At 40.0% G+C, this 57,671-nt stretch carries 54 protein-coding genes and 1 other annotated feature (2 of these 55 cut by a window edge); of the genes, 43 read left to right on the top strand and 11 right to left on the bottom strand.

Features of this window, described 5'->3' with window-relative positions:
* Nucleotides 1-306: the 5' end (the start) of a transglycosylase domain-containing protein gene (locus FN960_RS00540; protein WP_143846423.1), read on the bottom strand. The gene continues 2,541 nt to the left of window position 1, outside the view; the window shows 306 of its 2,847 coding nt (coding positions 1-306); its start codon is at nucleotides 304-306; its stop codon lies beyond the left edge, outside the window.
* Between the two features lie 131 nt (nucleotides 307-437).
* Nucleotides 438-646 (top strand) — a binding site (T-box leader).
* A 53-nt stretch (nucleotides 647-699) separates the two neighbouring features.
* Here FN960_RS00540 and tyrS point away from each other — a divergent pair.
* Nucleotides 700-1,944, top strand: a complete 1,245-nt coding sequence (gene tyrS / locus FN960_RS00535) for a tyrosine--tRNA ligase (RefSeq protein ID WP_143846422.1) — start codon at nucleotides 700-702, stop codon at nucleotides 1,942-1,944.
* A gap of 467 nt (nucleotides 1,945-2,411) precedes the next feature.
* Here tyrS and FN960_RS23115 read toward each other — a convergent pair whose 3' ends face one another.
* Nucleotides 2,412-2,741 carry a tyrosine-type recombinase/integrase gene (locus tag FN960_RS23115; RefSeq protein WP_260681880.1) on the bottom strand — a complete coding sequence of 110 codons (330 nt, stop codon included), beginning with the start codon at nucleotides 2,739-2,741 and terminating at the stop codon, nucleotides 2,412-2,414.
* Nucleotides 2,742-3,092: 351 nt separating this feature from the next.
* On the opposite strand from FN960_RS23115, the gene FN960_RS00525 reads away from it, so the two are divergent.
* The 5 genes from FN960_RS00525 to FN960_RS00505 all read left to right on the top strand — a co-directional run bounded on the left by FN960_RS00525 (nucleotide 3,093) and on the right by FN960_RS00505 (nucleotide 7,308).
* The gene (locus FN960_RS00525; protein WP_143846421.1) at nucleotides 3,093-3,341 is read left to right on the top strand and encodes a pyocin knob domain-containing protein; all 249 of its coding nucleotides are present in this window, start codon (nucleotides 3,093-3,095) and stop codon (nucleotides 3,339-3,341) included.
* Nucleotides 3,342-3,611, top strand: a complete 270-nt coding sequence (locus tag FN960_RS00520; RefSeq protein ID WP_143846420.1) for a hypothetical protein — start codon at nucleotides 3,342-3,344, stop codon at nucleotides 3,609-3,611.
* Nucleotides 3,612-3,704: 93 nt separating this feature from the next.
* Complete coding sequence (locus FN960_RS00515; protein WP_143846419.1) at nucleotides 3,705-4,991, top strand: DUF6270 domain-containing protein; 1,287 nt, start codon at nucleotides 3,705-3,707, stop codon at nucleotides 4,989-4,991.
* Nucleotides 4,992-5,473: 482 nt separating this feature from the next.
* Nucleotides 5,474-6,757, top strand: a complete 1,284-nt coding sequence (locus tag FN960_RS00510; RefSeq protein WP_143846418.1) for a DUF6270 domain-containing protein — start codon at nucleotides 5,474-5,476, stop codon at nucleotides 6,755-6,757.
* A gap of 173 nt (nucleotides 6,758-6,930) precedes the next feature.
* The gene (locus FN960_RS00505; protein WP_143846417.1) at nucleotides 6,931-7,308 is read left to right on the top strand and encodes a hypothetical protein; all 378 of its coding nucleotides are present in this window, start codon (nucleotides 6,931-6,933) and stop codon (nucleotides 7,306-7,308) included.
* A gap of 1,040 nt (nucleotides 7,309-8,348) precedes the next feature.
* Here the strand turns inward: FN960_RS00505 and rpsD are convergent.
* Entirely contained in the window at nucleotides 8,349-8,951 is a 603-nt protein-coding gene (rpsD, locus tag FN960_RS00495) for a 30S ribosomal protein S4 (RefSeq protein WP_143846416.1), read from the bottom strand.
* A gap of 447 nt (nucleotides 8,952-9,398) precedes the next feature.
* On the opposite strand from rpsD, the gene FN960_RS00490 reads away from it, so the two are divergent.
* Entirely contained in the window at nucleotides 9,399-11,606 is a 2,208-nt protein-coding gene (locus FN960_RS00490) for a sensor domain-containing diguanylate cyclase (RefSeq protein ID WP_143846415.1), read from the top strand.
* A 70-nt stretch (nucleotides 11,607-11,676) separates the two neighbouring features.
* Here the strand turns inward: FN960_RS00490 and FN960_RS00485 are convergent, their stop codons facing one another.
* On the bottom strand, nucleotides 11,677-12,156 hold the full coding sequence (locus FN960_RS00485) for a GAF domain-containing protein (RefSeq protein ID WP_143846414.1): 480 nt from the start codon (nucleotides 12,154-12,156) through the stop codon (nucleotides 11,677-11,679).
* Between the two features lie 190 nt (nucleotides 12,157-12,346).
* Between FN960_RS00485 and refZ the strand changes: the two genes are divergently transcribed.
* Nucleotides 12,347-13,006, top strand: a complete 660-nt coding sequence (gene refZ / locus FN960_RS00480) for a forespore capture DNA-binding protein RefZ (RefSeq protein ID WP_143846413.1) — start codon at nucleotides 12,347-12,349, stop codon at nucleotides 13,004-13,006.
* A 91-nt stretch (nucleotides 13,007-13,097) separates the two neighbouring features.
* On the opposite strand, the gene hisJ is transcribed toward refZ, so the two are convergent.
* Nucleotides 13,098-13,925: a histidinol-phosphatase HisJ gene (hisJ, locus tag FN960_RS00475; RefSeq protein WP_185970846.1), complete on the bottom strand. Its 828-nt coding sequence runs from the start codon at nucleotides 13,923-13,925 to the stop codon at nucleotides 13,098-13,100.
* A 191-nt stretch (nucleotides 13,926-14,116) separates the two neighbouring features.
* Here hisJ and FN960_RS23110 point away from each other — a divergent pair, with 191 nt between their 5' ends.
* From FN960_RS23110 to FN960_RS00400, 17 genes are all read left to right on the top strand, one after another.
* Nucleotides 14,117-14,248, top strand: a complete 132-nt coding sequence (locus FN960_RS23110) for a hypothetical protein (RefSeq protein WP_260681879.1) — start codon at nucleotides 14,117-14,119, stop codon at nucleotides 14,246-14,248.
* Nucleotides 14,236-15,924, top strand: a complete 1,689-nt coding sequence (gene ezrA / locus FN960_RS00470; protein ID WP_185970845.1) for a septation ring formation regulator EzrA — start codon at nucleotides 14,236-14,238, stop codon at nucleotides 15,922-15,924. Before FN960_RS23110 ends, ezrA begins: the two co-directional genes overlap by 13 nt.
* 132 nt (nucleotides 15,925-16,056) lie before the next feature.
* Nucleotides 16,057-17,202, top strand: coding sequence for a cysteine desulfurase family protein (locus FN960_RS00465; protein ID WP_143846411.1), 1,146 nt, complete (start codon nucleotides 16,057-16,059; stop codon nucleotides 17,200-17,202).
* Nucleotides 17,199-18,404 (top strand): tRNA uracil 4-sulfurtransferase ThiI, encoded by a 1,206-nt coding sequence (gene thiI, locus FN960_RS00460; RefSeq protein WP_143846410.1) that lies wholly within the window; start codon nucleotides 17,199-17,201, stop codon nucleotides 18,402-18,404. The genes FN960_RS00465 and thiI overlap by 4 nt, the downstream gene beginning before the upstream one ends.
* Before the next feature lie 534 nt (nucleotides 18,405-18,938).
* Complete coding sequence (locus FN960_RS00455; RefSeq protein WP_143846409.1) at nucleotides 18,939-19,139, top strand: alpha/beta-type small acid-soluble spore protein; 201 nt, start codon at nucleotides 18,939-18,941, stop codon at nucleotides 19,137-19,139.
* A gap of 130 nt (nucleotides 19,140-19,269) precedes the next feature.
* Complete coding sequence (locus FN960_RS00450) at nucleotides 19,270-20,871, top strand: amidohydrolase (RefSeq protein WP_143846408.1); 1,602 nt, start codon at nucleotides 19,270-19,272, stop codon at nucleotides 20,869-20,871.
* 36 nt (nucleotides 20,872-20,907) lie between these two features.
* Nucleotides 20,908-21,891, top strand: a complete 984-nt coding sequence (sppA, locus tag FN960_RS00445; protein WP_143846407.1) for a signal peptide peptidase SppA — start codon at nucleotides 20,908-20,910, stop codon at nucleotides 21,889-21,891.
* Nucleotides 21,892-21,910: 19 nt separating this feature from the next.
* Nucleotides 21,911-22,471, top strand: a complete 561-nt coding sequence (locus FN960_RS00440) for an RDD family protein (protein ID WP_143846406.1) — start codon at nucleotides 21,911-21,913, stop codon at nucleotides 22,469-22,471.
* A gap of 88 nt (nucleotides 22,472-22,559) precedes the next feature.
* On the top strand, nucleotides 22,560-23,189 hold the full coding sequence (locus FN960_RS00435) for a DUF2953 domain-containing protein (protein WP_143846405.1): 630 nt from the start codon (nucleotides 22,560-22,562) through the stop codon (nucleotides 23,187-23,189).
* Nucleotides 23,190-23,231: 42 nt separating this feature from the next.
* A complete protein-coding gene (gene ytfJ, locus FN960_RS00430) occupies nucleotides 23,232-23,657 on the top strand; it encodes a GerW family sporulation protein (RefSeq protein ID WP_143846404.1) in 426 nt (141 codons plus the stop codon).
* A gap of 80 nt (nucleotides 23,658-23,737) precedes the next feature.
* Nucleotides 23,738-24,238, top strand: coding sequence for a thiol peroxidase (gene tpx, locus FN960_RS00425; RefSeq protein WP_143846403.1), 501 nt, complete (start codon nucleotides 23,738-23,740; stop codon nucleotides 24,236-24,238).
* A gap of 106 nt (nucleotides 24,239-24,344) precedes the next feature.
* Nucleotides 24,345-25,334, top strand: a complete 990-nt coding sequence (locus FN960_RS00420; protein WP_143846402.1) for a class I SAM-dependent methyltransferase — start codon at nucleotides 24,345-24,347, stop codon at nucleotides 25,332-25,334.
* A gap of 258 nt (nucleotides 25,335-25,592) precedes the next feature.
* Nucleotides 25,593-26,783 (top strand): acetate kinase, encoded by a 1,191-nt coding sequence (locus FN960_RS00415; RefSeq protein ID WP_143846401.1) that lies wholly within the window; start codon nucleotides 25,593-25,595, stop codon nucleotides 26,781-26,783.
* A gap of 359 nt (nucleotides 26,784-27,142) precedes the next feature.
* Nucleotides 27,143-28,357: an argininosuccinate synthase gene (locus FN960_RS00410; RefSeq protein WP_143846400.1), complete on the top strand. Its 1,215-nt coding sequence runs from the start codon at nucleotides 27,143-27,145 to the stop codon at nucleotides 28,355-28,357.
* Complete coding sequence (gene argH, locus FN960_RS00405) at nucleotides 28,354-29,742, top strand: argininosuccinate lyase (protein ID WP_143846399.1); 1,389 nt, start codon at nucleotides 28,354-28,356, stop codon at nucleotides 29,740-29,742. The genes FN960_RS00410 and argH overlap by 4 nt, the downstream gene beginning before the upstream one ends.
* A 61-nt stretch (nucleotides 29,743-29,803) precedes the next feature.
* Nucleotides 29,804-29,956, top strand: coding sequence for a hypothetical protein (locus tag FN960_RS22645; RefSeq protein WP_185970844.1), 153 nt, complete (start codon nucleotides 29,804-29,806; stop codon nucleotides 29,954-29,956).
* Nucleotides 29,957-29,971: 15 nt separating this feature from the next.
* The gene (locus FN960_RS00400; protein WP_143846398.1) at nucleotides 29,972-30,352 is read left to right on the top strand and encodes a hypothetical protein; all 381 of its coding nucleotides are present in this window, start codon (nucleotides 29,972-29,974) and stop codon (nucleotides 30,350-30,352) included.
* 552 nt (nucleotides 30,353-30,904) lie between these two features.
* Here FN960_RS00400 and FN960_RS00395 read toward each other — a convergent pair.
* On the bottom strand, nucleotides 30,905-32,008 hold the full coding sequence (locus FN960_RS00395; RefSeq protein WP_143846397.1) for a M24 family metallopeptidase: 1,104 nt from the start codon (nucleotides 32,006-32,008) through the stop codon (nucleotides 30,905-30,907).
* A gap of 129 nt (nucleotides 32,009-32,137) precedes the next feature.
* On the opposite strand from FN960_RS00395, the gene FN960_RS00390 reads away from it, so the two are divergent.
* The 3 genes from FN960_RS00390 to FN960_RS00380 all read left to right on the top strand — a co-directional run bounded on the left by FN960_RS00390 (nucleotide 32,138) and on the right by FN960_RS00380 (nucleotide 34,525).
* Nucleotides 32,138-32,821 carry a metal-dependent hydrolase gene (locus FN960_RS00390; RefSeq protein WP_143846396.1) on the top strand — a complete coding sequence of 228 codons (684 nt, stop codon included), beginning with the start codon at nucleotides 32,138-32,140 and terminating at the stop codon, nucleotides 32,819-32,821.
* 79 nt (nucleotides 32,822-32,900) lie between these two features.
* Complete coding sequence (locus tag FN960_RS00385) at nucleotides 32,901-33,143, top strand: hypothetical protein (RefSeq protein WP_143846395.1); 243 nt, start codon at nucleotides 32,901-32,903, stop codon at nucleotides 33,141-33,143.
* A 77-nt stretch (nucleotides 33,144-33,220) separates the two neighbouring features.
* Nucleotides 33,221-34,525 (top strand): DRTGG domain-containing protein, encoded by a 1,305-nt coding sequence (locus FN960_RS00380; protein ID WP_143846394.1) that lies wholly within the window; start codon nucleotides 33,221-33,223, stop codon nucleotides 34,523-34,525.
* Nucleotides 34,526-35,155: 630 nt separating this feature from the next.
* On the opposite strand, the gene FN960_RS00375 is transcribed toward FN960_RS00380, so the two are convergent.
* Complete coding sequence (locus FN960_RS00375; protein WP_143846393.1) at nucleotides 35,156-35,449, bottom strand: YtpI family protein; 294 nt, start codon at nucleotides 35,447-35,449, stop codon at nucleotides 35,156-35,158.
* Between the two features lie 69 nt (nucleotides 35,450-35,518).
* On the opposite strand from FN960_RS00375, the gene FN960_RS00370 reads away from it, so the two are divergent.
* Complete coding sequence (locus FN960_RS00370) at nucleotides 35,519-36,454, top strand: DHH family phosphoesterase (protein ID WP_143846392.1); 936 nt, start codon at nucleotides 35,519-35,521, stop codon at nucleotides 36,452-36,454.
* 57 nt (nucleotides 36,455-36,511) lie between these two features.
* On the opposite strand, the gene FN960_RS00365 is transcribed toward FN960_RS00370, so the two are convergent.
* The 3 genes from FN960_RS00365 to FN960_RS00355 all read right to left on the bottom strand — a co-directional run bounded on the left by FN960_RS00365 (nucleotide 36,512) and on the right by FN960_RS00355 (nucleotide 37,639).
* Nucleotides 36,512-36,712 carry a YtzJ family protein gene (locus tag FN960_RS00365; protein ID WP_143846391.1) on the bottom strand — a complete coding sequence of 67 codons (201 nt, stop codon included), beginning with the start codon at nucleotides 36,710-36,712 and terminating at the stop codon, nucleotides 36,512-36,514.
* An 88-nt stretch (nucleotides 36,713-36,800) separates the two neighbouring features.
* The gene (ytrI, locus tag FN960_RS00360; RefSeq protein WP_260681878.1) at nucleotides 36,801-37,334 is read right to left on the bottom strand and encodes a sporulation membrane protein YtrI; all 534 of its coding nucleotides are present in this window, start codon (nucleotides 37,332-37,334) and stop codon (nucleotides 36,801-36,803) included.
* Nucleotides 37,307-37,639, bottom strand: coding sequence for a YtrH family sporulation protein (locus tag FN960_RS00355; protein ID WP_143846390.1), 333 nt, complete (start codon nucleotides 37,637-37,639; stop codon nucleotides 37,307-37,309). The genes ytrI and FN960_RS00355 overlap by 28 nt, the downstream gene beginning before the upstream one ends.
* 98 nt (nucleotides 37,640-37,737) lie before the next feature.
* Here FN960_RS00355 and dnaE point away from each other — a divergent pair, with 98 nt between their 5' ends.
* The 11 genes from dnaE to mdh all read left to right on the top strand — a co-directional run bounded on the left by dnaE (nucleotide 37,738) and on the right by mdh (nucleotide 52,195).
* Entirely contained in the window at nucleotides 37,738-41,052 is a 3,315-nt protein-coding gene (gene dnaE, locus FN960_RS00350) for a DNA polymerase III subunit alpha (protein WP_143846389.1), read from the top strand.
* Between the two features lie 175 nt (nucleotides 41,053-41,227).
* The gene (gene ystJ / locus FN960_RS00345) at nucleotides 41,228-42,433 is read left to right on the top strand and encodes an NADP-dependent malic enzyme (RefSeq protein ID WP_185970894.1); all 1,206 of its coding nucleotides are present in this window, start codon (nucleotides 41,228-41,230) and stop codon (nucleotides 42,431-42,433) included.
* 288 nt (nucleotides 42,434-42,721) lie between these two features.
* Entirely contained in the window at nucleotides 42,722-43,570 is an 849-nt protein-coding gene (accD, locus tag FN960_RS00340; protein ID WP_143846387.1) for an acetyl-CoA carboxylase, carboxyltransferase subunit beta, read from the top strand.
* Nucleotides 43,571-43,592: 22 nt separating this feature from the next.
* On the top strand, nucleotides 43,593-44,555 hold the full coding sequence (accA, locus tag FN960_RS00335; protein WP_143846386.1) for an acetyl-CoA carboxylase carboxyl transferase subunit alpha: 963 nt from the start codon (nucleotides 43,593-43,595) through the stop codon (nucleotides 44,553-44,555).
* 160 nt (nucleotides 44,556-44,715) lie between these two features.
* Complete coding sequence (gene pfkA, locus FN960_RS00330) at nucleotides 44,716-45,675, top strand: 6-phosphofructokinase (RefSeq protein WP_143846385.1); 960 nt, start codon at nucleotides 44,716-44,718, stop codon at nucleotides 45,673-45,675.
* 46 nt (nucleotides 45,676-45,721) lie between these two features.
* Nucleotides 45,722-47,476 carry a pyruvate kinase gene (gene pyk, locus FN960_RS00325; protein WP_143846384.1) on the top strand — a complete coding sequence of 585 codons (1,755 nt, stop codon included), beginning with the start codon at nucleotides 45,722-45,724 and terminating at the stop codon, nucleotides 47,474-47,476.
* A gap of 69 nt (nucleotides 47,477-47,545) precedes the next feature.
* Nucleotides 47,546-47,941: an FxsA family protein gene (locus FN960_RS00320; protein WP_185970843.1), complete on the top strand. Its 396-nt coding sequence runs from the start codon at nucleotides 47,546-47,548 to the stop codon at nucleotides 47,939-47,941.
* A 133-nt stretch (nucleotides 47,942-48,074) separates the two neighbouring features.
* Nucleotides 48,075-48,551: a DUF441 domain-containing protein gene (locus tag FN960_RS00315; protein WP_143846382.1), complete on the top strand. Its 477-nt coding sequence runs from the start codon at nucleotides 48,075-48,077 to the stop codon at nucleotides 48,549-48,551.
* 171 nt (nucleotides 48,552-48,722) lie between these two features.
* Nucleotides 48,723-49,838, top strand: a complete 1,116-nt coding sequence (citZ, locus tag FN960_RS00310) for a citrate synthase (protein ID WP_143846381.1) — start codon at nucleotides 48,723-48,725, stop codon at nucleotides 49,836-49,838.
* Nucleotides 49,839-49,936: 98 nt separating this feature from the next.
* On the top strand, nucleotides 49,937-51,208 hold the full coding sequence (icd, locus tag FN960_RS00305) for an NADP-dependent isocitrate dehydrogenase (protein WP_143846380.1): 1,272 nt from the start codon (nucleotides 49,937-49,939) through the stop codon (nucleotides 51,206-51,208).
* Nucleotides 51,209-51,250: 42 nt separating this feature from the next.
* Nucleotides 51,251-52,195, top strand: a complete 945-nt coding sequence (mdh, locus tag FN960_RS00300) for a malate dehydrogenase (RefSeq protein ID WP_143846379.1) — start codon at nucleotides 51,251-51,253, stop codon at nucleotides 52,193-52,195.
* An 898-nt stretch (nucleotides 52,196-53,093) separates the two neighbouring features.
* On the opposite strand, the gene FN960_RS00295 is transcribed toward mdh, so the two are convergent.
* Nucleotides 53,094-53,543, bottom strand: coding sequence for an AraC family transcriptional regulator (locus FN960_RS00295; RefSeq protein WP_143846378.1), 450 nt, complete (start codon nucleotides 53,541-53,543; stop codon nucleotides 53,094-53,096).
* 524 nt (nucleotides 53,544-54,067) lie between these two features.
* Here FN960_RS00295 and FN960_RS00290 point away from each other — a divergent pair.
* From FN960_RS00290 to polA, 3 genes are all read left to right on the top strand, one after another.
* Nucleotides 54,068-54,787 (top strand): response regulator transcription factor, encoded by a 720-nt coding sequence (locus FN960_RS00290; protein ID WP_143846377.1) that lies wholly within the window; start codon nucleotides 54,068-54,070, stop codon nucleotides 54,785-54,787.
* The gene (gene pnpS, locus FN960_RS00285) at nucleotides 54,780-56,564 is read left to right on the top strand and encodes a two-component system histidine kinase PnpS (RefSeq protein WP_143846376.1); all 1,785 of its coding nucleotides are present in this window, start codon (nucleotides 54,780-54,782) and stop codon (nucleotides 56,562-56,564) included. The genes FN960_RS00290 and pnpS overlap by 8 nt, the downstream gene beginning before the upstream one ends.
* A 249-nt stretch (nucleotides 56,565-56,813) precedes the next feature.
* Nucleotides 56,814-57,671: the 5' portion of a DNA polymerase I gene (polA, locus tag FN960_RS00280; protein ID WP_143846375.1), read on the top strand. It continues 1,773 nt past the right edge of the window; the window shows 858 of its 2,631 coding nt (coding positions 1-858); it begins with the start codon at nucleotides 56,814-56,816; its stop codon lies off the right edge, out of view.

Below are 57,671 nucleotides of genomic sequence, written 5' to 3'. Positions count from 1 at the left end.
ATCGGAAGGTAATTCTCCCATATACGTATCACCAGCAAAGAATACCTGACTGGTTTCTTCATAATTGTGTATCTTTGTCGTCATTTCTTCGGAATTTTGAAGGGGTTCATCTTGAACGAGTGACGCAAAGTAGCCGGCCGCTGTACCGCCGACAAAGAACATAGACATTAATGCGAACACAATAAAAAGCAAAAATAGGTTCCAGAACACTTGGTAGGTGATCCCTATTTTGCGGAATAGTTGAATGTCATCTAGTTTTTTATACAATACGTGTATTCTCTCTTTAATTTGAGAAAACATGGACATAACATACCTCCCTAAATAATCAGCAATAGTATAGCACAGCTTTCATGTAGATGAAATGCTTTCCAGAAAGGTTTTCGTTAAATATTGACTATGTCACAGGTTTGTGTTAAAACTGTAACAACTAAATGAAGACACATGCGTGGAAGGGTCGCAGTATTTCAGCACATATCGTTTCTTAGAGAACTGGCGGACGGTGCAAGCCAGTACGAGGTGTTGAGAGAATTACAGCCTGGAGCTTATTCTTTGCATTGCAAAGAACGGTAAATACCGTTATATACTGAGTGGGAAAAGCATCGTTGCTTTTCAACAAGGGTGGTACCGCGATAACCTCGTCCCTTTTTTAGGGAGGAGTTTTTTTGTGTTTAAAAAGAGATAACTTTTGGAGGGCTATTGATGGCAGAGACAAAGCAGACATTAACACCAGAACAAAAACAGTTGGTTGATACACAAGTAAAGGAATTAATGCGAGGAGTCGTAGAAATTACGCCCGAGCACGCCTTCCGTGAAAAGATTGAGCACTCTGTCGTTACAGGGACTCCTTTAAAGATAAAATTAGGGATGGACCCTTCAGCTCCAGATGTACACATCGGCCACACCGTTGTGTTGCATAAGCTGCGTCAATTCCAGGAGTTTGGCCATACGATTCAGCTTTTAATTGGTGACTTTACTGGTCGTATAGGTGATCCGACAGGCAAATCTGAAACAAGAAAAGCATTAACAGATGAGCAGGTAACTGAAAATGCAAAAACATATGTTGAGCAGTATAGTAAGGTTTTAGACATGGAGAAGGTCACATTAATGTACAATTCAGAGTGGCTCAAAAAGCTTAACTTTGAAGATGTCATTAAGCTGGCAAGTAATTTAACAGTTGCACGTTTGCTTGAACGTGATGACTTTGAAAAACGATACAAATCACAGCAGCCTATTTCCATCCATGAATTTTTCTACCCATTGATGCAAGGTTACGACTCTGTTGCGATGGAATCAGATATTGAGGTAGGAGGCACGGATCAGAAGTTTAATCTCTTAATGGGTAGGCAGCTCCAGGACGCCTATGGTCAAGATAAACAGGTGGCCATGACCCTTCCATTAATAGAAGGACTGGACGGAGTTAGAAAGATGTCTAAGTCTCTAAACAACTATATCGGAATTGATGAAGCACCAAATGAGATCTTTGGTAAATCCATGTCCATTCCTGATGAGTTAATGGTGAAATATTTCCGACTAGCAACCGATCTTCCAATTGAAGAGGTGGAGGTGCTGGAAAAAGGCTTGGCTGAAGGCAAGATTCACCCAAGAGATGCAAAGATGAACCTCGGTAGTAAGCTTGTAGAAATGTACCATGGGCAAGAGGCAGCGAAAGAAGCGCGTTCATATTTTGAAACGGTGTTCCAAAAGAATTCCCTACCTGATGATATGCCAGTTATTAAGTGGGAAGGACCTGAACAAATTGGCGTCATTGATCTAGTCGCAGAATTAAAGCTACTTCCTTCAAAAGGAGAAGCGCGTCGGATGATTCAAAATGGTGGCGTGAAGATTAATGAAGAAAAGGTTTCTGATATTAAAGCGGAGATTACGATTCAGGATGGATTGATTGTGCAGGTTGGGAAGAGGAAGTTTGCTAAGTTGACACTTTAGAGAATGGGAAAACGGACTTTGGTCCGTTTTTTTGTTTGGTCTTTAAGGAATTTTGGGTAAGGTCGGAAGGGCTTCTTGGTAAAATCTTAAAAGCTCTTATTAAAGTGTACTGAGCTCTTGGTAAGGAGACTTTCCCTTGGTAACTTGCTCAAGGCTCTTGAAAAAATGCACAAAGTTCTTGCCAAAGCACCTTAGTTCTTTGTAATGAGTCAAAAGTTCTTGGTAAAGCGGACAACGGACTTACTAAGCTACTAAAAGTTCTTGGTAAGTACTCCTCAAGCATAGACTATACAAAAAACCTCCGATCCTTTTGGATCGGAGGTTTTTATTACAGCTTAACGAGAGTAGAAGTGAACGAATTGAAAAAGACCTGATGTATTAATGTTTTCAGGCTTGTTCTTTTGAACTAGCCGAAAAAGTAGCCGAAAACTTTTTAGAAATCTCATTCATTGATGCACTGAATATCTCTACAATTTCTCTTTCACATCTTTGAACGTATGGCCGTAGATGTCAAGAATCATCATCGGAGTATTGCCTAAACGTTCAGCGATGTATTTCACTCCAACACCTTGGTTGATTAACAAAGTAGCGTGAGTGTGTCGCAATCCGTGTGGAGTGATTTTATTAATCCCTATTCGTTTTATACACCTTCTCAGTGCATAAAGAATGTACGAACCTGAATACTTGTCGCCAGTTTGATATGATATGAGTAAATCCTTTTCACTGATTTTCTTGCCGTAAGAAAGTTTTGTCTGTTTGCACCAAGTCTTGTATAATTTAAGCTGACTAAGGAGCATATCAAATCTATAGAAATGGTTCTATAACTGTTCTTGGTCTTAGGTGTGCGGACACCTTTAGTATCTCTTGTACGCTCCAATGTGAGCGTTTTTCTTTGAAATCAATGTTGTTCCATTGAGGACCGAAGCATTCGCCACGTCTCAAACCTGTATATGCTAGCAATAATATACTGTACACTGTAATGTTCTCGTTTTCTTTTGCATAATATAACAATTGATGTAGTTCCTCAGCAGACAGAAAGTTGGTTTTAGCTTCGTCTAACTCACTACTTTGATTGATCGTTATTTTCGTAAATCGGTTCCTCGTAAGTATCTCATCATCGACAGCAGCATTAATCCCGACCTTGAACAATGTATGAAACAATTTTACTGAAAGTAGTTACAGATGCAAATCAGATAACAGGATCAGGTGACTACTGGATCTTTCAAAGTGGAGCGAAGAATGTACCGGATAATATCACAGCTTGGATTGTTAATCAATATCAACTGAATAAAGATACTATCTTGCAAGAAGCAAAAGCATTTTCTCCGAATGCCACTCAACCAAAAAGGTCTCGGAGAAGAGCAAACGGAGTATGGTCAGATTGGAAGGTGGATTAAATGATACAAATTTATGGTATTTCTTCAGATGGGTATCTGACTAATTCAGAGATTCTCCCGCCTACTGCAGCTACGTGGAGAACGTACCGTACCAACGTGCAACCAGTAGCTAAGAACTCTGATTGGAGTCTTACTCCTAAGGCGTTTGGTGGTCTAGAGTATGAGATTATCGGTAAGCCTCATAAGGACGTAGTGACAATCTATACGAGCAGAGGTAACCGTAATATTTATGTAGCACCTTCTACAGGGGTGAAAATCTTTAAAAAATAACAACGAGCCACCTCATGGCGGTTCTTTTCCTCTTTTGAAGCAAGCGATTTAATGTTATAATTCTGGTAAAAATACGTAAAAAGGGAGTTATGCATGAAAATCACTACATCTATTATCGGCTCTTGCTTTAGTAGAGATAATTTCAATTCAGCGATAGTGCCAAACTATAAGGAATTTTTTGATATGAAAGTGTATCAATATCAAATGTCGATGATTTCTCTAATGGCTAATAAGATACCATTTGAGGAAAAGGACTATAGTAGCAAGCTCGAATATTTCTACAAAGAACACTTTATAACAGAACTTAATAAAACAATACTTGAGAGACTTAAAACAATACCTACCGATTACTTAATAATAGATTTTTATGGAGATATATTTTCCGGCGTCATCCAATATGGAGACTCCTACATAACTAATACACATAATTATTCTAAGCATATTAACTTATATGAAAAGAATGTAACTGGGATGAAGTTAAAGATTGAAGACGATCCAGAAACCTATTTTTCAATTTGGAAAGATAGTATAGATGCATTTATGGATTACGTCAAAACTAACCTCCCGCACACAAAAGTCGTTATTAACAAGGCGCGTTTTGTGAATGAATATCAAGATTCCGAAACAGGTCAATTGAAATCTGTAACGCAGATTAGAGATTATATTGGTGACATTGATTTTAAGAATAAAATGTGGAATAGAATGGACCAATATGTTATTGAGAAACATGGAGCTGCCTATATAGATTACGGAGACTTTGAGTACAAAGCAAACGGAGATCATAAATGGGGTCCTCATTATGTTCATTATACTGATGATTTTTATTACGACTTTAATAAAAAGTTATTAAAAATCGCCATGGACGATCTTCTTGAGAAAAAAGAGTTATCAAAGCCACTGGATAATGACATGAACCTTGCTATTAATGGAGATTTCAGCGAAGGCAGAGCGTACTGGTCATATTGGAGAGATGAATTCAAGGTTGAGAATGACGAAACAAACAACCCGCGTATGGTGATAAAATCACTTGACGCTGATAAGGATAAATACTTCCAATGTTGGACTAATGCCATGCAAATTGAAGCTAATGGCAAACGCGAATACAAAATATCGTTTAAGTGTAGAGTGAACAAAAAAGAGTTAATTAAAAATCCTAGAATATTTGCGGTGAGGGTGTTTAGAAGGTTATTCCTTACAGCTGAGAAAGATTCCGTTCAAAGTGATTACGTTAATTTGCCGAACGATATTCAAGAAGGCGAATGGATAACGATTGAACATACAATAAAACCGTTAACTGGATTATATGCGAAAATGGGTCCATTCTTAGTTAGGAACGGTAATATAGAATATAAGGATATTAAGTTTAGTCTTATAAACTGAGACATCTGAAGACGGTGACTTTTCTCTGAAAAAAAGGAAAGATGATTATCCAGTTACTATTGGCATGAAAGAAAATGAGGATGGTACTGTTACTGGTTATCTATATAAAGGAGATGGAAGTCCTGCATTTATTAAGAAGTATCAATCAAAGGAAGAGTATTATAGTAACGCAGAAAGTGATCATATTGAAATATTTAGAGACAAAACAACTCTAATCAATTAAAAAAACCCTCCTTTAGGGAGGTCAACATTAAGGGATTTGAGTGTGATTTAAAAGTTGAAGTAACAAAAGTGTATGCAGGTGTATAGGATGCGTGACGAAAACCTATACTATAAATAATTCCCCTGTGAGTTCTATTCATTTCAAGATGTAGCATCGATGGAACACAAGCCCTTCCGATTGGAGGGGCTTTATAATAATTATTGAGAAGTAACCGGTTCACTGTTATGATTATGGTAAAAATAAGCAAAGGGAGTTATGCATGAATATCACGACATCGATTATCGGCTCTTGTGTTAGCCGAGATAATTTCAACTCTGCCATATCGCCTAATTACAAAGAATACTTTGATATGAAGGTGTACCAATATCATATGTCAATGATCTCATTAATGGCTGATAGGATACCTTTTGAAGAGAAAGAATATAGCAGTAAGTTGGAATATTTTTATAAGGAACACTTCATTACTGAACTTAATAAAACCATATTGGAACGTCTTAGAACGATACCTACCGACTATTTGATCTTGGATTTTTCTGGAGACTGCCTTCATGGAGTAGTACAATACAACGATTCTTATATAACTAATACATATAATTATTTTAAGCATATTAATCTATACCAAAAGAATGCAAAAGGGAAATTAACAATAGAAGATGATCCTGAAACTTATTTCGAGTTGTGGAAAGAAAGCGTAGATAAGTTTATGGATTATAAGAACACATATCTACCAAAAACTAAAGTCGTCATTAATAAAGCAAGACTCGTTAATGAGTATTATGATTCTGCGACAGGACAACTTAAATCTGTCACACAGATACGAGGTTACATTGGAGACATTGAATTTAAGAACAAGATGTGGTCAAGAATGGATCAATATATTATCGAAAATCACGATGTTAAATATATGGATTACGGGGACTTTAATTATAAGGCAAATAGCGACCACAAATGGGGTCCGCATTATGTTCATTATACAGACGATTTTTATTATGACTTCAATAAAAAGTTATTAAAAATTGCACTGGATGACCTTCTTGAGAAAAAAGAAGCTTCGAAGCCTATAGATGAAGAAATGAACCTTGCTATTAATGGTGATTTTAGTGAAGGTAAAGAGTACTGGTCTCATTGGGTGGAAGAGTTTAAAGTTGAAAATGACGAAACAGACTCTCCGCGAGTTATGATATCTTCACTCGATGCTGAGAAAGATATGTATTTTCAATGTTGGACTAACGCCATGCGGGTTGAAGCTAACGGAAAGCGTGAATACAAAATAACATTTAAAATTAGAGTTAAAAATAAAGAGTTAATAAAAAATCCTAGAATTTTTGCAGTGAGAGTTTTTAGAAGGTTGTTTCTGACCGCCGAGAAAGATTCCGTTTATAGTGACTATGTTATTTTACCAAGTGATATAGAAGAAGGAGAATGGGTGACGCTCGAGCATACAATCAAGCCTTTAACAGGTTTGTATGCTAAAATCGGTCCATTCTTAGTGAGAAACGGTGAAGTTGAATACAAAGATATAAAGCTTACTCTATTAAAGTAATTATGATAATATGAACTACAATGTCTCTGATTGCGGGGACATAATAGGAATAAAGCCTCTTCGGTGACTAGAGGCTTCTTTTTATTTATAAAATATTAACGCTCCGTAAACACTCGAACTCTATATAATCAAATTCCCCATTATCCAATTCAATCTTAATTTGTTTCTGATCCTTGGCAACACTTACAGAGCGTTTGCTTGAATCAATTAAAGCCTATTACCCGAACGCTTCACTGATCCAACCGACTGTGAGTCACAGCGGACAATTAGAAACAGCCAAACCGATCTTTGCGACAGCTGTAGGATTTTTATATGATAACCACCATTTTTTTAGATGGCATACTTCAATTATCCCCTGTTGTCGCAAAAGGATACATGCTTTTAGGAGGTTTAGCTTTGCTACTGTTTTATCAGCTTATCTAGAAAGACATTTCGCTTCGAATCAAGTGGTAATTATAGCAGAGAGAATAGTAGTTGGAGTAAAGGTATGTGTGCCGATTGCATTGACCGCTAGTCTTGTATGGTTCGTTCTAAATAATCCAGTTTTATAAGGATGTTGCAGATGGTCATGTGAACGCCATTACGGATTGAAACCAATACTTTTATCATCATATTGAACAGCAGCTTAAAAAAGAAAGCGCGAAAATTCCTCACTTCTTGGCTATTCTCGATGTCTACATGTAGCTGTACGAAGTCGAGGTTCCTAGAATATTTGATGTAGAGCCTAAGCTAAGCGACAAAGGCACAGTTGAACCGGATGTGTTCTGTATATGGAGAAAAGATCCATTCTACATCGAAGTACAACGAACGAAGTATAGCGCTAAGGTTTTTAAGACAAAGATGGATCGGCACGAATCGTTTTTCTACGGGGAGGAATGGCACAATGAAACATGGCAACCTAAGAATAATAAACTTGTATTCCCTCGAGTGTGGGTAATTGGAGAGGGTAGGTACGATGTGACCAGAAGATCTTTTCATTTAGTGTCACAAAAAAAACGAAGTTGAATTAAGAAGTATAGCTTATAATTATAATATTTAATTTAAGGAGCGTTTGAATTGTCAAAAGGGTTTATTAAGGATAAAACGGATCTTTAATTAGAAAAAAATGTAGAACATATTGAAGACGTACTTTGAGATCTTCTAAATGAGGTGAGAGTACAAAGGAGGCAATATGAAGATAAATTAATTAATAAAAATGAGGCTACTACAAATGAGCTTCAATTGGATTTAGAGAAATATCCTAATTCGCTCGATGTCAAACATATCAAAGAAATTTTAGGTATTGGTCAAAGGCAAGTAAATGAGTTACTAAACGATCCACCATTTCATGTTGTTAGGGTAGGAAAGAAGTTTGTAGTATCAAAGCATATTTTCTTTAGATGGTTTATGGGATTAAGTTAGGATGATTCAAATTAAATTTACTTCTTCACATACGCCTGGACCACGCTCAAATTTTAAAACTCGAAACCAGCCGAAAACTAATTCATTTAATGCGTTTTAATGCAAAGTTTATAAAAAAGAAAAAGCCTCGAAATGTTGATTTAACAACAATATCAGGGCTTTTACAATTCTTAAAATCAATCCGTTTTTCTTAACGAGAGTAGAACTCAACGATAAGTGCTTCAGTGATCTCAGCAGGTAGCTCAGAACGCTCAGGAAGACGAGTGTAAGATCCTTCAAGCTTCTCAGCATCAAATGATACGTAAGCTGGAACAAAGTTCGTTACTTCAACAGCTTCTTTAACAGCAGTAAGGTTACGTGAAGTTTCACGAAGACCAATTTGCTGACCTGGAGTTACACGGTAAGATGGGATATCTACACGTTTACCATCAACAGTAACGTGACCGTGGTTTACTAACTGACGTGCTGCACGACGAGTGCGAGCAAGACCTAGACGGTATACAATGTTGTCAAGACGTGACTCAAGAAGAATCATGAAGTTTTCACCGTGGATACCACTCATTTTTCCAGCGATATCAAATGTACGACGGAATTGACGCTCGTTCACTCCGTACATGTGGCGAAGCTTTTGCTTCTCTTGAAGTTGTAAACCATACTCAGAAAGTTTCTTTCTTTGGTTTGGACCGTGTTGACCTGGTGCGTAAGGACGCTTTTCTAATTCTTTTCCTGTTCCTGTAAGCGAAATCCCAAGACGACGGGAAAGCTTCCAAGATGGACCTGTATAACGTGACATAGGTGAATCCTCCTGTTATTTTGAATGTTGCAAAATAACAACCGCGTGGCAATCTCTTAGGACAAGCATTCTATTTTCATGCACCTTCGCCTCGACAGCAGGAGGTTACGCGATACACCTCAATATACTTTACAGCCGCATTGAGGAATAGAATCAACCTGAACCAAGCTTACCTTGGCTGTCTCATTTCACACAAATTACATTATATCTAGATTGAAAGTGGAAGTCAATATCCAAATCAAAGGGTGCCTTATTAAATACGAAAAAAGTCATGGATATATGGAATGTAATGTATTATAATGAGGTATATTATCTTATTAATTTGAAAAGTTAACGTTTTCAATAGGTATAAATGGGGAAACACATAAATTATATGTAGGACATGGAGAATTTTAATATGATTGAAATAGATTAAGACGTAAGGTCTTATCATGTGGTGGTGATAGAATGAACGGGGCAGTGGATATATTACATAATGAAGATTATACACCTGTATGGAACAGAGTGTTATTTTCTAACGATTGGCCAATAGATCCGAATGAATCGTTAATTCTTACCTTAAGAACGGATCAGGCTATGGTTTCTGCCAAACAAATTGGTCCTCCTTCCTCAGCATTATCTAATGCTCTACTTGAGTACCAACAGGATTGGACGGGACTATGCAACCTGGAGTCAACTCAGTCATTTCAATATATAGAATCAGAGCATTCTTTCTCGGTTGGGGAGCTTCCACAAATCAAGTTCGGTATGATCACACCATCGGGTTCCAAGCTGAATTATCTACCTGTATTTGAGTGGCTAAAGCAGAAGCAAACTGATTATGCTTTAACATATTTAACAGCTGAGCATTTGCTTGAAGAAGCCGATTATCAAGTAAACTATCTTCCATTAGTTCAGTCATTGCTAACTTGTCTACAACGGTCAAACCTGCACATTGAACTTGCCGTCTTAGATAGTCGAGACAGTGGTATGAAGCATCGTCTTGGCTGGGAACGTAAGCCTATTCAAGAAGTATTTAGAGCAGAGCAAATGGTTACAAACCTATTGGTGAACAATGATTCTGACGAATGTATAACCTATCAAGGGAAAATAATAGGGGAAGCGCAGTTGGAGCATCTTATAGTACCGATTATTCAACAACATTCCTGTGTGTCCTGTCTTATTTTTAGTGCGGATTTAGATGAATTAATGGTCCTCAAACCAAAGCTTGTATGGCTGCAAAAGCTTTTAACTAAAGGGTACGAGCTAGATTTAGAAGAGAGTGAAGCAAGAAAAAGAGATCTTTTGCTTGAGGTCACGAAGAAATTTCATTCTACTATGGATATTAGTGAGGTTCTAGATAAAATCGTGTACGCCATAAAGAAGACGTACCCTGCGTTTGAAGTCTATCTTATGCTTTCTCATGAATGGGAGGTTGAAAAGGAGCTTCCAATTAAACCCCTACTTTATGGATCAGAAGGAATGAATGCCAAAGCGGAGCATGCTTTTCTAACAGGGATGAAGCAGGTTGACTGTGATCAAGAGAATCACTGTGTGCATTTATTTGTACCACTCAGAGGGAAGCAAGGGATTTATGGGGTACTGGAGGTGCTTGTAAAGGAGCTTGAAACCCTACCAAAGGAAGAGGTTTCTTTTATAGAGCTTTTAGCTGACACAGGAGGAAATGCTTTAGAAAATGCAGAGCTCTACAAGCAGTCTCGAGACTTAATACATGACTTGAAGCTAATTAATAAAGCAACCCATCAAATTAATATGAATCTAAATTTAAATGATTTGATTGAGAGTATGACTATACAGATTCAGGATGCATTTGGAGCGGAAGAGGTTGGTTTTCTACTGTTTGATCGAAATGATCATTCTGTGATTCATCAAAGCGGCACTGTGTTTTTTCAAGAAGCAGAGAACATTGAACGATTTACTAAACTGATTGGGCAGCTGCTCACAAAAAAAGATTCCATTTATATAGGTGATACCAGTCTTCACCCTGATGTCGAGTCGGGTCTTTTTCGTTCTATGTTAGCTATTCCAATGGTACATAAACAATCCGTGCATGGGGCTGTATTTGTCACCCATCAAGAATCCTATCATTTTACTTTTGAAAGCTTTAAGTTATTGCAGTCATTGGTTCATCATTCAACATTGGCTTTCACAAATACCCTTCTGCATGAAGAGCTTGAAAAGCTTGTTATTACCGATCATTTGACCAATTTACATTCAAGAAATCATTTGGAAGCAAGTATGGACCAATCCTTAGAAGAACATGAGAATGGTACCTTTTTGCTTATTGATATTGATAACTTTAAACGAATAAATGATACCTACGGTCACCAAATAGGAGATGAAATTATCGTACAGGTAGCGAATATCATTCGTCAGAACATACGAGAAACGGATATTGCTGCTAGATGGGGCGGTGAAGAGCTGGCAGTATATCTGCCCAAAGTAAAGCTTAACACAGGGATAGAAATAGCTAAACGTATTGTAAAGGCTGTAGCGACGGAGACCAATCCTAATGTAACAATATCTTGTGGAGTGTCCTTTTGGGGGAAGGAGGATGTCAAAACAATTTCTTCAGGCTCATTATTTAAGCATGCTGATGCCGGATTGTATAAAGCAAAAAAAGAAGGAAAAAACCAAGTCATTTTAATGGATTAATTGTGCTATAAATAAGTTCACATCAAACAGGGCTCTGGAGAGTAATCTCCAGAGCCCTGTTGTTATAAAGTTAAATATGCTTCATCAAGATCTCAACAAATGTTTTCAAATGGACTTCATCTGTTTCTGTAAACCGATCCACTGTTGGACTGTCTATATCAAGAACACCTACTGTAAATCCGTCTTTGATCATTGGAATGACAATCTCTGATCTTGAAGCCGCATCACAAGCAATGTGGCCAGGAAATTCGTGGACATCAGGTATACGAAGCGTTTCTTGCTGTGCAGCAGCCGTGCCACAAACTCCTTTGCCGAAAGGAATTCGCACGCAAGCGGGTAAACCTTGAAATGGTCCAAGCACTAATTCCGTTTCTTTTGTCACATAAAAACCAACCCAATTCACATTCTCAAGAAATTGATTTAAGAGTGAACTGGCATTGGAAAGATTGGCTACAAGGTCATTCTCTCCAGTTAGAAGAGCATCAAGCTGTTTATGAAGCTGTTCATATGCTTCGGTTAGGTCAGTTGAATAGGAAGAAGATTGAAACATGTTCGTCACTCACTTTCATTTCATAATCATCGACTTAAGTTTACATGATGCGTGTCTATTCAGCAAAAAGAATGCTTCATTAAGAGGATTTTGTCAGACGATTTGTGGGTATAAACCAAGAAGATCAGCAGGGCATGGTATCTAAAAGGTCGAACTACTTAATAGCAAATAGTCTGAGTGGAGGGGTCATATGAGCCAGGCAACCAAAGACAAAATTTTAACATCTGCTACTACGCTGTTTCATCGACAAGGCTACCATGGAACATCGGTTCGGGACATTGCCCAAGCTGCATCGGTTAATATTGCTTTGGTTTCATATTATTTTGGAGGGAAAAAAGGGTTATTTGAAACGTTGATGATTAAATTTTATGAGGGATACATGAAAGCTTTAGAAAAAGGCAGTAAAGAACCACTATCAGATTCTGCGTATGAATCAGTGATTTCATTAGTACGAGAATTAATTGAATATCAGCGAGCCCATCATGAGCTCGCTAGAATGGTTCACCGCGAAATGTCATTTGACTCAACTTTAGTTAGAGAAGTGATGTCAACGTATTTACAAAAGGAAAAGCATGAGCTCTCGCAGTTATTAAAGCAAGGTATGCGATCTGGTCAGATTGTTAAACAGCCTGTGGACTTTATTATTATTCAGCTTCGAAGTATGATGACCTTACCTTTTATGTATCCACAATATTTATGGGAGCTGTTTCAGCTGTCTCCTAAAGAGCCTTATTTTACAGATCGATACATGGAGCATCTATCTCATTGGGTTGGAGCAGGGTTAAACTCTCAACCAAAAAAAACAACCATTCGTGTTCGACAGATGGAAACCCAGTGGAAAGCGGAGTGAATTTTGATAAGTATCGTATGAATAGCATAGAAGAGCCTAGCGATTTTGTTCGTTTCACACATAATCGCTAGGCTCTTTCTGTAGCTAAAAGTTACTCGCTTATAGAGATAGGTGCTGTAAAGCTAAGCCCCTGATAATCGTCGGGCGAATGATCCATCTCCTTATACTGATGCGCATCGGAACCAAAAACAAGGGGGATGCCCATGCTTGCAGCTTGTTTAGCAACAGTTAGTGGCGGGTACGTTTCCTTGCAGAGTGGCTTTCGTAAACCGGCGACATTAAAGTCTAAGCTGTATCTTCCTGAAAGCAAGGCACTTAATATAGCATCCTGCTCCCTAATGAATGAACGACTCGGCGGTGCCTTTATTTGAAATTTGTTTGCAAGAGTCATATGTCCAATTCGTCGAGGCTTGTATGGGCCAAGATCTTCTTGGATCGATTTTAACACGGTTTGATAATAAAGCGTATGTACCGCATCAATGGATCCCAAAGAAGAAGCAAGACTAATTAATACGTCAGGACTATAATCCATACACGTATAAGTGTCGCCATGTTTCAGGAAATGAACAGAGAGGATACTGTCGGTAAGAAAGGGACCTACCTCATTTAAAAGTAATGCGGTTTGTTCTTCAAAACCCTCAATATAATCTACCTCTAAACCAATTCCAATTGCTAAATGATCTTGGTAGATGGAACGTACAGCTTGGACCTCTTCGATATAGCTATAGAAGTCTTGTTTGGACATCGCACTATCTTGTTTTGGTGCCGTATCAGTAAATCCTTCTGGTAGGGGGGCGTGCTCAGTAAACGAAATTCCCTTAAGACCAGCTTTAATAGCTTGTTCGCAGTAGGAAGCCAATGTATCTTTTGTGCCATGAGGACAAAACGGCGTGTGGACATGCCCATCGTATAATATCAATATACTCACCTTTCATTTCAACATTTTGATATGTCACGAATTCTTTAAACAGTTAATTGAAAAGAAGCACACAAAAACATGGTTTCATGGTATCATAATACATATTTATATGTTGAAAAAACTCGATCATTTCACGAATAAAAGAGGATTTTGAGGATTCTTAGAGAAAATACATACATGAGGATTAGTTTATGGTTGAAGGACAAACCATTACATCGTTAACATTACATATGATTATCACGCAAGCTACTATGATTAAAACTAGAGAATATGACATTGTATTATTGGAGCAAGAGAAGGGAGTTCTCACGTGGTTTATTTAATTATAACGATCTTGGCGCTGGTCGTGATCGCCTATATATTTGGTATGTACATAAGAAAGAATGTATACAAAGATGTAGATAAGTTAGAAGAAAAAAAGAATGGAATTATGTCCCGACCCATTCCAGAAGAAATTGCCAAGGTGAAACAATTACAAATGGCGGGCGAAACCGAACAGAAATTTGAGCTTTGGCGTAATGATTGGGATGAAATTATTGGTCAGATTATGCCGGACGTTGAAGAAACTTTATTTGATATTGAGGAGTACGCAAATAAATATCAAATTAAAAAAGCCAAGGAGCTTGCTCGAACCACAACCGATCGTCTTGAAAGTATTGATACCCAACTAGATATCATGGTTGATGAGATTGAACAGCTTGTCACAAGTGAACAGAAAAACCGGGCTGAAATTGGTGAGTTACGTGAAAAGTATTCAAGTCTTTCTTCTGAGTTACTTAAAAAGCGTGGCTCCTTTAATGAAGCCATTCAAAAACTAGATGAAAACATGGACATCGTCAAAAAAGGACTTAATTCATTTGATGAGGCCACAAAGGAAGGTAGTTATCTCCAAGCAAGGCAAGAGCTGCTTAGCCTAAAAGAGACGCTTCTTGACGTTGAAATTCAAGCGGAACGAATTCCAAAGCTCATGGTACAAATTAGAACGACGATTCCAGGTGAGATAAAGAACTTGGAAGCTGGGATAGCAGATATGCAAGAAAAAGGCTATCAGCTTGAGCCGCTTGTTCTAGAGCCAAAGCTTCAAGAGATGAAAAAAGAAGCAGACGATATTTTGAAGGATCTAGAAAACCTTCAGACAGAGAAAGCTGAGGAGCGAATCAACTCGATTCATCAACAGATTGAACAGATTTATGACACGTTGGATGAAGAGGTTCAATCTAAGCAGCAAACCCTTGAGAAGCTTCCACATTTAAAGCATCAGCTTGAGTTAACAGGGAAGGCTTTACATAAGCTTCTTCAAGAGCTTAGCCATGTCCAGCAAAGCTATCGTTTGTCAAAGGAAGATGTTGATTCTCAAGAAGGCCTCTCCAAACAAATGACAGAAATGAGTAAGCAGCTACAAGTCATAGTTGATGTCACAGAAAATGAGAAACAAACCTTTACCTCGATCTTTGAAATGGTTAAGGAATGGGAAGGTCGCCTCCAAGAGCTAACAGAGCAAATTAAGCAAAGCTCCGGTAAGCTGTATGAGCTTCGTGAAGAGGAGATGAAGGCTAAGGAAACCATCTCCAGATTACGTGCCGTTATGTTGGAAGGAAAACGAGTCTTACGCAAAAGCAATATACCAGGTCTGCCAGCTAGAGCGTTGGAACGACTCGAAGAAGGAGATCAACAGATTCAAGAGGCGGTGGACTTATTAAATCAGGTCCCTCTTGAAATGATTCATGTAAATGAAAAGGTTGAAAATGCGATCTCCATTATTGAAGAAAACGATGAACTGATAAGTGAAACGATAAAAAGCGCGCAATTAGCTGAACGTGTAATTCAATACAGCAATCGCTATCGAAATCGTAGCGAGGAGACAAGAGGTCTATTGAATCAAGCAGAACGGCTCTTCCGACATTATGAGTACGATGAAGCGATTGAATGTGCCGTACGAGCTGTAGAGCCCTTTGAGAAGGGTGTCGTTGAACGGGTATCAGAGCACGTGTCCGCGTGATCGTTAAGGTGACCTAATAAAAAGCTCCTGTTTCATTGGGAGCTTTTTTCGTTTGGTTATGTTTTTGTTATTTTCGGAAGTTGATGCTACGATAAACGGGCAAGTGGTTGAAAGGTAAAGGAGAAACCTACAATGATTTATCTTGATAATAGTGCGACAACACGCCCATCTCAAGAGGCGTTACAAACATATCTTTCAGTCTCGGAACGTTTTTTTGGAAATCCATCCTCGCTTCACAAATTAGGGATGGAATCCGAAAAAGTGCTAAACCGAGCGAGAAGTATCATGGCGGAGCTTTTGGATGTGGAGTCATCGGGGATTTATTTCACCTCTGGGGGCACAGAAAGCAATAATCTAGCTATAAAAGGCTCATTACGATCTACACTGCATAAGAAGAATCATCTAATTACGACAGCGGCAGAGCACGCCTCCGTTTATCAAAGCTTCAAAGAGCTTGAAAAAGAAGGCTATCAGGTAACGTACCTTCCCGTAGATGAGACAGGCAAAATTACAATATCTGATTTAGAAAAGGCGCTGACTAAGGATACGGTTTTGGTTTCAATAAGTCATGTTAATAACGAAACAGGCACGATTCAACCAATTTATGAGATTGGTACATTGTTACGTAAATATCCTCAAATCCGTTTTCATGTAGATCATGTTCAAGGTGCAGGCAAGGTCCCGCTTTCCATCAAAAGAGCAGGCATTGATTTGTTAACCCTATCAGCACACAAATTTCATGGACTAAAGGGTTCAGCTCTATTATATATTCGTCCGGGAATTCATGTGAAATCACAAGCGCATGGTGGCGAGCAAGAGGGAGGATTTCGTGGAGGAACTGAAAATGTGGCCGGAATCGCAGCCATGGCAAAAGCCTATAAAATGGAATGTGAAAAAGCGAGTTCCAGAATGACGCATTTACAACAACTCCAGCTTAAGCTTGTTGAGCATTTTAGTCTGCTCGATGAATGTGTGGTAAATACTCCACATCAAGAATCGGCTCCACATATTATAAATGTATCCGTCCCAGGTTATAAACCAGAAGTCATAGTACAAAAGCTAGCAGAGCAAGAAATATATATATCAACGCAATCAGCATGCTCATCAAAGTTAAATGAGCCAAGTCGAGTATTACTTGCAATGGGAAAAGGAGAAGAAGTGGCAAGTAGTGCACTAAGAATCAGTTTATCTTTTGACTCTACCCAAGAGGAAATTGATACATTTATTCAGGTCCTATCCACATTGCTTCCAAGTATTAAGAAAGTGGTGGGAAAATGAAATATGATCATGTATTAATTCGTTATGGAGAGCTTGCCCTAAAGGGTAAAAACCGTGTGTCGTTTGAGAAGCAGCTTTTATCTAATATCAGACAGGTTCTGAAACCAGTAGAAGGAATCAAAGTGAAACGTACGTTTGGAAGAATTGTTCTTGAGTTAAATGGGGCAGATCCCGCTAACGTGATCGGACCATTAAAACATATCTTTGGTATTCATTCCTTTAGCCTTGCTATTCGTGTTGATAATGAAGTTTCAGAGATGCAAAAAGGTGCGTTGAAGGCAATTAAAGAATCAGAGGGAGATGTGCGTACCTTTAAAATCGTGACCCGTCGTGCTTACAAGCCTTTTCCAATTGACTCACAAACCCTCAATCATAAGATTGGCGGCTTTGTGTTGGCAAATACCGAGGATATAAAGGTAGACGTCCATCATCCAGATGCGATCATCCATGTTGAAGTACGAGAGACTGCAACGTATATCACAACCAGTGCTTTTAAAGGTTCGGGTGGCTTACCTGCAGGCACAAGCGGTAAGCTTCTGTTAATGCTTTCTGGTGGAATTGACAGTCCTGTAGCCGGTTATTTAACAATGAAGCGTGGGGTGGATCTTGAAGCTATCCATTTTCACAGTCCGCCGTATACGAGTGAACGCGCAAAACAAAAAGTCATTGACCTGGCAAAAAGGCTGAACCAATTTGGCGGCCAAATAAAAATTCATATGGTTCCTTTTACCGACATTCAAACGCATATTCGTGATGAAGCTCCAAGCAACTTTCAAATGACAATTATGAGAAGAATGATGATGAGGATAGCTTCAAGAATCGCAGAAGAGAGAAATATCCAAGGAATTGCCACAGGTGATAGTATTGGTCAGGTGGCTAGCCAGACGCTTCACAGCATTCAAACAATTAATGAAGTCACAAACCTTCCAATTATTCGACCATTAGTCACAATGGACAAGTTGGAGGTTATCGAAATGGCTAAGCATATTGGTACGTATGAAACGTCCATTTTGCCTTACGAGGATTGTTGCACAATTTTTCTCCCATCGGATTCTAAGACAAGGCCATCTCGTAAGCATGCGCATAAATTTGAGCAATATATAAAAGTAGATCATTATGTAGAAAAGGCTTTAGAAGGTACTGAGATACTAGATCTAACAAATCTAGATGAGGTTGAACAAGCTATTGAGGATTTATTTTAAAAAATCACCTGAGTCCATACTTTTGTGTGAATTTCCTCGAGAATTTGATGTTCAAAGAAAGATAACAGCTAAAGTTTTGTTTTTTTCTTCTGTCGCTCTCAAGATAGTGGTCACTTACCCGAGGCCAAGCACCCTTCTAACCATACAAGCCCGTTCATTATAATAAGCCTGTTCATCGAAGCCACTGAAAAACGATCTTTCTAAGACTGTGAACGTCCATCAATTGTTTAAGTCAGAACGTTAGCGGAAGGAGAACCCGAAGACTCCTGCGGAACAGAACGAGTCTGAAGACATCGAAGTGATGGTTTTCCACTTCGAGGGCTGAGGCCGTTCCCGCGGAAAGCGTAGGGTTCTCCTGTAGCGGCGCCATTCAGCTCATTATTATATGACTTTTTCAGTGACGTCCTGTTTTTCCTGCAGGTGTCGGCATCAATAGATCTTAACCAAAAAATCAGAACAAATAATTACCATTTTTATCTGTGCATGATATTTTTCTCCTTGGTCATTCTATTAGTACCGAAGGAGGTGAGAGACATGGCAGATAACAAAAGTTCAAACCAACTTGTTGTACCTGGTGTCCAACAAGCTCTTGACCAAATGAAATACGAAATCGCTTCAGAATTCGGTGTTCAATTAGGACCAGATTCTACAGCTCGTGCAAACGGTTCTGTAGGAGGAGAAATCACAAAACGTCTTGTACAAGCAGCTGAAAAGCAACTAGGCGGTAGCTATTAATATCATAAGTAATGGATTAGAGGAAGCCCCTGAGCTTCCTCTTTTTAATTGGAGCAAAGTTATTGCCGATTGACCGTGAATCTGTCACGATAGAGCTAGTGTGTGCAGATTAAATGAAGGGAAGAAAAAAATGGGTACACTTTGGCATAATGGAACCTTTTTTACTTTAAAGCAACCAGATGACTCGGTTGAGGCAGTGTTTGTACGTGAGGGACGTATAGTAGAAATTGGTACAAAAGAAGAATTACTTAGAAGATATGAGCAAGAGATTACAAGCATAAAGGATGTACGAGGTGGATATGTGTATCCAGGATTCGTAGATAGTCACTTACATATGATTGGGCACGGCGAAAAGTTGCTTAGTCTCGACCTTTCCACGGTTACCTCCTCAAATCAAATGAAAGAACTCCTCATTAAAAAGGCTAACGAACAATCAGAGGGGGACTGGGTGATTGCAGAGGGCTGGAATGAAAACTCCTTTGAAGATCGAAAAATATTCACCCGCCTAGAATTAGATGAGATTAGTTCAAATCGACCACTGTATGCCTCACGTATATGTCGTCATGCGGCAATCGTTAATACAATGGCATTACGCAACGCTGGTATTACTAAAGATACACCTGATCCATCAGGTGGAGTCATAGAACGAGATGCCTTCGGTGAGCCAACAGGCTATTTAATGGACGCAGCTGTGGACTTAGTGAAGAATGTCATGCCATCAGTTAATAAAGAATATGTCACGCGTGCATTGAATCATTCAGTGAAAGACCTGCTTGCGCAAGGAATTACAGGCGGTCATACGGAGGATATGAATTATTATAATGGTTTTTCTGAAACCATTGATGTATTTCAATCGTTAATACATAAGGATGGATATAAGTTCCGTGTCAATTTATTAATTCATCATGAACAAATAGAAAACATGATAAGTGCCGGTTTTAAAGGTGGGAATCTCTCTCCCTTCCTTGACATTGGATCCATGAAGATTTTTGCTGACGGTGCATTAGGGGGACGAACGGCTTTTCTATCTGAGCCTTATGAGGATGACCCTGAAAACTATGGAGTGGCGATGCACTCAAGGGAAGAGCTTTTTGCCTTGGTTAAAAAAGCGAGAGATTTTAAGCTACCTGTAGCTATCCACGTAATTGGGGATGCTGCTCTTGAATATGCTATAGATGCATTAGAGCAATATCCACCGATTGAGGGCAGAGACAGGCTAATTCATCTACAGGTGACAAGGCCAAGTTTAATAAAAAGATTAAAGGATTTGCCAGTCATCTTAGATTTACAGCCTCGATTTGTAGCGACAGATTTTCCGTGGGTAGAAGAGAGATTGGGCAACCAAAGACTGGATTCGGCATTTGCTTGGAAGACATTATTAGATGAAGGTCTTCATTGTGCAGGGGGTTCGGATGCACCGATAGAGCCACCAAGTCCGCTACTTGGTATGCATGCAGCGATTACCCGAAGACATCCGGCTGAGCTTGAGCATGAGGGATATTTGCCTCATGAAAAGCTTAGCCGCTTTGAAGCCTTACAGCTATTTACTTCTGGCAGCGCCTACGCCACTGGTCTTGAGGAAAGACGAGGAATACTAGCAGAAGGGTATGATGCTGACTTTACGGTGCTAACTCATAATTTGTTTACGTGTGATCCAGAGGATTTTCTCCAATCTGACGTACTTATGACAATAGTAGACGATACCATTATGTATCAAAACGAAAATAAGTAGTAAAAATACCACAGTGTTTTTAGAGGGAGTGGAAATATGAATTGGAAACGATGGACGGCATTGGGTGTGGTAGTAGGTTTATTAATGATCTCCACCATTACAAATTTAGCCGTTGGATTTGCAAACTTTGATTTTGATGAATATGTAGGGACTGACTTTACAGAAACACAGCTGCAAGAGGGAGCTGCCGGTAAATTGGTTGTTTTAAATCTGGATGGGGTTATTCAAGATACTGGCAGCCAAGGGTTATTTGGTGGCGATATATATGACCATCAAGCATTTTTAACTCAGCTTGAAATGGCTGGAGAAGATAACACGGTAGATGGAATCATTATTCGAGTAAACACTCCTGGTGGTGGGGTGTTGGAAAGTGATGAAATCCATGAAAAAATTGTAGCGGCTCAGGAAGAACATGAGAAACCTGTTTACATATCAATGGGGAACATGGCGGCTTCTGGTGGTTACTATATTGCAGCGCCGGCTGATCGAATTGTGGCTAGTCCAAGTACAATTACAGGGTCCATTGGGGTTATTATGGAGTCCATTAATTTTGCTGAGCTAGCTGAAAACTATGGTGTATCCTTTAATACAATTAAAAGCGGTCCATTTAAAGATATCATGTCTCCATATAAAGAAATGACAGATGATGAAAGAGACATCCTGCAATCAATGGTAGACGAATCCTATAATGAATTCGTGAGGGTTATATCTGAAGGTCGTAACATGGATGAAGAAACCGTGCGCGAAATTGCAGATGGTCGAATTTATAGTGGTAATCAAGCTTTTGAGAATGGATTAGTTGATGACTTAGGAAATCTTGATGACACCATTGGTTTACTAAGTGAAGAATTAGGGGGCGGCGATTATCGCGTAGTCACCTATGATTATATGGGTGGGATGTATGATTTCTTCGGAATGACTGCCCAAAAATTATTTGGTCCAGATCCAGAATTAACGATGCTGCAAAAGCTTATTTTTGAGCATCGAGCGCCAACATTAAAGTATCTATATACTGATTGAGAAAGGGGAGTGAACCTATATGAGTGATCATGCCTATTTTCCACTTGCCCGTTCTAGAAGAGCTCGTTTAAAGAGCAAAGATACCGAGAGCTTAAAAGACGATGGACTCTCTTCTGAGATCTTAGAGGAAAAATCAGAGGAAGTTGTTTATGCAGGATTTTGGGTGAGGCTTTGGGCTTTTTTACTTGATTTAATTGTAGTATTTTCTATACAAAGTATATTTATTAACTCTTGGTTTTTGTTTCTCCCTGATGGCTTTCAATCCATTGGTATATTCGCCACTCAAACCTTTTTATATGCAGGAACGTTTTTCGTGTACTTTGCTTTGATGACTAAGTTTTACGGAAAAACAGTGGGAAAAATGGTATTAGGCATCAAAGTAGTTTCCTCAGAGGGTGAATCATTGAATTGGAAACAAATTCTGTTTCGTGAGGGAATTGTGAGGTTGATGTACCATGTCGTCATATTTGGAATTCCGTACTTGTTTTTATGGCTTTATTTATTTGTAGCCTTTGTTCCAGCAAAAAAAGGGCTACATGATTTAGTTGCAGACACATATGTTATTCACGATAAAAAATAAGTAACGCAAGCTTGTAAACCTGTCCATTCGTGGGCAGGTTTATTTGTATGTGTTGCGGACAAGCTAGGAAGTAGGAGGGAGGAAATACATGATTTGGGTTTGGATTATCCTAGGGATCCTTATTATTCTTGTTTGTATTTGGTTTATTCAAATCAAGGTTAGTGTATACGTTGCCTATATTCATAAGAAACAAACAGCAAAGATATCTATTCATATTCTTTCGTTTACCGTTTACACACTGAACATCCCAGTAATAAAAACGGGTGAAAAAGGAGTAGTGGTAGAAGAAAAAGAAAAAACCATGAACAACACCAATCAAAAGAAAAAACGATTAGGTTTAGTGGACCTTCTATATAGCTATCAAACGGTGCAAGAGTGGCTAACTTTTTTGCAACGACTGCATAAGCAAGTGAAGCCAATATTTAAACATATTCATGTACATACCCTTGAGTGGAAAACAGAATTTGGAATAGGGGATGCCCCTTTAACAGCCCAGATAACAGGCTATATTTGGACAGGAAAGTCGCTAGTGATAGGGATCATTAGTCACTATGCAAAGGTTTTACAGCTCCCTTTTATTCAAGTTGCCCCTTTATATCAGCAAAACCTGGTACACACGGAGTTTTCCTGCATGTTTTCATTTCGAGTGGGGCAAGCTATTCACGCAGGAATAACAGTTTTACGACATTGGAGACAGCGTCCAGTGCGACATTATTAAAATCAATAATTTTAGAAGAATGAGTCTAAGGAGGAATAAGTAATGTCAGATCATCCTATTCAAGGTCTAATGAAAACCGCTATGGAGAATTTAAAAGAAATGGTGGATGTGAATACAATTGTGGGTGACCCTGTTGAAACACCTGATGGTAGTGTTATTATGCCCATCTCAAAGGTAGGGTTTGGATTTGCTGCAGGTGGAAGCGAATTTATCATTGACCATAAAGGGCAGTCCGGTGAAGAGCATACGCATCCTTTTGGAGGCGGTAGCGGGGGCGGTGTTTCCATCACACCTATTGCGTTTTTAGTAGTGGGGAAATCAGGGATTAAAATGGTTCACCTTGATAGTCAAACTCATTTGTATGAGCGTCTACTTGATTTAGCTCCTCAGGTGACTGAAAAAATTCAAAGTATGATCAAAGCATCGAACCACCAAAAAGAACACCACCCAGATCAGCCTCCATTTTAAACAGCGATATTCTTGCTGAATAAGACAACCTTCAAGTATGATGAAAGATAGGACACATCATTACCAAGGAGGAAAAGTATATGGTAGCTATTACATTTAAAGAAAAACCAATGACTGTATTGGGCAACGAAGTAAAAATAGGTGACAAAGCTCCGGATTTTAAGGTGCTGGCCAATGATTTATCAGAAGTCACGTTAGCGGATTCTAAAAACCGTGTACGACTCATTAGTGTAATTCCTTCTATTGACACCGGGGTATGTGATGCCCAAACGCGTAAGTTTAATGAAGCGGTTGGCGAGGTTGGAAATGTGGACGTTTTAACGATTAGTGTCGATCTTCCTTTTGCACAACGACGCTGGTGCGCAGCTTCCGGACTTGACCACGTCAAAACATTATCAGATCACAAGGACCTTTCCTTTGGAACTGCCTACGGGCTTGTATTAGAGGAGCTGCGTCTACTGGCAAGAGCTGTGTTTGTGGTAGACTCAAACGATACGATAGTACACGCTGAATATGTATCTGAGGCGACAAATCACCCAGATTATGAACAAGCAATTGAAGCCGCTAAAAAGGCAAATTAGTAGTGAAAATCCCGCTGGTCTCCAGCGGGATTTATTGTATCCGTAGGGAATCTCCTGTACAATAGCAAAGCGATGAATGGAGTCAGTATTTGTATAGAGGAGTGGGATGAACGTGACGAAGACGAGCTTTGATGAATTATACCAATATATTGATGAGGGGGCACTTTTTTTAGAAAAGCAAAAGGACATAACGTATTTGGATGCCATTGCAGAAATAGGTACCCACCTCTTTGGGGACAAAACACAAAAAATGGAGTTAACCGATCAGCTAAACCAACAGCTGGCAGCCATTGATGTGGATGTATTAGATAGAGAGGTAGTACGTAAAGCCTTTCAAATGAGTGTTCTTAAGGGCATGAAGGGAGCAACGCAGCCACATCATTCTATGACACCTGATGCTGTGAGTCTGTTTGCTTCATATATTATCAATAAGATTACGGGCCAACATGATAAGAATCAAGCAATAAAATTACTTGATTTAGCCGTTGGAACAGGGAACCTACTAACAACGATATTAAACCACTCTCCATTGAAGCTTGAAGCTAGTGGATTTGAGGCGGATGAGACTTTGCTTCATATTGCCTATGCAAACGCAAATCTACAACAACATCAATTGGAGCTCTATCATCAGGATAGCCTGCAAATGTCATTGAATAAGAGCGATCTTGTTGTCACAGATCTTCCTATTGGCTATTATCCAAAGGACGAGATTGCCTCAACGTATTCTTTAAAGGCAGTTGAAGGACATGCTTATATTCATCATCTCATGATAGAGCAGGGGATTCGATCGCTCACACCAGGTGGATACGCGTTGTATTTAGTGCCGAACTTTTTATTTGAAAGCGACCAAGCAGATCAACTGCATGCATTCTTAAAAGACGAGACGGTTATTCTTTCGTTACTTCAATTGCCTAAAACAATGTTTCATGCAGAGCAGCAAGGAAAAAGCTTTTTGCTTCTTCAGAAAAAAGGGGAAAAAACGATTGTCCCTAGACACGCTTTATTAGCGGAGCTACCTTCATTTGACAAAAAAGAAGCACTTGCAGATATGATGGAGCGAATAAACGATTGGTTTGCTCAAGAACTAAGGCTGTAATACAACACGAGGTGTTCATTAAGAATAAGAAAATAGAGGAAGCGCTTTAAAGTCTTTTAGTATGGCATGTCTACTGATTAGTAGAACAGATTTCATGTACTAATGATTATGTTCAGAATTAAATAACTTCTTCTTTCGTGCGTGCAAAATCACCTGTAACACTTGAATTACAAGGGTTTCGATGCTTAAATAAGAGAAGAAGGACACCTCAAAAGTTTGGATAGATTAGGTGTCTATAAAAAGGAGTGGGCTTTTTTTATGTCTAAAGTTATGGCAATTAATGCTGGAAGTTCATCACTGAAATTTCAGCTTCTAACAATGCCTGAAGAAGATGTTGTAACAAAAGGACTTGTGGAACGCATTGGATTAAACAATAGTATCTTTCAAATATCTGTGAATGGTGAAAAAAATGAAACAATTACAGATATCCCGAATCATGAGGTTGCGGTTAAGCTTCTATTAGAAAAGCTAACTGGTCTTGGAATTATTGAATCTTTGGATGAAATCAATGCAATCGGACATCGTGTCGTTCACGGTGGAGAGCTATTTAATGATTCAGTTCTGATCACAGATGAGGTGTTAGCGGGTATTGAATCAGTTTCAGAGCTTGCCCCGTTACACAACCCGGCTAACATTGTGGGAGTTAAAGCATTTAAAGAGATCCTACCGAATGTACCATCTATCGCAGTATTTGATACGGCTTTCCATCAAACGATGCCTGAAGAGTCGTTTTTATACAGTCTCCCTTATGAATATTATAAAGACTTTGGTATTCGTAAGTATGGATTCCATGGTACGTCCCATAAGTACGTTTCTGAACGAGCGGCAGAGCTGTTAGATCGTCCACTTGATCAATTACGTATTCTATCATGCCATTTGGGAAATGGAGCTAGTATTGCTGCCATTAAAGGTGGGAAATCAGTTGATACGTCCATGGGCTTTACACCTCTTGCTGGCGTAACAATGGGCACACGCTCAGGAAACCTCGACCCAGCGCTTATTCCTTTCATTATGGAGAAGACTGGTCAAACGGCTGCTGAGGTTTTGGATACATTAAATAAACGTAGTGGCTTATTAGGAATTACTGGTTTCTCAAGCGATTTACGTGATATCGAAGAGAAGGCAAAAGCAGGCGATGAGCGAGCAGAAACGGCTCTTAACGTCTTCACCTCACGTATTCATAAATATGTAGGATCTTACGCGGCTCGTATGAGTGGACTGGATGCCATCGTGTTTACAGCGGGAATTGGTGAAAACAGTGATGTGATTCGTGAACGTGTATTACGTGGTTTAGAATTTATGGGTGTTTATTTTGATCCATCTTTAAATCAAGTACGCGGCAAAGAAGCGTTTATTAACTATCCGCACTCCCCGGTTAAAATTATCATCATCCCAACAAATGAAGAAGTCATGATTGCACGGGATGCCATTCGGTTGTCAGGTTTGTAAAAACGGACTCTAAATAAAAAGCTTGCCAGCAATCTCTCGCCTAACGAGAAATTGCAGGCAAGCTTTTTTTAAACACACTACTCTATTTACTCCTTTAGTTGCTTCTAACTAGCCAACGACTTATAAGAAGGGATTATTTTTTTGCGATAACCCCGAAAAAAATAATAGATTATATAAAAGAAATATACACTTTTCTCTTGCCAAAACGCTCTGTGATTGTTAAAGTTATGTATATTAATTAATAAAGATGATTTCTTATGCATTGAGATTTATTTAAAAGCCTTGTATGGCTCATTTTTTTAAATGAACATGTATAAAAATAATAAAAAAAGTATGATTATTCACTGGAGGGACTAGTAATGAGTAAAGAGAAAGTAGTTTTAGCTTATTCTGGAGGATTAGATACATCCGTTGCCGTTAAATGGCTTACAGATAAAGGATACGATGTGATTGCTGTTGGACTTGATGTGGGGGAAGGCAAAGACCTGGAGTTTGTAAAACAAAAAGCCCTCACAGTCGGAGCCATTCAATCATATACCATTGATGCGAAAAAAGAGTTTGCAGAAGAATTTGTTCTTCCGGCTCTTCAAGCACATGCCATGTATGAGCAAAAATATCCACTTGTATCGGCTCTTTCTCGTCCGCTTATCTCTAAAAAACTAGTAGAAATTGCTGAACAGACGGGAGCAACAGCTGTTGCTCATGGCTGTACTGGTAAAGGGAATGACCAGGTGCGTTTTGAAGTATCTATTCAAGCGCTTAATCCAGATCTAAAAGTGTTGGCGCCTGTGCGTGAATGGGCATGGTCTCGTGATGAAGAGATTGAATATGCAAAGAAACACAATATACCTATTCCAATTGATTTGGATAACCCATATTCTGTGGACCAGAATTTATGGGGACGTAGCAATGAGTGTGGAATTCTTGAAGATCCTTGGGCGACTCCACCAGAGGGTGCATATGAATTAACAGCACCACTTGATAAAACACCAGATGAGGCAGATATCATTGAGATTGGTTTTGATAAAGGTGTTCCTGTTTCCATTGATGGTGTGGCTTATCCACTAGATCAATTGATCCTACATTTAAATGATGTGGCAGGCAAACATGGTGTTGGCCGTATTGATCATGTAGAGAATCGTCTTGTTGGCATTAAATCACGTGAAGTATATGAATGCCCTGGCGCGATTACGCTTCTTAACGCTCATAAAGAGCTTGAAGATTTAACACTACCAAAAGAAATGGCTCATTTTAAGCCGGTTGTTGAGAAGAAATTAACAGAGCTTATTTATGAAGGACTGTGGTTCTCACCATTACAGCCAGCTTTACAGGCTTTCTTAAAAGAAACACAAAAGTCGGTCACTGGGGTAGTCCGTGTAAAATTATTTAAAGGCCACGCCATTGTAGAAGGGCGTAAATCAGAGAACTCTCTTTATAATGAAAAGCTTGCTACGTATACACCAGATGATGAGTTTGACCATAATGCAGCAGTCGGATTTATTTCACTTTGGGGTCTTCCAACCAAGGTTCACAGCATGATTAATAAAGAAAAGAAAAGTGAGGTCACACTGTGACAAAGCTTTGGGGCGGCAGATTTACAAAAACCGCTGAAGAATGGGTGGATGCATTTGGTGCATCCATCGGTTTTGACCAAGCCCTTGTTATGGAAGATATACAAGGAAGCTTGGCCCATGTGACGATGCTTGGAAAGTGCGGTATCCTCTCATCCGAAGAAACAGAGCAAATTAAAGCAGGCCTTGAAACTCTACGTGAAAAGGCAAAAGCAGGCGAGCTTGAATTCTCTGTGCAAAATGAAGATATTCATTTGAATCTTGAGAAGTTTTTAATTGATGAGATTGGACCAGTTGGTGGAAAGCTGCATACTGGGAGAAGTAGAAACGATCAAGTAGCTACAGACATGCATTTATATCTACGGAACGAAACAAAGAATATTATGGAGGCTGTTAGAAATGTACAGCAGGCTCTCTTAAACCAAGCCTCCTCACACGTAGAGACACTTATTCCAGGTTATACACACCTACAACGAGCACAACCTGTTTCGTTTGCACATCATCTAATGGCTTATTTCTGGATGCTTGAGCGCGATTTCAGCCGTTTTGAAGATAGCTTAAAACGGGTTAATGTGTCACCTCTTGGGGCAGGAGCTTTGGCTGGAACAACTTTCCCGATTGACCGCGCATATTCTGCGGAGTTATTAGGGTTTGATGGCATTTATGAGAATAGTTTAGATGCGGTTAGTGATCGAGATTTTATCGTTGAATTTTTGAGCGCTTCTTCGGTAACGATGATGCATCTCTCTCGTTTGTGTGAAGAACTTATTCTTTGGTCCTCTCAAGAATTTCAATTTATTGAAATGGACGATGCGTTTGCAACTGGAAGTAGTATAATGCCTCAAAAGAAAAACCCGGATATGGCAGAATTGATCCGTGGAAAAACCGGACGCGTGTATGGAGGATTATTCTCACTTTTAACCACGTTAAAAGGTCTTCCTCTTGCTTATAATAAGGACATGCAGGAAGACAAAGAGGGAATGTTTGATGCCGTTCATACTGTAAAAGGTTCGTTGAAGATTTTTGCAGGTATGATTGATACGATGGATGTTCGGACTGAGGTAATGGAAAAGGCTGTGCATAATGACTTTTCCAATGCTACCGAACTGGCTGATTATCTGGCTTCAAAAGGTTTACCATTCCGTGACGCTCATGAGGTGGTAGGCAAGCTTGTTCTCACAGCAATTAACAAAGGTGTGTTCTTACTTGATCTAGCCTATGAGGATTTTAAGCAAGCTCATGAGCTATTTGAAAAAGATATCTATGAGGTGCTAGAACCAAAGACAGTGGTAGCCAGACGGAATAGTGCTGGAGGAACTGGTTTTGAACAAGTTCGTATTGCATTAAAGAAGGCAGAAGCAATTCTTGGTGTACACGCCGACACATAAATATAATCACTCCCTGACATACTAATGGTGAACATCACTAGTAGGTCAGGGGGTTTTTAATATGGAAAAGAAACAAGAAGAAGAATGGACAGCTGATATGTCTGAAGGAGAAAAAGAAGTAAATCAGCAGCTGATGGACTCTTACAATATGGGAACAATTGAACAAGATAAAAGCAAGCCTTCAACAAAAGAATCTAAAAGCGAACGATTCTAAGGTGAGGTGAGACCCATGAAAAAACGATGGCAAGCGATTATGTATTTAATGATAATGATGCCTTTGATCTTGCCGGCTGTTCCAGTCAAGGCTAGCGGCTTTGAGCTCATGCAGACTTTTTCTTTACGTATCACAATTGTAGAAAACGGGGTCGAACATGAGTGGGAATATGACAGCCCTGGCCATTATGAATATGAGACAGGCTCGAACGTCATAAAAGGAAAAGAAGCTAAGGTTCAAGTAGATCATATGGTGAGCATGTTAAAGATAAGCAAGGATAAAAAACAGGAGCAATATAAAGAAACCCTAAAACAAGCCTATCCTCAACTACAATCATTTGATATTCGATTTATGGATGAGGATGATCGTCTCTACACATGGGGTTGGCAGGAATAAGGTACAACAAATTTATAAGCATTGCTACTAAAATCCCAAAGCGCGGTTCCTCGTGTTTTGGGATTGTTTTTGTGAGTAAAAAGAACGATTTGAAAGGGGACCATCCATACAACATGTCCACGGCTTACGTAGAATAGGTGTTTATTACATATATCGGGAAAGAGAGGGCGGATATCGGGAAAGAGGAGCGGATATCGGGAAAGAGAAGACGATATCGGGAAATAGAGGACGATATCGGGAAAGAGAGGAACGATATCGGGAAAGAATCGATATCAGGCAGGAACTGTTCAACACTATCAAGTTAAATCTTCTTTTTCTGTCGATCAACAGGTTGATCTAAAAATAAGGTGGCAAAGCCCTACTTTTCGGGTACTTGACCTCAGGTAGGCTCTCTATTTTGAGAGCGACGGTAGAAGAGCTAATTCCGAGTCGACCTTTATCGATAAAACCAGTAGGACACAGCTTCTAACTACCATTCGGATTCATATGAAGCGGTAAAGGGCTGCTCCATGAGGTCATAAACCAACCACGGGAGCAGCCCACTTACTTTGATTACCCTCTAATAATTTGCAGTTCTTTAGGATATTTCGTTAATAGCTCGTAGCCATCTTTCGTTATCAAGACGTCATCTTCAATACGCACGCCACCTTGGTTTGGCAGATAGATACCAGGTTCGATGGTAAAGGTCATGCCTGCTTGAAGTTTATCAGTGTTCGTTTCGTTAATGGATGGTAGCTCATGCACATCTGTACCAAGTCCATGTCCTAAACGGTGTGGGAATTGTTCTCCAAAGCCGGCTTCTGTAATGATAGATCGTGCTTTGCGATCGAGTGCTCCAAGTTCTGTGCCAGGCTTGCAAATGGAGATGGCTGCTTGATTGGCTTCGAGTACGGTCTGATAAACAGTTTGTAAAGAGTCGGATAGTTCGCCAAAGGCGACAGTACGAGTGATATCTGAACAGTACCCTTCAACAACAACTCCTAAATCAAATAGCACTAGATCTCCATGCTGGATAGCTTTATTACTTGGTTTGCCGTGTGGATCAGCTGAATTGGCACCACTTATCACAGTTGTTTGGAAGGCCATTTCATTAATGCCTCTAAGAGTGAGCTCGTATTCGATTTTGGCAAGAATCTCAATTTCCGTGCGCCCTTCTGCGATAGCTCCAACGCCGATCTCAACCCCGAAATCAGCTAATTGAGCTGCTTTTCTCATATGAGCTATTTCATCCTCTGATTTAATGGAGCGTAGCTGCATTAAGGCTGGTTCAGCATCTAGCAATTGTTTTTGTCCTAAGAGCTGTTGAAGCTGTTCGGCTCGCTCTAAAGGTATCAGTCGCTTTTCGACCCAGATTGAATCCCCTGAAAGGGTATATCTAGAGAGTGCATTGCCTAGAATGCTCCATGGTTGATCTGTATCACTGTATGTAAGAATTGTGTGTGTCCAACCGGCTTTTTGGACCAATGGTTTTTCCATTCCTGGGACGATTAAAAATGGCTCTTCATCCGGAAGGACGATGAGAGCAACAATACGTTCGTGAGGGTCTGTACGAAACCCGGTGAGATAGAAGATGTTTTCCTTTCCTTGGATAAATGCAGCTGCAATATTTTCTGTTTTTAATTGCTTTTGAAATGTAGTTAAGCGTTCTACTGTCATGGTTAGCCTCCTAATGTGTTTGTCTTATTTTATCATAACGGTTTCATCGTTATAAAAGACAGTGTTTTAACTTGCTAATATTCGGTTACATAATGAAAAGAATGAAAAATGTGAAGGAGCTGACGTAACATGGATGTAAGCTATCACGGCCATTCCGTGGTTAAGATTGAGACTAATGGTAAAACAATATTAATTGATCCATTTATTACGGGGAATGAGCGTTCAGATTTAAATGCTGATGATCAGAAAGTGGATGTCATTTTATTAACTCATGGACATGGAGATCATGTTGGAGATACGGTAGAGTTGGCGAAACGTAATGATGCACTTGTCATTGCAACCTTTGAGTTAGCCACCTATTTAGGCTGGAAAGGGGTAAATACTCAGCCCATGCATATAGGTGGAGCCAAGGAGTTTGATTTTGGTACAGTAAAATTAACTCAAGCGTTTCATGGTTCGTCTTTCATTGATGAAGACTCACAAGAAATTATATACACGGGTATGCCTGCTGGAATTCTGTTTACGGCAGAAGGGAAAACGATCTATCATGCAGGAGATACAGGCTTATTTGGAGATATGAAAATAATTGGGGAGCGGAACAACATTGATCTGGCCTTTTTGCCGATTGGTGATATGCTGACCATGGGGCCTGAAGATGCTGCAGTGGCTGCTGAATGGGTTCAGGCAAAAAAAGTTGTACCTATTCATTACAATACGTTTCCGTTCATCGAGCAGGACCCAGAGGCCTTTGTATCCCGTTTATCTACCGGCACGGGTCACATATTGAACGTGGGAGATAAATTAACTTTATAAAAGAGGTAAAGAACGGCAATCATTTGCCGTTCTTTTTTTGTACAAGCCTGCATAGTCTATATAAAGGAGAGTGATACGTATGAAACAACGATTTCTCATTTACTTGCTTATAGCTGGTATTTTATTTTCTTATGGTCTGCAATATTTACCGCTTGGCGAGGGTGGAGTGGCAGGGTGGTTTGCTTTTTGCTGGGTAGCTTTTGCAGCACTTGTATTACTTAGTAATCTCCTAGCTTGGGTACGTTCGTTCTCGGTACGTCAAGAGCGTGTAAGAGAGAAAAAAACGGCTTTTACTCCCCGAAGGGTTGCTGAAAACGAATGATCCTTGAAGCCCTATTCTTTCAGACGTATAATAGTTGGTAAGTAACAGCTGACTGAAAATGAGGGCGTGAGAGCAGAATGGCTACGAAGCATGAGCAGATACTTGAATATATTACTCACTTGCATGTTGGAGAAAAAATATCTGTCCGTAGAATTGCTAAAGCACTCTCTTTAAGTGAGGGTACAGCCTACAGGGCCATTAAAGAGGCGGAAAACCAAGGGCTTGTCAGCACAATTGAGCGAGTAGGAACAATTCGAATTGAAAAGAAGAAAAAAGAAAACATAGAGAAGCTGACGTACGCAGAGATTGTGAATATTGTGGATGGTCAAGTCCTGGGAGGAAGACAGGGGCTTCACAAAACATTAAACCGATTTGTCATTGGAGCGATGACAAAGGATGCAATGATGCGTTATGTCACGGCTGGCAATCTTTTAATTGTTGGGAATCGCTACGATTCACACAAGCTGGCTCTTGAGGCGGGTTCAGCCGTACTCATAACAGGTGGGTTTGATACAGATCCTAATACAATTAGGCTTGCAGATGAACTTGATTTACCGATTATTTCTTCAAGCTATGATACATTTACAGTAGCCGCTATGATTAATCGAGCGATCTATGATCAGTTGATAAAAAAAGAAATTATTCTTGTACAGGATATTCTTATTCCCCTTTCTGAAACATTTGTTCTTTATACACATGATGAGGTTGTGCGTTGGCATGAATTAAATGAGCAAACAAGCCACAGCCGTTATCCTGTAGTGGACGAGCTTACCAGGGTTCAAGGCATGATTGCTGCTAAGGATGTGGTTGATGTAGAGAAGCAAACCACTATTGATAAAGTAATGACGACTAACCCAATTACAGTAAGCGAGCACACCTCTGTTGCTTCCGCAGCTCATATAATGGTCTGGGAAGGCATCGAGCTTTTGCCTGTTGTAGACAGTCAAAATCAGTTAACCGGGGTTGTGAGTCGTCAGGATGTATTGAAGGCATTACAAATGATTCAAAGGCAGCCACAGGTTGGGGAGACAATTGAGGATATTGTGGTCAGTCGGATGGAGCAGGTGCCTGGAAGTGAAGGGAAATATCAGTGCAGTATTACACCACAGATGAGTAACCATCTTGGGACTGTATCACATGGTGTAATGACAACATTAGTAACGGAGGCTGGGAGCCGGATTTTACGAACGAAATCTAAGGGTGATTTGGTGGTAGAAAACATGACCGTCTATTTTTTAAAGCCGGTTCAAATAGATAGCACCATCACCATCATTCCCAGAGTTCTTGAGTTAGGGCGAAAGCATGCTAAAATTGACGTTGAGCTTTATCACGAGGATCGAATTGTGGGCAAGGCATTAGTAATGGCCCAGTTTATTGATTGATTAACCAATAAAAAGGAAGCTTGGCAACTTGACAGTCTCTTGTGGAGGCTGTCAACATCTCCAGCACGGACACAAAGTAACCCTAAGCCGTTTAGGACTTAGGGCTTTCTATTTTTGATAGAGTCCATGTTTATGTGTAACTTACATCGATGTAAACAAACTAGTGGACGGATCATGCGCTCCGAAAATGGGGGCATGCTTACCGCGGGAAGGTATTGAGCTAACTCGACTACGTCGATTTATCTTATTGAATCTTTTCATTGAGGCCACTGAAAAAGAAGCTTTATATGATAGTGAATCTTCATATCAAAAAAATAGCCCTCATTCACTTAAATAGAAACGTTCGTTATTTATTTGAATTAGAATGATAGCGGAAGGAGAAACCGAAGACTCCTACGGAACAGAACGCGTCTGAAGACATTGAAGTGGCGCACTTCCACTTCAAGGGCTGAGGCCGTTCCCGTGGAAAGCGTAGGTTTCTCCTGGAGCGGTGCCCATGAGCTTAGTTCTAGATGACTTTTTCAGTGGCATCCTTTTTGTCCCGCAGGTGTCGGCCCTCCATTTGCGTCCGCTTGATTTAGATGGGCAATAGCATCAGTATTAAAACGATAATAACGACTTTACCCTATTTTATGAATTAGTTGGTTCAGCCTGGTTCATATAATGCTTATATGCTTTAAACCCAAAAATCCCGTTAGCTAAAGCAAAGATCATTAACACAGCGCCTACAATCGTATCAATAACAGAACGAGGGTCAATGAGTAGATTTAAGCTAAACACAGCTAAAAACATGCCTAAAAATAATGTAGAGCGGGATTCAAAGATTTTTTTAATGAGAGAATCAGGCTTACGCCAAGCCCGTATACGGTTATATAAAAAACACACAGCGGTAAAAACAATTAAGATAATAAGTATTTTATCCATATGGAAGCCTCCTAACTAGTACAATTGTAGCGTGCCCCTATAAAAATATCCACATAAAAGGAGCTAATTATGAAGCAAGAGATTTTACAGCGTATTTTAGATTACAATACAATTATTATACATAGGCATGTTCGTCCCGATCCTGATGCCATTGGTTCTCAGCTCGGTTTACGGACCTTATTAAGAGAAAGCTTTCCAGACAAGTCTATTTATGCGGTAGGAGAAGAAGAGCCCTCTCTTGCTTTTTTAGGTCGTATGGACGAGGTCTCAGATGAGGTCTATTCTAACTCATTAATCATTGTCTGTGACACAGCTAATCAAGAAAGAATAAGTGACGATCGGACTGAGCTAGGAGCATACCTCATCAAGATTGATCATCATCCAAATGAAGAACCATATGGACAAATTGTTTGGGTAGATGTGAATGCAAGTTCAACAAGTGAAATGATTGTTGAGTTAGCTGAGACGAGTGAGCACTTACAGCTTTCTGGACAATCTGCATACTTGCTTTATGCAGGGATCGTGGGGGATACGGGTAGATTTAGATATCCAAATACTAAACCTGAAACCTTGCGCAGAACGGCTAAGCTGCTTGAGTATGGTATAGACGTCAATCAGTTTTATGGTCAGCTCTATAAACGAGAGCTGAAAATGATGCGGCTGGAGGGATATGTGCTCCAACACTTTGAAATCCTAGAAGGGTCTGTAGGTGTGATGAGACTAACAAAGGAGATACTTGAGTCATTTGAAGTATCATCTAATGAATCTTCCCAATTGGTGAACATCTTTTCGTCTGTTGAAGGATTAAAGGTTTGGGTATTTTATGTAGAAGAAGATGACCGTATCCGGGTTCGTTTACGTTCACGTGGCCCAATTATTAATCAGATTGCCTCAGAGCATCATGGTGGGGGTCATCCCTTGGCATCCGGAGCTACAGCTTATTCGTGGGAAGAAACAGAGGTCATTACCAAAAAACTAATTAATTCCTGTGAGAAAGAGTCATAACAAAAGAGGCCTTCACGTTGAAGCCCTCTCCTCACTCTCATACATTTTCTCTATCTATTATTTCTGTGGAATAAACCAGGCGCCTAGTTCGGTTACATCTTCCTCATAGGAGACGCCTTCTTCTTTAGCAAGCTTTCGTAAAAGTTCTGCGACCTCTTTTGTTTCAGTGAAGGCACTCTGACCTGCTTTCAGCTTAGCCAGCTTCTTTCGTGCCATATCTTTACGATTAATGACCATGTCTTTTCCCGTCATGTCCATGTTAATGGCCTCCTTACCTTTCATTTATTCTATAGTATAAATGAAAAGTCAGTTAAATACAGTTATTTTAATAAATTTTCAACTGGTATCACTCGCCTTCTTTATGAATTTCGGCATATACATGTAATGTCGTAAAGAGATAGAGCTCGGAGATTTGGACACGATATCGTTTATCCTCAATCAGAAAAATTTTGTTTTCTATGGTACGAATCATCAGTTCTTTGGTATTGTGGACGGATTCAATATCCTTCCGCTCAAGATAAGCTAGCTCGGATAATACGTTTTGTCGAATTTCGTATGTTGTAAGCTGATCGAGATTTAAATCATTTTCATTGGTAAAGTGGACTTCAACCTGCTGGATGGTTAGTTTCTTTAAATTTTCTTCATTCTGCACCTTTTGTTGACTAACTAGCTGTTCAATTCGTTCTTGAAGAGTCTCGATTTTAAGGTCCTGTTGTATTCGTGTCACAATTAGATTCTCATATATTTGCCCGTATTGAAAAAGAAAAAAAGTCCATCCGAGGATACTGCCAATGATGATCCCGGCAAAAAAGCGCAGCCAGCCAGGCCGGGTGATATTGGATGGCATTCTCATTAAGACAACGGCTCTCCAACGATCCATTGAATTAAGATCGTCCCGGTATGAGCCCCACACAACGCAGCAAAAACCATTAAGAGGGTTCGGTAGATGTCATCATGAATGCCGCTAAATAAACCGCGCTCCAACGTGGTGATAGCATCAAAGGTTCCACCGAGTGCTGCCACAATGGCCCAGATCTTTAAGCTGCCAGCCAAATTATGAATTGCGAGTAGTGGAGGTTTTCCTAAAATAAATGCACCTATGCCTCCAATTAAAGCGCCGCCAATTATAACACCAAAGGCAACAAAAAAATCAATGACTAATGTTGCAAGCATCTCTCTGGTCAAAACAGTCGCCTCCTCTAAATCGAGTTGTCTAAGTATATGAGTCAAGCTGTAGGAAGTATGCGTACCAATTACAAATCCTAAAAGAAAGGGAGGATAACATGGGAATTGTTCAGACCTCTGTCTATAGTGAATATAGTTTATTGCAATCTACGAACCGAATTGAGTCACTTGTAAAAACAGCAAAGGAACTTGGCTATCAGGCTTTGGCTCTAACGGATCATCATGTTATGTATGGAGCCATTCCATTTTATTTAGCGTGCAAGAAGCATGGGATTAAGCCACTACTTGGAATAGAGCTCTCTTTAATGGATGCAGAAAATGGGTCTCAACCATTTCTTTTAAGACTACTTGCTACTTCAAGCATGGGATACCAAGAATTATTAAAGCTTGCTTCAACAATAGGTATGAAAGACGAGAAACAGCAGTATTTTACGAAGCAGGAATGGCTTGAATTAGAACTAGATCATTGTGTTGTTATTCTGCCTTATAAACAGGGCCCCGTCTCTAGTTATCTGCAAACGGGTTACATAGATCATGCGATTAGCTGGCTGAAAGGCTGGGGTATCATTAATCAAAAGGGCTACTTAGAATTGCAACAGGATGAAGACAAGGACATGCAACAAGCGATTGTAAACGTGGCAGGGCAATTAAAGCTGCCTACTATTGCCGCAAAGCCTATTCGTTATACAAAACGAGAGGATGAATGGTCACAGCGTTTGCTACAGGCTATCGCACAGGATGTCAGTTTAAACGACATTATTTCCAGAGACTATCTACTGCCAACCCCAGAGGAGATGCAATCTCAATTTCAAGCCTTTCCCGAGTCCCTGCTCGAAACAGAAAGGCTTGCTGCATCTATTAATATTCAACTCGATTTATCCGTGCAGCTACCGACGTACCCTTTCGCTCATGAACCCTCCGAACAGCATCTGCGTACGTTGTGCGAAAAAGGGTTAAATGAACGCTATGGTGAGCCGACTTCAGAACATAAAGATCGACTGGATTATGAGCTTACGATTATAAACCAATTAGGCTTCAGTGATTATTTCTTAATCGTTTGGGATTTTATGAAGTATGCGCGGCAAGCAGGCATCATCGTTGGACCTGGACGAGGCTCAGCTGCAGGGTCGATAGTAGCATATTGTTTATCGATTACAGATGTTGATCCTATCAAATATAATCTATTGTTTGAACGCTTTTTAAACCCAGAGAGAGTCACATTACCGGATATTGATATCGACTTTCCTGATCATAGGCGAGATGAGGTCATTGACTATGTGTACAAGCGTTATGGACAAGGTCACGTGGCGCAAATCCTCACCTTCGGAACCTTTGCGGCTAAAGCAGCGATACGGGCAGCGGCAAAGGTATTGCATACAGAACAGGGGCTGCTTCATCGAATTCTGGCTGAGATACCGCAAACACCAAAAATTACGATATCCAAAGCAGTAGAGCAAAGTAGGGTCTTCCAGCAAATGATTAAAGATGAACAAGACGCTAAAGTATTAATTCAAGCGGCAAGTTCTATTGAGGGACTACCAAGACACACCTCCACCCATGCAGCTGGCGTTATTATTAGTGCACGCCCCTTGTGGGAGAGGGTAGCGTTAGAGCAGGGTAGAGGGGGAATTCCGCTTACTCAGGCCACCATGGAGGTTGTTGAACAGGTTGGCTTATTAAAGTTCGACTTTCTAGGCTTGCGCAACCTGACTCTTTTGGAGTCTATCACTTCAGGGGTACGTCAACAGCAGCATCAATCCTTTGATTTAAAAAAGATCCCAATGGATGATGAACAAACCTATCAGCTTCTTGCTAAAGGAGATACCACAGGTGTATTTCAATTGGAATCAGATGGTATGAGAAGTGTACTGGACCGACTTGGGCCCACTGAATTTGAGGATATTGTGGCTGTAAATGCTTTGTATAGACCAGGTCCGATGGAATATATTGCGGATTACATCGATGGAAAAAAAGGTAGAACAGAGGTTAGCTACTTGCATGAGGATGTAAGCTCTATTCTAAAACCGACATATGGTGTTCTGGTCTATCAAGAACAAATTATGCAATTAGCAGCTAAGTTGGCTGGCTACTCCTTGGCTGAAGCAGATTTATTAAGGAGAGCCATAAGTAAAAAGAATCAAACCACGCTACAGGAGCAAAAGAATGCATTTGTAGAACGCTCCATTGAGCTTGGTTATCAGGAATCTGTGGCAAGTGGAGCCTATCAATTAATTGAGCGATTTGCTAATTATGGTTTTAATCGCAGCCATGCCGTAGCTTACAGCATGTTAAGTTATCAGCTGGCTTATCTAAAAGCTCACTATCCAGCTACATTTTATACATCTCTTCTTTCTTCTGTATGGCATAATCACGATAAGCTAGCCGTTTATCTGAAGGAAGCGAAGCAGAGGAAGCAGACGATATTGCCTCCTTCTATTCAACATAGTGAGCAGCTATTTACATCTACACAGCACGGGATTCGATTTGGTCTGCTTTCTATTGAGCATGTGGGAGTGAAGGCTGTACATGAAATCTTAAAAGAGCGTCAACGAAGTCCATTTAAACATCTCTTTGATTTCTGTAGAAGACTTAATCCTCAGCTGGTTCCTAAACGTTCAGTAGAAAGTTTAATTAAAGCCGGTGTATTTGATGAATGGGGAGAGGATCGTGCAGTATTGCTCCATTCCTTGGATGAGGCCTTTGATTATGGTCAGAGCATTAGAGAATTTGAAGAGGAAACAGAAGGGCTGTTTACTTTTAATCCGCCTACTCCATCTTACAGTGAAGCAGAGCCGCTCCTTGCAAATGAAAAATTGATGTACGAGAAACAAGCTCTTGGATTTTATTTATCTGGCCATCCCGTTGAGGAATATCATGAGACTCTTGTCCATTATGGAAGAATAACCATTGAGGAGGCTTTATTAAGTAAACAAAAGGTACGTATTGCCTGCCTCATCGAGGATTGTCGCCAAATAACCACTAAAAAAGGCGATTCAATGGCCTTTTTAAAAATTAATGATGAAAGCAACCAATGCGAAGCCGTTGTGTTCCCTAAAGTCTGGGAATCCTCAGGTCATTTTTTAAAAGTAAATCGACTTGTGTTTTTAGAAGGGAGACTGGATGAAAGCAGAGAAAAGGTTCAGTTTCTAGTTGATCGTGCCGTTTCATTGGAGAACCTAAAGGCCCAAAGGAAATCTCAAACGCTATTTCTACGATTAAAGTCAGATGCTGTGGTTTGGCCAGAGGTAAAACAAATGCTTACGGATTCACATGGGGATATCGAGGTGGTAATTTATTTTTCAGATACAAAAAGCAAAAGTGCTCATTCAAAGGATTTTCGAGTAGAGGTCAACCCTGCATTCCTAGAGCGTTTAAAGCAATTAATTGGAGCGGAAAATGTCGTAGTAAAATGATTTTTTAACTTAAAAAAGTAAGATTTCATTGAACTTACGGGCTCATAGACTTGGCTCAGGCTATAGTTTTGTTTATAATTAAACTGTTTGCTAGAGATTGAACGGATTGAATGACAATACATAGTACATAAGGAGAGTGGATATTTTGCCAACGACAAGAGAAGAAGCCCTACACATGCACCGATTAAATAAAGGGAAGCTAGAATCGAAAGCGAAAGTTCCAGTTAAAAATGCGAGAGACCTTAGCTTAGCGTATTCCCCTGGGGTAGCAGAGCCATGTAAAGAAATTTATGAAGATGTTGAGAATGTCTATGAATATACGATGAAAGGTAATATGGTTGCGGTAGTGAGTAATGGTACTGCGGTTTTAGGTTTAGGTAATATTGGACCTGAGGCATCCCTGCCAGTTATGGAAGGTAAGGCTGTATTATTTAAGTCATTTGCAGGTGTGGATGCGTTTCCAATTTGCTTGCGCTCAAACAACGTAGACGAAATAATTAACACGGTTAAATTACTTGAACCAACATTTGGCGGGGTGAATCTAGAGGATATTGCTGCTCCAGATTGTTTTGAAATTGAAGAACGCCTTAAGAAAGAGACGAATATTCCGATTTTCCACGATGATCAGCACGGCACAGCCATTGTTACTCTTGCAGGACTAATTAATGCGCTAAAGATCAGCAACAAAAAATTAGCAGATATTAAGGTTGTTGTAAACGGAGCGGGAGCAGCAGGTATAGCTATCATTAAATTAATGCTAAGTCTTGGTGTTCGTGAAATTGTGATGTGTGATACTAAAGGGGCTATTTTTGAGGGTAGAGGATACGGAATGAACCCGATTAAAGAAGAAGTAGCCAAAAAAACCAACACAAGACGCCTAGAAGGCTCTCTAGAAGATGTGATCAAGGATTCAGATGTCTTTATTGGTGTTTCTGTTGAAGGGGCAGTCTCAAGAGAAATGGTAGAAAGTATGAATGCAGACCCTATTATTTTTGCAATGGCCAACCCTATCCCTGAAATTATGCCAGAGGATGCCAAGGCGGCAGGTGCTGCTGTAATTGGTACGGGACGTTCTGACTTCCCTAACCAGGTGAACAATGTGTTAGCCTTCCCTGGAATCTTCCGCGGTGCATTGGATGTGCGTGCAACTCATATCAATGAAGAGATGAAGGTTGCAGCAGTTTATGCTATTGCAAATCTAATTGAAGAATCTGAATTAACTACTGATTATGTCATCCCAGCACCTTTTGACCCTCGTGTTGCCCCAGCCGTAGCTGCTGCTGTTGCGAAAACAGCAATGGAAACGGGAGTAGCTCGCATTAAGGTAAACCCTGATGAGGTGGCAGAGCGCACGAAAGAAATGACACTTATTAACGAATAAACATCTAAGTAAATAAATTGTCACAATAAGCCGGGGGATAACGCCGGCTTATTGTGTGTTATAATTATTTTTTGAGCAGGAATGCTTGACCTATTCAACGAATATAATGAACATATTAGGTTAGACTTTTTTAGAAAGTTGCTAGGACACTCTTGCTTCCTATCTATTTATCCTTATACTTTAAAAGGGTGTTATATTTTAAAAGGTAGAATTAAAAAACGATAATTACATGTTCAGCATTTAATTATGCCGTGAAGGTGTAGTTTTAGTGCTAGTGAGGTGCAAAGCATGCTTAAGGATTTGTTTTCAAAGAAAAAACGATATGCAACCATCCCGTCGGAAAGAGCCAAACAGGAAGTACCTGAAGGGCTGATGACAAAGTGTCAAAACTGTGGAACCATCTTATACACAAAGGACTTTAAGAAGAACCTACAGGTATGTCCATCTTGTTCCCATCACCATCGGATGTCAGCGTATGATCGAATTGATGCTCTATTAGACGAGCAGTCATTTAAAGAATACGATAAAGAACTTATCGGTAAAAACCCACTTGATTTTCCTGGCTATGAAGACAAGCTTCTGGCAGATCGTAAAAAAACAAAGCTTAACGAAGCAGTAGTGACTGGTGAAGGAACGATAAACAGCTTTCCTGTTGTGATTGCGATTATGGATTCTCGTTTTCGAATGGGTAGCATGGGGACAGTGGTTGGTGAGAAAATTACTCGCGCCATTGAAAAAGCAATTGAACGAAAAGTACCATTACTTCTCTTCACAGCTTCAGGTGGAGCGCGTATGCAAGAAGGCGTTTTAAGTTTGATGCAGATGGCCAAAACAAGCTCAGCTTTACAAATGCTTCATCGTTCTGGGGGCTTATATATTTCTATAATGACGCACCCGACCACAGGTGGAGTATCTGCAAGCTTTGCCTCATTGGGGGATTACAATTTTGCTGAACCGGGTGCACTAATAGGGTTTGCTGGTAGACGAATTATTGAGCAAACAACTAGACAGGAGCTTCCCGATGACTTTCAAACAGCGGAATTCCTGCTAAAACATGGTCAGTTGGATCGAGTGATTTCTAGGCATGAAATGAAAGAAACACTCACTAAAATCCTGGATATGCATTCGCCGTCTTAAAGAAGGGAGTCCATGAAATCGAATGGGAAATGAAATGGTGTTTGAAAAACCTATTAATGAATTAAAAGACAAAATAGAAGAGCTTCAAACGTTCGCTCACGAAAAAGATATTGATCTTTCTGCTGAAATTGAAAGAATGGAAGAACGCCTTCGTGAATTAGAAAGAGAAATATATGGTAATCTTAAGCCTTGGGAAAGAGTGCAGATTGCACGTAATAATAAAAGACCTACAACACTTGATTATATCTCTTATTTATTTGAAGATTTTATTGAAATGCATGGTGATCGGTTATTTAGTGATGATGAAGCCATTGTGGCAGGCATAGCTAAGTTTAATGGCCAAGCCGTTACCATCATTGGTCATCAGCGTGGTAAGGATACAAAAGAAAACATTCGCAGGAACTTTGGATCTCCTCGTCCAGAAGGATATCGGAAAGCTCTTCGTTTAATGAAGCAAGCTGAGAAATTTCACCGCCCTATCATTTGTTTTATTGATACAAAAGGTGCGGATCCTGGAAAGGAATCTGAGGAACGCGGGCAGAGTGAAGCAATTGCCAGAAACCTACTCGAAATGGCAGGACTAAGAGTGCCAATTATTTCGATTGTCATTGGGGAAGGTGGAAGTGGCGGTGCTTTGGCCCTAGGTGTTGCAGATCGTATTCATATGCTTGAAAACTCTACCTACTCCGTTATCTCTCCAGAGGGAGCGGCGGCTTTACTATGGAAGGATTCTACTCAAGCACAAAGAGCAGCAGAAACCATGATGATTACTGCGCCAGACCTAAAGAAATTAGAAATTATTGATGAAATTATTTATGAGGCTAAGGGCGGCGCGCATATGGATGTGGAGACTCAGGCCCAGCATATTCAAACAGTGATTGAGCGCTCATTATCTGAGCTAAATCATCTATCTATAGAAGAGCTATTAATAAAGAGATATGACAAATATAAGCAAATGGGACAGAATTCCATTGCAGATTTGTAAATAGATCAAAAAAGAAGCGCTCTCATTCAATAGAGTGCTTCTTTTTTCATTGAATGTTTGTATTCTTTGCATGAACATGGTATTTTTTTTATTTGAGAGCATGATAAAATAGAGTAGACAAGACAATTTAGTTTACGGCTGAATTGAAGGAGGAAGAGCTTTGAAAAGAATTGGTGTTCTTACAAGTGGTGGGGATTCTCCAGGCATGAACGCAGCAATTCGTGCGGTGGTACGAAAAGCGATTTATCATGATATAGAAGTGTACGGTATCTATTACGGATATGCTGGTTTGATTGCGGGTGACATTAAGAAGATGGAGCTTGGATCTGTAGGTGATATCATTCACCGTGGAGGTACGATGCTCTATACTGCAAGATGTGAAGAATTTAAAACGCTCGAAGGTCAGCAAAAAGGAATTGAACAGTTAAAGAAATTTGGGATTGAAGGTCTTGTGGTGATTGGTGGAGACGGTTCATTTAGAGGTGCTCAAAAGCTAACCGAACATGGCTTTCCAACCATTGGTGTACCTGGAACGATTGATAATGATATTCCGGGCACTGACTTTACAATCGGTTTTGATACGGCCTTAAATACGGTTATCGATGCCATTGATAAAATCCGAGACACAGCCACCTCACATGAGCGTACATACGTTATTGAGGTTATGGGTCGCCATGCGGGGGATCTTGCACTCTGGGCTGGTTTGGCAGATGGAGCAGAAACCATTTTAATTCCAGAAGCAGAGCATGATTTTGATGATATCATGTATAAGCTTAAGCGAGGACAAGAACGTGGCAAAAAGCACAGTATCATTATCATTGCTGAAGGTGTGGGAAGTGGCATTGATTTCGCACAGCGTTTGAGAGAAGAGACAAATACGGAAAACCGTGTGACCGTGCTTGGGCATATTCAGCGTGGCGGATCACCAACTGGTGCGGACCGAGTCCTTGCTAGTAGACTTGGAGCAAAGGCAGTTGATCTATTGCTTGAAGGGAAAGAAGGAGTAACGGTTGGTATACAGCAAAATAAACTTGTTTACCACGATATCAATGAGATTCTGGCAAATCAGCATACCATTGATTTAGATATGTACACTCTTTCGCAAGAACTATCTATTTAAAGGCAAGCATACAACAAACAGTAAGTACTATACTCAGGAGGAATTTATGCGTAAAACGAAGATCGTATGTACAATTGGACCAGCCAGTGAAACGGTTGACAAGTTGGTAAAATTAATTGAAGCAGGAATGAATGTAGCAAGATTAAACTTTTCACATGGTGATTTTGAAGAGCACGGTGCTAGGATCGAGAACATTCGAGAAGCTTCCAAGTTAACAGGCAAAACGGTTGCTATTCTATTAGATACTAAAGGTCCTGAAATTCGCACACAAACGCTTGAAGGCGGATCAGTGGAATTAAAGGCTGGACAAGAACTTATTGTCTCAATGAATGAAGTAGTTGGGAACAGCGAGAGAATCTCCATTACGTATTCTGGTCTTGTTAATGATGTAGAACCTGGTTCGGTTATTCTTCTGGATGACGGCCTGATTGGTCTAAAGGTAACAGAAGTAGGACGTGACGAAATTAAAACTACTGTTATGAACAATGGCTTATTAAAGAACAAAAAAGGCTGTAATGTACCTAACGTCAGCGTTGATCTACCAGGAATTACGGATAAGGATGCGGCAGACATTCGCTTTGGTATCGAACAAAATGTCGATTTTATTGCGGCTTCATTTGTACGTCGTGCGTCTGATGTTTTGGAAATCAGAGAGCTTTTAGAGAGAAATGATGCTCAGTCTATCGGCATTATCCCTAAGATTGAAAACCAAGAAGGCGTTGATAACATTGACGAGATTCTTGAAGTTTCAGACGGATTAATGGTTGCTCGTGGTGACTTAGGTGTAGAAATTCCGGCTGAAGAAGTGCCTTTAGTTCAAAAGATGCTAATTAAAAAATGTAATGCTGTGGCCAAGCCTGTTATTACAGCGACACAAATGCTTGATTCCATGCAGCGTAATCCTCGTCCAACTCGTGCGGAAGCCAGTGACGTAGCAAACGCCATTTTTGATGGAACGGATGCTATTATGCTTTCCGGTGAAACAGCAGCTGGAGACTATCCTGTAGAAGCTGTACAGACGATGCATAACATTGCTACTCGCACTGAACAAGCGCTAAATTACGAAGCCCTTCTACGTAACAAATCAAAAGAAGCAAAAGTTAGCATTACTAGCGCAGTGGGTCAATCCGTTGTGTACACTTCTGAAACGTTAAATGCAGCAGCCATCTTAACTGCAACAGAAAGTGGCTATACAGCACGAATTGCATCCAAGTTCCGTCCAAAGGCACCAATTTTGGCAGTAACGGGTAACGAGCGAGAGTATCGTAAGCTTAACCTTGTGTGGGGTGTTTATCCTTTATTAGGCTCAAGAGCCGGCACTACAGATGAGATGCTTGATTCTACTGTAGAGACTGCTAGACAATCTGGTCTTATTAATCAAGGGGATTTAGTTGTAATCTCTGCTGGTGTTCCGATCGGTGAACCAGGAACAACAAACTTAATGAAGGTTCATATCATTGGAGAAGTTGTAGCTAAAGGTCAAGGTATTGGTCGTCGTTCTGCATCAGGTAAGGTAGTTGTTGCTAGAAATGCAGAGGAAGCGAATCAAAAAATGGTAGAAGGTGCTGTGCTTATTACGTATAGCACAGATAAAGACATGATTCCTGCTTTTGAAAAGGCTGCAGCTGTTATTACTGAAGAGGGCGGATTAACCTCTCACGCAGCTGTTGTAGGATTGAATCTATCAACACCTGTGATTGTTGGTGTGGAAGCAGCCCTAGAGCTGTTTGTAGATGGTGAAGAAGTAACAGTAGACAGCGCACGCGGTGACATTTACAGAGGTCACGCAAGTGTACTATAATGGAATTGGAGAGGGAATTGATCCTTCTCCAGTTTTTTTTATCTCCACTTTTAGTAAAGGAGTATGCTTATGAAAAAAATAATGATTGCATTAGCAGTTGTGGTACCTGCTATTGAAATAGCTTTATTCTATTTGATCATTCAACTGATTGGTATTTGGGCTACGTTATTCCTGATGCTTGCCACCAGCGCGATTGGTTTAATTCTTGCCCGTAAGGAAGGGTTAAATGCTATTCGTCTATTTCGACTTCAATTGAGCAAAGGGGAGCCACCAACAGGCGTTGTATTAGATGGAATTTGTATTTTTATTGGTGGCATCCTATTATTACTACCTGGGTTTTTGACAGACCTTTTTGGCTTTGTATTATTTGTCCCCTTTACACGAACCATTGTGAAGGCACTTGTTATTAAGTGGATGCACCATTTATTTAAGAAAGGACAGTTTGTAGTTGTTTCAAGGAGATAGTCTGAGGGCAAAAAAAGTATAAAATCTTTACATTTACATGCAGGAATATGAGTAGAATCGACAGATATAGCAGAAAGAATTAAACTATGATATGATATTTATGAATTGCTAAGAGGAAAGTTGGGGTCTGTATTTGATTTCTCATGCCACCTTATTTATGTTGATTTTATTGGGGATTGCGGTCGTAGCGAGAAACCAATCGCTTATGGTGGCCGTTTTATTTTTGCTTATTGTCAAATGGACAGGACTTGGAGACAAATTGTTTCCCTTTTTTCAGCAGAAGGGTTTAAATATTGGAGTCACTGTTATTACCATTGCGGTTTTAACACCGATTGTAACAGGAGACATTGGATTTAGACACCTTGCTGAAGCTGCCAAATCTTCGTACGCCTGGATTGCACTTGGAGCTGGGGTATTAGTGGCATTAGTTGCTGCTAGTGGCGTTGATTTACTCCAAAATGATCCTCATATTACAGTTGCATTAGTGATTGGAACAATCATGGCTGTTGCTCTGTTTAATGGAGTTGCTGTCGGACCGTTGATCGGCGCAGGTGTTGCTTATTTGACAATGAAGGCTTTTTCTTTTTTTATGAACTTAGGAGGAGGCTAAACCATACCTTTTCCTTTCATAAGAAAATGATGGCGCTTTAATGAATAAAACCCAATTTAAATTCATGTTAATACAGGTAGTGGCTTTCAAATTAGTAATGATTTGCTTATAAAAGGGTATTAAGGAAAATACTTAACTGATTTAAGTTTTTAATGTAAAGGAGAGATTTGCATGACCAGTACGAAAGGTTTAGAAGGAATTGTTGCGACAACTTCCAGTGTTAGCTCAATAATTGATGACGTATTAACGTATCAAGGCTATGACATTAATGATTTGACTAAACATGCTAGTTTTGAAGAAGTTGTATACATTCTTTGGAATGGCAAGCTACCGAACAAAAGTCAATTAACCGATTTCTCCAACGAGCTTATGTCTTATGCTGAAGTACCACAGCAAGTGATTGATCAGCTTAAGTCACTTCCTCTTGATAAAGTTCATCCAATGGGTGTTCTTCGGACAGCAATTTCCACGCTAGGATTATTTGATGAAGACGCTGATAAGATGGATGAAGAAGCTAACCGTCTAAAAGCATTAAAAATCCAGGCACAGATACCAACCATTGTGACAGCGTTTTCGAGAATTCGCCAAGGCCAAGAGCCAGTGAAACCAAACAAAGAGTTAAGCTTTGCTGCGAACTTCTTATACATGCTGAAAGGTGAGCTTCCTGAGGATCTAGAAGTAACAGCATTTAATAAAGCGCTTGTCCTTCATGCTGATCATGAGTTAAATGCTTCTACCTTTACCGCTAGAGTATGTGTGGCCACGTTATCCGATGTTTATTCTGGAATGACAGCGGCAATAGGTGCTCTAAAGGGGCCACTTCATGGTGGAGCGAATGAGGCTGTTATGAAGATGCTTTCTGAAATTGGTGATGTAGATCACGTAGAATCTTATATTAAAAATGCCTTTGAGAAAAAAGAAAAGATTATGGGCTTTGGACATCGTGTCTACAAAAATGGAGACCCGCGTGCGAAGTTCTTGCGTGATATGTCTAAACAGCTAACAAGCACAACAGGTGAAACAAAGTGGTATGAGATCTCACTCCGTGTGGAAGAGCTTGTAAAACAAGAAAAAGGACTACTTCCAAATGTAGACTTTTATTCAGCAAGTGTATATCACAGCTTAGGAATTGAGCATGATTTATTTACGCCAATTTTTGCAATCAGTAGAACGTCAGGCTGGACTGCTCATATTCTTGAGCAATATGCAAATAATCGCCTTATTCGTCCAAGAGCTGAGTATGTAGGACCAGGAAAGCAAGAATACGTTGCAGTAGAACAACGCTAATTCAGGTATGACAGGAGGAGTTTCCTCCTAGTACATATATTTAAAAAAAATCGCCGATCATTCAGATTGGGCTAAATATTTTTGGGAGGTTGAGAAAGATGGCTAATGGAGAAATCATTAAAGTAAACAACGGTGTGTTGGATGTACCTAACGAACCAATTATTCCTTATATCGAAGGAGACGGTATTGGTCCAGATATCTGGGCAGCTGCTTCTCGTGTATTAGATGCTGCAGTAGAAAAAGCATACAATGGCGAAAAGAAAATTGTATGGAAAGAAATTCTTGCAGGGGAAAAAGCTTATAATGAAACTGGAAGCTGGTTACCTGAAGAAACTCTTGATGCGGTTCGTGAATACTTAATCGCAATTAAAGGACCATTAACGACTCCAGTTGGTGGCGGCATTCGCTCATTAAACGTTGCTCTTCGCCAAGAACTTGACCTATATACATGCCTTCGTCCAGTTCGTTACTTTGATGGTGTTCCATCACCAGTAAAACGTCCTGAAGAGGTAGACATGGTTATCTTCCGTGAGAACTCAGAAGATATCTATGCTGGAATCGAGTATCAAGAAGGTTCTGATGAAGTGAAGAAGCTTGTTGAATTCTTGAAAAACGAAATGGGAGCAAAGAAAATCCGTTTCCCTGAAACATCTGGAATTGGTATTAAGCCAGTTTCAAAAGAGGGTACAGAGCGTCTTGTGCGCTCAGCTATTGAATATGCTCTAACCGAAGGTCGTAAGAGCGTAACACTTGTTCATAAAGGTAATATCATGAAATATACTGAAGGTGCATTTAAAGCTTGGGGTTACGAGCTTGCTGAGCGTGAGTATGGCGATAAAGTATTCACATGGGCTCAATATGACAAGATTGTTGAAGCTGATGGTAGAGAAGCTGCTGATAAAGCACAATCTGAGGCAGAAGCTGCTGGCAAAATTGTTGTAAAAGACTCAATTGCTGATATCTTCCTACAACAAATTCTTACACGTCCAAAAGAGTTTGATGTTGTTGCAACAATGAACCTAAACGGTGATTACATTTCTGATGCTTTAGCTGCACAGGTTGGTGGAATTGGTATTGCTCCTGGAGCCAACATTAACTACGACACAGGACATGCTATTTTTGAAGCAACTCATGGTACTGCACCTAAATATGCAGGACTTGATAAGGTGAATCCATCTTCTGTTCTATTATCTGGAGAGCTTTTACTTCGTCACCTTAACTGGAATGAAGCAGCTGACCTGATTATGAATTCTATGGACAAAACGATTGGAAGTAAGGTAGTAACCTATGACTTCGCTCGTTTGATGGATGGCGCTACTGAGGTTTCTTGCTCAGGATTCGCTGATGAATTAATTAAAAACCTTTCATAATTCATAATGATCGATGATATTGATTGAAGGAGTGGACGTCAAATGGCTATAAAACGCAGAAAAATCTCAGTAGTTGGTGGAGGATTCACTGGAGCAACAACCGCATTAATGGTCGCACAAAAAGAGCTAGGTGACGTTGTTCTTGTTGATATTCCTGACATGGAAGGACCAACAAAAGGGAAAGCGTTAGATATGTTTGAAGCAACACCCGTTCAAGGCACAGATTCAAAGATTATTGGCACATCAAGCTATGAAGATACCAAGGATTCTGATGTCGTGGTGATTACAGCAGGTATTGCACGTAAGCCTGGAATGAGCCGAGATGATTTGGTTAGTACCAATGCCGGTATCATGAAATCTGTGACAAAAGAAGTTGTGAAACACTCTCCAAATTGTTATATCATCGTATTAACAAATCCAGCAGATGCTATGACATATACGGTTTACAAGGAATCTGGATTCCCGAAAAACCGTGTCATTGGTCAATCTGGAGTGCTTGATACGGCAAGGTTCCGTTCCTTTATTGCTGAAGAGCTTAACATATCAGTTGAAGATATTACTGGTTTTGTTCTTGGCGGTCATGGAGATGATATGGTACCACTTATTCGGTATTCAGCAGCAGGTGGAGTTCCACTTAGTAGCTTGATTTCCGAAGATAGAATTGGCGAAATTGTTGAGCGGACCCGCAAAGGCGGTGGCGAAATTGTAGGATTACTTGGGAACGGCAGTGCCTACTATGCCCCTGCAGCATCGTTAACTCAAATGGTTGAGGCCATTCTTAAGGATAAGAAGCGCGTCCTTCCAACAATCGCTTATCTTGAAGGCGAATATGGATACAATGATCTCTACCTTGGTGTACCGACCATTCTTGGTGGCGACGGCATTGAGAAAATCATTGAGCTAGACCTGACAGAAGACGAAAAAAGTCAGCTAGACAAATCCGTTGATTCCGTTCGAAATGTCATGGATGCTTTGCCAAAAGAATAATTACAAACAAAAGAGACGCCCAGTGCGTCTCTTTTTTAAAATCTAATTTATAGGGGCAATCTAAGTTGGAGCTTAATCTTCGCTCCCGGAATTGGCAGCACGTTTTCCGTGGGCGGGCGCTGAAAAAGTCATGTAAGAATGAGCTGAATGGCGCCGCTACAGGGGAACCCTACGCTTTCCGCGGGAACGGCCTCAGCCCTCGAAGTGGAAAACCACCACTTCAATGTCTTCAGACTCGTTCTGTTCCGCAGGAGTCTACGGGTTCCCCTTACGCTTAAATGAGTGTCAATATTTTGAATAAGTTTTCTACTAAAAAGATAAAAGACAAAATGGGTCTGCCAGGTTGTTCATTTAATAACAATCTTGGAAGTGTCCTGTATTTACTGAATAGATAGTAAGATTTCACATACATCCTTATCAAACAATTGTGGAGTATATCTTTCAATGGCTTGTTCTCTTAATTAGAAGATTATTTTGTTTTATCTCAGAAAAAATATTGCAACAATATTTACTTACTGCGACTGCCTCGCTAATATGATCAAGGAAGAAGACGTGTAAGTTTTATCAAAGAATTCATCAAAATGAGCCGATTTTGATGCAAATATCATAACGACATTCATCTTCTGGAATGATCTTGTGCTTAACTCCTTTATTTTAGATAAAAGAGATGATATGTCGCTCTGACTTCGCTACCGGGATGGCAGGCACGCTTTCCTAGGGAGGGCGATGAACTAAACTGGCTAACGCCAGTTCATTTCAGCCCTGCCCTTTATTCCCTTAGGAGTCGGCCTGCCATCCCGTCCGCTTAAATGAGAGGATATATTTCAAACTAGAAACTTTAAAGTAAAAGTATAAGCAAGATGTTAGTACGATGCACAAGGTCTATCGTAATCACATTTTACTGAATAGGAACTAATATCTCACACAAATGATTATCAATCATTTGTTGAGTATATCTTTCTATAATAGGTTGTTCTTTTATTAGAAGATTATTTCGTTTTATCTGAGAAAAGACATTGCTCCAAAATTCATTGACTGCTTCTTTTGTATGGTCAAGTAAGAAGACTGCATATGTCCCACCCGACAATTCACCAATATGAGCAGGTTTTGGCACTTTGCTTTCATTTTCTATAAGCACACAAACATCATACCGACATTTGTCTTCTGGAGTGATCTCAGGGTTATCTTTCGGTATACCTAAAATGGTAGAATGACTCGATACGTCATTTGATTCTAACCACTTCTTAAAAGACTCCATTGACTTATATTGCGCCCTGCCACCATACTTCCCAATACTCCTAAAATAAGCAATCCTTGAATTCGGTAACTCTTCAATAGTTATTTTCATGTTTCACTCCTCCTTTACTGAAAAATATAATTTGTTATAAAATGTTTTTCAAGTAAAATTTTAAAATTAATTTGACTTTGTCCTGAATCTATTTCAATGTATTTTTCTTTTTATATCTCAATATTAATTCATTTGTTTTAGACAAATAGATTTTGTACACCTCTACTAGCGGACGAAATTGGCGGCCGACTCCTGTGGGAGGAAAGGGCAGAGTTGAAATACACTGGCGTCAAGCCAGTTTAGTTCAACGCCCGCCCACGGAAAGCGTGCCGCCAATTTCGGGAGCGAAGCCGAAGCACCTCTCAAAAGTTATATGACATGCTCATATAACTAGCAGTAAGTATCCTATAAAAAGAAAAACACTTTCTCAGCGTGCCACCAATTCTGGGAGCGAAGCCAAAGCTCTCACCTCATTCTCATCCTGAAAATCTTTTTACAAGTTCAGGCGGCTTTTTTGTTATACTACAAGTAAATAGAGAAAAAAGACCGTTCAATCTAATTGTTAGGAGTGTAGACTAGCCTCTATGGTAAAACGACTATTGGTAGTAGACGATGAAGAGTCAATCGTAACCCTGCTTCAATTTAATCTGGAGCAAGCGGGGTATGAAGTAGAAACAGCAAGTGACGGTGCACAAGGCTTAGAACTTGCCCGTCAGAACAAATACGATTTAATTGTGCTCGATCTCATGCTACCGGAGATGGACGGTATAGATGTATGTAAGCAGCTTCGACTAAGTAAGGTTCATACACCCATCCTCATGCTGACAGCAAAGGATGATGAATTCGATAAGGTGTTAGGGCTGGAGCTTGGAGCTGACGACTATATGACAAAACCATTTAGTCCAAGAGAAGTCGTGGCAAGGGTAAGAGCGATTTTACGTCGCGCTGCACAAACAGGACTAAGTGCACAATCACCTGAGGAAGCGACAGAGTTAATACGAATTGGGGAAGTTGATATCTTTCCTGAAAATTATGAAGTCACCTGCCGAGATCAATCTTTATCACTGACTCCTAAAGAATTTGAGCTTCTATTATATCTTGCTAATCATAAAGGTAGAGTATTAACAAGAGACCAGCTGCTTAACGCCGTTTGGGATTATGAGTTTGTAGGGGATACTCGAATCGTAGATGTTCATATTAGTCACTTACGAGAAAAGATTGAACCGAATACAAAGAAACCGGTTTATATTAAAACAATAAGAGGACTGGGTTATAAGATGGAAGAGCCGTTGTTAGATGCATAAGCTTCGCTTTCGTTTTATTTTTATTATCACCATTATTACATTCCTTGTGATGTCTGGGTTGGGGTTTGCAATTGGTCACTGGTATAAGGACTTTCACTTAAAAACCGTAAGTGAAAGACTTGAAAGTGAGGCAAGGCTAGGATCCTATATGGCTCAGGAGCTATTTTCTGATCCCAACCGTACATCCCAGGACATGGATGATTTATCACACATCATTAGTGAGCGGATTTTAGCTAGGGTCACGATTTTAGACACAGAGGGACAGGTCTTAGGAGAATCTGCTGAAACAGATCAGCCGCTTGATAACCACTTAGACAGACCAGAAATTAGAGGATCAAACACGGACGGTTATGAGATACGTTATAGTGAAACTCTTGGGCAAGAGCTGTTATACTTTGCTGTGCCTATTGTGGATGAGAATGATGAAATGGTTGGTTATTTTCGTTTAGGGTTACCTATGACTAATTTCCAGGCAGTAGATCGCACCATTTGGATGATCATTGGCGCTAGTTTCTTTCTTGCTATTGTCATTATTGCTTTATTGGTTATTCGAGTAACTAATGAAATGATGCGACCGATTGATGAAGCAGTTAAAGTAGCCAAAAGGCTGGCTAAAGGGGATTATTCTGCTAGAACCTTTGAGAATAGACATGCAGAAATAGGACAACTAAGCCGTTCATTAAACATGCTTGCTTATAATCTCGATTATATATCTAAACGTCACCAAGCTCAGCAGGAACGAATGGAGACGCTAATTGAAAACATGGGGAGTGGTCTACTCCTTATTAATGTTCGCGGAGATATATCTGTTATGAACAAAGCGAGTCGTATGATCTTTCAGGTGGGGGAAGATTCGTGGTTAAATCGCTTATACCATGATGTAATGGAAGAATCTGCGCTCATTCATTTTATCCAATCTGTATTTATAACAGAAACCAAACAGCGAAATCAGCTTTCTCTGGGTGATGCCTATATGCCGCGAATCTATGATGTATATGGTGCACCCGTCCTTGATGTTACTGGAAAAATTAGAGGTATGACGCTTGTGTTACATGACATTACCGAACAAAAAAAGCTTGAGCAGGTACGAAAGGATTTTGTGGCTAATGTGTCACACGAGCTTAAAACACCTATCACATCGATTAAGGGCTTCTCAGAAACCTTGCTAGATGGAGCCATGGATGAAGAGAAGCTGCGAGAGAAGTTTCTTAAGATTATTCTAAAGGAAAGCGAACGACTCCAGAGCTTAATCCATGATTTATTGGAGCTTTCTAAAATTGAGCGTTCACATTTTCAGGTGCATGTAACGGATATGTCACTTTATCAAGTAGCAGAAGAGGTTATTACAATGCTTAAGGATAAAGCTGACAGTAAGGGGATAGAGCTTACACTTAATGAAGACGGAAACTCGATGATGGCGGGGGATCCGGAGCGTATGAAACAAATCCTCATTAATATCATAAACAATGCCGTTACGTATACACCAGCAGATGGTGAGATTCGTGTTCAAGTCAAAGGTACAAGCTCAACCGTTGAGTTAAGTGTAGCAGATACGGGTATTGGGATAGAAGAAAATGAGATCCCAAGACTATTTGAGCGTTTCTACCGAATCGATCGTGCAAGAAGTCGTAACTCTGGTGGGACTGGCTTGGGGCTTGCAATTGTAAAGCATCTGGCTGAGGCTCACCACGCAAGTATTCATGTTGCAAGTCGCCCGGGTGAGGGTACAACTTTTACGTTAGTTTTTCCAAAGGAACAGCCGGAAGAGGTTTATTAATCTTTACAAAACATTTACAAGGGCTTTATGACCGTTTTACAGCTTATCCTTATACTCAATAAGTGAACGGTCTACCAAGAATGATAAATCCAGTCCCATCTAACCCTGACTGGACTTATTGTTCACCCCCTTGACGGACGAAAGCTCCCCCTTATGCTTTCGTCCTTTTTTTGTGCGCATTTTTTCTATTTAAGTACGCCTATGGTACAATTAATGCAAGCAATGAAAGAGAAATGAGGCGAATCTTAGATGAAGAAATTAATCTTAATAGACGGAAACAGTATAGCTTACAGAGCTTTTTTTGCTTTGCCTCTGCTATCGAACGATAAAGGAATTTACACGAACGCAGTCTATGGTTTTACAACCATGCTCTTGAAAATCCTAGAGGATGACAAGCCGACTCATTTACTTGTGGCCTTTGATGCAGGGAAGTCAACTTTTAGACATAAAACGTACTCCGAATATAAAGGAACGAGGCAAAAGACACCACCCGAGCTTTCAGAACAGCTCCCTTTTATTCGTGAGTTGCTTGATTCTTACGGCATCAAACGATATGAAGCAAAAGAATATGAAGCAGATGATATTATCGGCACATTAGCTGCACGGGCGGAGCAGGATGGCTGGCAAGTAAAAGTCATTTCTGGAGATAAGGATTTGCTACAGCTTGTTACGGACAAAGTAGAAGTGTACTTAACGAGAAAAGGTATCACCAATATGGATCATTATGACTTGAAGGCAATCGATGAGAAATATGGTATTTCAGCCGAACAGATTATTGATCTAAAGGGGTTAATGGGCGATAGCTCGGATAATATTCCAGGTGTTCCTGGTATTGGTGAAAAGACGGCATTAAAGCTATTAAAGGAATATGGCACAGTGGAAAAGGTGCTCGATTCTGTTGACAGTATTTCTGGTAAGAAGATGAAGGAACGTTTGATTGAGAATCGAGAGCAGGCGATAATCAGTAAAAAGCTTGCAACAATTTTTAAAGAAGTTCCTGTGGATGTGAAGTTAGAGGATCTTGCATTTGGAGATTACGACGTTCAAAAGGTATCCTCCTTCTTTAAGGATTTAGATTTCACCTCATTACTCAATCGTCTTCCAGAT

Source organism: Alkalicoccobacillus porphyridii, from assembly GCF_007293315.1.
GTDB lineage: Bacteria > Bacillota > Bacilli > Bacillales > Bacillaceae_D > Alkalicoccobacillus > Alkalicoccobacillus porphyridii.
This window is presented reverse-complemented; position numbering and strand designations above follow the sequence as displayed.

What these genes read in the sequence shown, in the direction of transcription:
- ytrI (WP_260681878.1), bottom strand. Translation starts at nt 37,334, where the DNA reads ATGGATCGTTGGAGAGCCGTTGTCTTAATGAGAATGCCATCCAATATC.
- FN960_RS00375 (WP_143846393.1), bottom strand. Translation starts at nt 35,449, where the DNA reads ATGGATAAAATACTTATTATCTTAATTGTTTTTACCGCTGTGTGTTTT.
- refZ (WP_143846413.1), top strand. Translation starts at nt 12,347, where the DNA reads ATGAGCCAGGCAACCAAAGACAAAATTTTAACATCTGCTACTACGCTG.
- FN960_RS00485 (WP_143846414.1), bottom strand. Translation starts at nt 12,156, where the DNA reads ATGTTTCAATCTTCTTCCTATTCAACTGACCTAACCGAAGCATATGAA.
- FN960_RS00380 (WP_143846394.1), top strand. Translation starts at nt 33,221, where the DNA reads ATGGCTACGAAGCATGAGCAGATACTTGAATATATTACTCACTTGCAT.
- FN960_RS00510 (WP_143846418.1), top strand. Translation starts at nt 5,474, where the DNA reads ATGAATATCACGACATCGATTATCGGCTCTTGTGTTAGCCGAGATAAT.
- accD (WP_143846387.1), top strand. Translation starts at nt 42,722, where the DNA reads ATGCTTAAGGATTTGTTTTCAAAGAAAAAACGATATGCAACCATCCCG.
- citZ (WP_143846381.1), top strand. Translation starts at nt 48,723, where the DNA reads ATGACCAGTACGAAAGGTTTAGAAGGAATTGTTGCGACAACTTCCAGT.
- FN960_RS00395 (WP_143846397.1), bottom strand. Translation starts at nt 32,008, where the DNA reads ATGACAGTAGAACGCTTAACTACATTTCAAAAGCAATTAAAAACAGAA.
- tpx (WP_143846403.1), top strand. Translation starts at nt 23,738, where the DNA reads ATGGTAGCTATTACATTTAAAGAAAAACCAATGACTGTATTGGGCAAC.
- FN960_RS00515 (WP_143846419.1), top strand. Translation starts at nt 3,705, where the DNA reads ATGAAAATCACTACATCTATTATCGGCTCTTGCTTTAGTAGAGATAAT.
- FN960_RS22645 (WP_185970844.1), top strand. Translation starts at nt 29,804, where the DNA reads ATGGAAAAGAAACAAGAAGAAGAATGGACAGCTGATATGTCTGAAGGA.
- FN960_RS00435 (WP_143846405.1), top strand. Translation starts at nt 22,560, where the DNA reads ATGATTTGGGTTTGGATTATCCTAGGGATCCTTATTATTCTTGTTTGT.
- icd (WP_143846380.1), top strand. Translation starts at nt 49,937, where the DNA reads ATGGCTAATGGAGAAATCATTAAAGTAAACAACGGTGTGTTGGATGTA.
- FN960_RS00465 (WP_143846411.1), top strand. Translation starts at nt 16,057, where the DNA reads ATGATTTATCTTGATAATAGTGCGACAACACGCCCATCTCAAGAGGCG.
- FN960_RS00520 (WP_143846420.1), top strand. Translation starts at nt 3,342, where the DNA reads ATGATACAAATTTATGGTATTTCTTCAGATGGGTATCTGACTAATTCA.
- mdh (WP_143846379.1), top strand. Translation starts at nt 51,251, where the DNA reads ATGGCTATAAAACGCAGAAAAATCTCAGTAGTTGGTGGAGGATTCACT.
- sppA (WP_143846407.1), top strand. Translation starts at nt 20,908, where the DNA reads ATGAATTGGAAACGATGGACGGCATTGGGTGTGGTAGTAGGTTTATTA.
- FN960_RS00320 (WP_185970843.1), top strand. Translation starts at nt 47,546, where the DNA reads ATGAAAAAAATAATGATTGCATTAGCAGTTGTGGTACCTGCTATTGAA.
- FN960_RS00385 (WP_143846395.1), top strand. Translation starts at nt 32,901, where the DNA reads ATGAAACAACGATTTCTCATTTACTTGCTTATAGCTGGTATTTTATTT.
- pyk (WP_143846384.1), top strand. Translation starts at nt 45,722, where the DNA reads ATGCGTAAAACGAAGATCGTATGTACAATTGGACCAGCCAGTGAAACG.
- ytfJ (WP_143846404.1), top strand. Translation starts at nt 23,232, where the DNA reads ATGTCAGATCATCCTATTCAAGGTCTAATGAAAACCGCTATGGAGAAT.
- FN960_RS00525 (WP_143846421.1), top strand. Translation starts at nt 3,093, where the DNA reads ATGTATGAAACAATTTTACTGAAAGTAGTTACAGATGCAAATCAGATA.
- ystJ (WP_185970894.1), top strand. Translation starts at nt 41,228, where the DNA reads ATGCACCGATTAAATAAAGGGAAGCTAGAATCGAAAGCGAAAGTTCCA.
- FN960_RS00415 (WP_143846401.1), top strand. Translation starts at nt 25,593, where the DNA reads ATGTCTAAAGTTATGGCAATTAATGCTGGAAGTTCATCACTGAAATTT.
- FN960_RS00490 (WP_143846415.1), top strand. Translation starts at nt 9,399, where the DNA reads ATGAACGGGGCAGTGGATATATTACATAATGAAGATTATACACCTGTA.
- FN960_RS00365 (WP_143846391.1), bottom strand. Translation starts at nt 36,712, where the DNA reads ATGGACATGACGGGAAAAGACATGGTCATTAATCGTAAAGATATGGCA.
- pnpS (WP_143846376.1), top strand. Translation starts at nt 54,780, where the DNA reads ATGCATAAGCTTCGCTTTCGTTTTATTTTTATTATCACCATTATTACA.
- FN960_RS00390 (WP_143846396.1), top strand. Translation starts at nt 32,138, where the DNA reads ATGGATGTAAGCTATCACGGCCATTCCGTGGTTAAGATTGAGACTAAT.
- FN960_RS23110 (WP_260681879.1), top strand. Translation starts at nt 14,117, where the DNA reads ATGGTTGAAGGACAAACCATTACATCGTTAACATTACATATGATTATC.
- rpsD (WP_143846416.1), bottom strand. Translation starts at nt 8,951, where the DNA reads ATGTCACGTTATACAGGTCCATCTTGGAAGCTTTCCCGTCGTCTTGGG.
- FN960_RS00370 (WP_143846392.1), top strand. Translation starts at nt 35,519, where the DNA reads ATGAAGCAAGAGATTTTACAGCGTATTTTAGATTACAATACAATTATT.
- FN960_RS00400 (WP_143846398.1), top strand. Translation starts at nt 29,972, where the DNA reads ATGAAAAAACGATGGCAAGCGATTATGTATTTAATGATAATGATGCCT.
- FN960_RS00290 (WP_143846377.1), top strand. Translation starts at nt 54,068, where the DNA reads ATGGTAAAACGACTATTGGTAGTAGACGATGAAGAGTCAATCGTAACC.
- thiI (WP_143846410.1), top strand. Translation starts at nt 17,199, where the DNA reads ATGAAATATGATCATGTATTAATTCGTTATGGAGAGCTTGCCCTAAAG.
- FN960_RS00410 (WP_143846400.1), top strand. Translation starts at nt 27,143, where the DNA reads ATGAGTAAAGAGAAAGTAGTTTTAGCTTATTCTGGAGGATTAGATACA.
- FN960_RS00420 (WP_143846402.1), top strand. Translation starts at nt 24,345, where the DNA reads ATGAACGTGACGAAGACGAGCTTTGATGAATTATACCAATATATTGAT.
- dnaE (WP_143846389.1), top strand. Translation starts at nt 37,738, where the DNA reads ATGGGAATTGTTCAGACCTCTGTCTATAGTGAATATAGTTTATTGCAA.
- FN960_RS00440 (WP_143846406.1), top strand. Translation starts at nt 21,911, where the DNA reads ATGAGTGATCATGCCTATTTTCCACTTGCCCGTTCTAGAAGAGCTCGT.
- FN960_RS23115 (WP_260681880.1), bottom strand. Translation starts at nt 2,741, where the DNA reads ATGCTCCTTAGTCAGCTTAAATTATACAAGACTTGGTGCAAACAGACA.
- FN960_RS00450 (WP_143846408.1), top strand. Translation starts at nt 19,270, where the DNA reads ATGGGTACACTTTGGCATAATGGAACCTTTTTTACTTTAAAGCAACCA.
- tyrS (WP_143846422.1), top strand. Translation starts at nt 700, where the DNA reads ATGGCAGAGACAAAGCAGACATTAACACCAGAACAAAAACAGTTGGTT.
- FN960_RS00455 (WP_143846409.1), top strand. Translation starts at nt 18,939, where the DNA reads ATGGCAGATAACAAAAGTTCAAACCAACTTGTTGTACCTGGTGTCCAA.
- FN960_RS00295 (WP_143846378.1), bottom strand. Translation starts at nt 53,543, where the DNA reads ATGAAAATAACTATTGAAGAGTTACCGAATTCAAGGATTGCTTATTTT.
- accA (WP_143846386.1), top strand. Translation starts at nt 43,593, where the DNA reads ATGGGAAATGAAATGGTGTTTGAAAAACCTATTAATGAATTAAAAGAC.